At 50.6% G+C, this 57,671-nt stretch carries 36 protein-coding genes (1 of these 36 only partly in view); 11 read left to right on the top strand and 25 right to left on the bottom strand.

From position 1 onward, the window contains the following. Window positions 1-33: 33 nt before the first annotated feature. The 5 genes from ACN0YR_RS15340 to ACN0YR_RS15320 all read right to left on the bottom strand — a co-directional run bounded on the left by ACN0YR_RS15340 (window position 34) and on the right by ACN0YR_RS15320 (window position 7,169). The gene (locus tag ACN0YR_RS15340) at window positions 34-291 is read right to left on the bottom strand and encodes a ribosomal protein L7/L12 (RefSeq protein ID WP_417850122.1); all 258 of its coding nucleotides are present in this window, start codon (window positions 289-291) and stop codon (window positions 34-36) included. Window positions 292-585: 294 nt separating this feature from the next. Further along, window positions 586-3,855 carry a tetratricopeptide repeat protein gene (locus ACN0YR_RS15335; RefSeq protein WP_417850121.1) on the bottom strand — a complete coding sequence of 1,090 codons (3,270 nt, stop codon included), beginning with the start codon at window positions 3,853-3,855 and terminating at the stop codon, window positions 586-588. A gap of 384 nt (window positions 3,856-4,239) precedes the next feature. Next, window positions 4,240-5,319 (bottom strand): LOG family protein, encoded by a 1,080-nt coding sequence (locus ACN0YR_RS15330; RefSeq protein ID WP_417850120.1) that lies wholly within the window; start codon window positions 5,317-5,319, stop codon window positions 4,240-4,242. A gap of 134 nt (window positions 5,320-5,453) precedes the next feature. Continuing rightward, window positions 5,454-5,819, bottom strand: a complete 366-nt coding sequence (locus ACN0YR_RS15325) for an STAS domain-containing protein (protein ID WP_417850119.1) — start codon at window positions 5,817-5,819, stop codon at window positions 5,454-5,456. 105 nt (window positions 5,820-5,924) lie between these two features. Beyond that, a complete protein-coding gene (locus ACN0YR_RS15320) occupies window positions 5,925-7,169 on the bottom strand; it encodes a HEAT repeat domain-containing protein (RefSeq protein ID WP_417850118.1) in 1,245 nt (414 codons plus the stop codon). Window positions 7,170-7,622: 453 nt separating this feature from the next. Between ACN0YR_RS15320 and ACN0YR_RS15315 the strand changes: the two genes are divergently transcribed. Continuing rightward, on the top strand, window positions 7,623-8,555 hold the full coding sequence (locus ACN0YR_RS15315; RefSeq protein WP_417850117.1) for a histone deacetylase: 933 nt from the start codon (window positions 7,623-7,625) through the stop codon (window positions 8,553-8,555). A 388-nt stretch (window positions 8,556-8,943) separates the two neighbouring features. Here the strand turns inward: ACN0YR_RS15315 and ACN0YR_RS15310 are convergent, their stop codons facing one another. Beyond that, window positions 8,944-11,205, bottom strand: a complete 2,262-nt coding sequence (locus ACN0YR_RS15310; RefSeq protein WP_417850116.1) for a HEAT repeat domain-containing protein — start codon at window positions 11,203-11,205, stop codon at window positions 8,944-8,946. 489 nt (window positions 11,206-11,694) lie between these two features. Further along, window positions 11,695-12,969: a PQQ-binding-like beta-propeller repeat protein gene (locus ACN0YR_RS15305; RefSeq protein WP_417850115.1), complete on the bottom strand. Its 1,275-nt coding sequence runs from the start codon at window positions 12,967-12,969 to the stop codon at window positions 11,695-11,697. A gap of 457 nt (window positions 12,970-13,426) precedes the next feature. Between ACN0YR_RS15305 and ACN0YR_RS15300 the strand changes: the two genes are divergently transcribed. After that, window positions 13,427-14,941 (top strand): arylsulfatase, encoded by a 1,515-nt coding sequence (locus ACN0YR_RS15300; protein WP_417850114.1) that lies wholly within the window; start codon window positions 13,427-13,429, stop codon window positions 14,939-14,941. Between the two features lie 79 nt (window positions 14,942-15,020). On the opposite strand, the gene ACN0YR_RS15295 is transcribed toward ACN0YR_RS15300, so the two are convergent. From ACN0YR_RS15295 to ACN0YR_RS15285, 3 genes are all read right to left on the bottom strand, one after another. After that, window positions 15,021-16,604 (bottom strand): ThuA domain-containing protein, encoded by a 1,584-nt coding sequence (locus ACN0YR_RS15295; RefSeq protein ID WP_417850113.1) that lies wholly within the window; start codon window positions 16,602-16,604, stop codon window positions 15,021-15,023. Between the two features lie 116 nt (window positions 16,605-16,720). Continuing rightward, the gene (locus ACN0YR_RS15290) at window positions 16,721-17,722 is read right to left on the bottom strand and encodes a PP2C family protein-serine/threonine phosphatase (protein WP_417850112.1); all 1,002 of its coding nucleotides are present in this window, start codon (window positions 17,720-17,722) and stop codon (window positions 16,721-16,723) included. Then, a complete protein-coding gene (locus tag ACN0YR_RS15285; RefSeq protein ID WP_417850111.1) occupies window positions 17,691-18,518 on the bottom strand; it encodes a serine/threonine protein kinase in 828 nt (275 codons plus the stop codon). Before ACN0YR_RS15285 ends, ACN0YR_RS15290 begins: the two co-directional genes overlap by 32 nt. A 650-nt stretch (window positions 18,519-19,168) precedes the next feature. Here ACN0YR_RS15285 and ACN0YR_RS15280 point away from each other — a divergent pair. Next, the gene (locus tag ACN0YR_RS15280; RefSeq protein ID WP_417850110.1) at window positions 19,169-20,212 is read left to right on the top strand and encodes a prenyltransferase/squalene oxidase repeat-containing protein; all 1,044 of its coding nucleotides are present in this window, start codon (window positions 19,169-19,171) and stop codon (window positions 20,210-20,212) included. Here the strand turns inward: ACN0YR_RS15280 and ACN0YR_RS15275 are convergent. The 10 genes from ACN0YR_RS15275 to ACN0YR_RS15230 form a co-directional block, all read right to left on the bottom strand. Further along, window positions 20,203-21,900 (bottom strand): glycosyltransferase family 39 protein, encoded by a 1,698-nt coding sequence (locus ACN0YR_RS15275; RefSeq protein ID WP_417850109.1) that lies wholly within the window; start codon window positions 21,898-21,900, stop codon window positions 20,203-20,205. The two genes, ACN0YR_RS15280 and ACN0YR_RS15275, sit on opposite strands and share 10 nt — an antisense overlap. Window positions 21,901-21,962: 62 nt before the next feature. Beyond that, entirely contained in the window at window positions 21,963-24,986 is a 3,024-nt protein-coding gene (locus ACN0YR_RS15270) for a BamA/OMP85 family outer membrane protein (protein ID WP_417850108.1), read from the bottom strand. 437 nt (window positions 24,987-25,423) lie between these two features. Continuing rightward, window positions 25,424-27,622, bottom strand: coding sequence for a serine/threonine-protein kinase (locus ACN0YR_RS15265; RefSeq protein WP_417850107.1), 2,199 nt, complete (start codon window positions 27,620-27,622; stop codon window positions 25,424-25,426). 164 nt (window positions 27,623-27,786) lie between these two features. Beyond that, complete coding sequence (locus ACN0YR_RS15260; RefSeq protein WP_417850106.1) at window positions 27,787-28,653, bottom strand: neutral zinc metallopeptidase; 867 nt, start codon at window positions 28,651-28,653, stop codon at window positions 27,787-27,789. A 328-nt stretch (window positions 28,654-28,981) separates the two neighbouring features. Next, window positions 28,982-29,851, bottom strand: coding sequence for a DUF1570 domain-containing protein (locus ACN0YR_RS15255; RefSeq protein ID WP_417850105.1), 870 nt, complete (start codon window positions 29,849-29,851; stop codon window positions 28,982-28,984). Window positions 29,852-29,924: 73 nt separating this feature from the next. Continuing rightward, the gene (locus ACN0YR_RS15250) at window positions 29,925-33,086 is read right to left on the bottom strand and encodes an AAA family ATPase (RefSeq protein WP_417850104.1); all 3,162 of its coding nucleotides are present in this window, start codon (window positions 33,084-33,086) and stop codon (window positions 29,925-29,927) included. Window positions 33,087-33,343: 257 nt separating this feature from the next. Then, on the bottom strand, window positions 33,344-34,642 hold the full coding sequence (locus ACN0YR_RS15245; protein WP_417850103.1) for a metallophosphoesterase family protein: 1,299 nt from the start codon (window positions 34,640-34,642) through the stop codon (window positions 33,344-33,346). A gap of 149 nt (window positions 34,643-34,791) precedes the next feature. After that, complete coding sequence (locus ACN0YR_RS15240; RefSeq protein WP_417850102.1) at window positions 34,792-35,073, bottom strand: hypothetical protein; 282 nt, start codon at window positions 35,071-35,073, stop codon at window positions 34,792-34,794. 61 nt (window positions 35,074-35,134) lie between these two features. Further along, complete coding sequence (locus ACN0YR_RS15235; protein ID WP_417850101.1) at window positions 35,135-36,184, bottom strand: RelA/SpoT domain-containing protein; 1,050 nt, start codon at window positions 36,182-36,184, stop codon at window positions 35,135-35,137. A gap of 370 nt (window positions 36,185-36,554) precedes the next feature. Then, a complete protein-coding gene (locus ACN0YR_RS15230; protein ID WP_417850100.1) occupies window positions 36,555-38,423 on the bottom strand; it encodes a hypothetical protein in 1,869 nt (622 codons plus the stop codon). Window positions 38,424-38,903: 480 nt separating this feature from the next. On the opposite strand from ACN0YR_RS15230, the gene ACN0YR_RS15225 reads away from it, so the two are divergent. After that, window positions 38,904-39,890: a hypothetical protein gene (locus tag ACN0YR_RS15225; RefSeq protein WP_417850099.1), complete on the top strand. Its 987-nt coding sequence runs from the start codon at window positions 38,904-38,906 to the stop codon at window positions 39,888-39,890. Between the two features lie 397 nt (window positions 39,891-40,287). Beyond that, on the top strand, window positions 40,288-42,531 hold the full coding sequence (locus ACN0YR_RS15220; RefSeq protein ID WP_417850098.1) for an ATP-dependent helicase: 2,244 nt from the start codon (window positions 40,288-40,290) through the stop codon (window positions 42,529-42,531). 148 nt (window positions 42,532-42,679) lie between these two features. Here ACN0YR_RS15220 and ACN0YR_RS15215 read toward each other — a convergent pair whose 3' ends face one another. The 5 genes from ACN0YR_RS15215 to ACN0YR_RS15195 form a co-directional block, all read right to left on the bottom strand. Next, window positions 42,680-43,213, bottom strand: coding sequence for a hypothetical protein (locus ACN0YR_RS15215; RefSeq protein ID WP_417850097.1), 534 nt, complete (start codon window positions 43,211-43,213; stop codon window positions 42,680-42,682). Window positions 43,214-43,427: 214 nt separating this feature from the next. Next, window positions 43,428-46,649, bottom strand: a complete 3,222-nt coding sequence (locus ACN0YR_RS15210; protein WP_417850096.1) for an efflux RND transporter permease subunit — start codon at window positions 46,647-46,649, stop codon at window positions 43,428-43,430. Between the two features lie 138 nt (window positions 46,650-46,787). Then, window positions 46,788-48,296, bottom strand: coding sequence for an efflux RND transporter periplasmic adaptor subunit (locus ACN0YR_RS15205; protein ID WP_417850095.1), 1,509 nt, complete (start codon window positions 48,294-48,296; stop codon window positions 46,788-46,790). Between the two features lie 334 nt (window positions 48,297-48,630). After that, window positions 48,631-49,110, bottom strand: a complete 480-nt coding sequence (locus ACN0YR_RS15200; protein ID WP_417850094.1) for a hypothetical protein — start codon at window positions 49,108-49,110, stop codon at window positions 48,631-48,633. A gap of 323 nt (window positions 49,111-49,433) precedes the next feature. After that, window positions 49,434-50,993, bottom strand: a complete 1,560-nt coding sequence (locus ACN0YR_RS15195) for a TolC family protein (RefSeq protein WP_417850093.1) — start codon at window positions 50,991-50,993, stop codon at window positions 49,434-49,436. A 772-nt stretch (window positions 50,994-51,765) separates the two neighbouring features. Here ACN0YR_RS15195 and ACN0YR_RS15190 point away from each other — a divergent pair. The 6 genes from ACN0YR_RS15190 to ACN0YR_RS15165 form a co-directional block, all read left to right on the top strand. Next, the gene (locus ACN0YR_RS15190) at window positions 51,766-52,212 is read left to right on the top strand and encodes a hypothetical protein (RefSeq protein WP_417850092.1); all 447 of its coding nucleotides are present in this window, start codon (window positions 51,766-51,768) and stop codon (window positions 52,210-52,212) included. A gap of 371 nt (window positions 52,213-52,583) precedes the next feature. Further along, on the top strand, window positions 52,584-53,753 hold the full coding sequence (locus ACN0YR_RS15185) for an ABC transporter permease (protein ID WP_145196702.1): 1,170 nt from the start codon (window positions 52,584-52,586) through the stop codon (window positions 53,751-53,753). 142 nt (window positions 53,754-53,895) lie between these two features. After that, window positions 53,896-54,420: a hypothetical protein gene (locus ACN0YR_RS15180; RefSeq protein WP_417850091.1), complete on the top strand. Its 525-nt coding sequence runs from the start codon at window positions 53,896-53,898 to the stop codon at window positions 54,418-54,420. A gap of 284 nt (window positions 54,421-54,704) precedes the next feature. Further along, window positions 54,705-56,252, top strand: coding sequence for an HlyD family efflux transporter periplasmic adaptor subunit (locus ACN0YR_RS15175; RefSeq protein WP_417850090.1), 1,548 nt, complete (start codon window positions 54,705-54,707; stop codon window positions 56,250-56,252). A 56-nt stretch (window positions 56,253-56,308) separates the two neighbouring features. Further along, on the top strand, window positions 56,309-57,037 hold the full coding sequence (locus ACN0YR_RS15170) for an ABC transporter ATP-binding protein (protein WP_417850089.1): 729 nt from the start codon (window positions 56,309-56,311) through the stop codon (window positions 57,035-57,037). 50 nt (window positions 57,038-57,087) lie between these two features. Next, on the top strand, window positions 57,088-57,671 hold the 5' portion of the coding sequence (locus ACN0YR_RS15165; protein WP_417850088.1) for an ABC transporter permease. Its footprint extends 556 nt past the window's final position; only the first 584 of its 1,140 coding nucleotides appear in the window; the start codon lies at window positions 57,088-57,090; its stop codon lies off the right edge, out of view.

The raw sequence follows: 57,671 nt of genomic DNA, 5'->3' as shown, positions 1-57,671 counted from the left end.
TTTCATCTCATGGATTGTGACAACTTCTCGAATTCACGAAACCATTCCAACGTAAGTCAACATCACCAGAATTGAAAACGCAACCATCGTCGTCCCGCACCCTACTTTGGAAGTCTGAATTGCATCAGGATCTTGTTCCAAAAGTTGGGCTGTGAGTCGATCGATGAACTCTTTCGATTCTTTCAGTCCTTGGCCAGTATACTCACGATAGGATTTTATCGCCCGGATTTTTTTCCCAGACTTGATCGCATCGAGAATTTCCTGGCGTTGTTCTTCATTGAGGTCAGACATCGTGTCTCCTGATTTAGAGCAGCTTTCGAATTGGCGTTCAGATTCTGCCTCGTAGCGAACAGCATTTTCATTCGTGAAATGCGTTCTTCACGGGCACACGGAAGAGCAAATTGCTCTAACATGACTTGATCTCTGACAAAACCTGGACAAGCGATTAAAGATCGAGTGAACAACAACCTGTCTCGAAAATACTCTATGTTTTTCCAATGCTTGTCGTGCCTGTGAAGTTCACTTTCGTGACATCATAGACTGTTCTCCTCAAGGGAGAACGTAAAGACCAACATTGGATTTGCTCTAGTTGTTTGAATCTGCCCGCTCGGGCAGTGCGGGAGTTGGTGGGAGGTTCTTTTTTGTATCCTGTTTGTTGTTTGTCTCAGATTTCATTTCTGGGGCGGGCTGCTTCTCGGATGCGGGGTCTTTCCCCGGTTGTTTCGGAGGCATGTTCTGCTCAATCGCTGAAGCTTCTTCTTCGTCTGGAACAAACATTCCATCCCAGATCGGAATCTTTTGGCTAGGTGGCTCAAGTTCGTATTCCTCTCCAGTGATGAGGGAGAGATACAGGACGACAAGACTCCTCATCGAAAACTCAGGATGAACATCGTAGATAGTTTGCAAAACATCCTTAGCTGCCTGAAGGTTTCCCTGGTCGATGCGAACCAATGCCTGCTGCAATTTGAGGATCGCCCAACGTTCAGGGAAATCGCGGAGTGCGGAAAAGTGCGTCATTAACGAGAGTCCCGACCAGATATCAATCACAGGGTAGGCTTCGGCAAAACCGGGTGGCTGATGGATGATCGACCTCAAGTTTTGTTCATTCAGCGTCAGCGCCTGCTCGCCGAACAACTCGGCAGCTCGCGGCCGTTGATTCGCCACTGCGTTTGCGAGCGCCGTTGTCGTTCGCCATTGTGAAACGAAGGGCGCGTTCTGGGCGCCTGATTGAGAAACGAGACTCTCCAGACCTTCCAATTCTTCCCAGGCTTCTTCTGTTCGCCCGTTCCTGAGAAGGAGTGTCGCATGCATCAATTGCAATCCGGGATTGCTGGCGACAACAGTCTTGTCTTCTTCCAGAATCGAGAGCGCCATGGCCGGACAGCGGTTTTGTAATGCCATCGCTGCGAGTTGCGGGATTGCCACCGACTTTTCGCGTGCTTCAGCAACTTGTTTCTTGACGTCTGCTACGGCTGTTTCGATCTGCTCCAGAATCTGTTTTCCCTGTTCGATGACGGCTTCGTCTTGACCTTCACTCGAGACAATCAATTGCCCATAGAGTTCAGAGTATTTCTCAGCGACCGCTTCGGCAGTGTCAAGGCTTTGCTGATTAAGCAAAATAAAGAAGAGGCGTTTCATGTCGTTCCGAGCATTCCCGCTCGCTTTTGCAGCATGAAACGCATGGCAAATGGCTTGTTGAACTCGGAATTGAATAGGGTAGTTCACTCCATACAGTGACAGGAATCTCTGTTCGGCATCTTGAAGAAATCCCTGTGCATCGATCATCACACGATAGGCATGTGGATCATCAGGAGTTTTGAATAATCCTTCCGAAGCCCCTCGAATAGCAAGTTGAGAAATCGCCATTCCTTGCTCAAGTGCCAGGGTTGTTTGCAGCCGCTGAGCAATCGCGATGTAGTGCCGAGCGAGCTGAATATCGTTCGACATCACCTTTAATTTTTGAATCAGCCATTTGTCGTATTCCGAGGTCGCCCGTGGCCAGAGCGGTCCTGTTTCGGTCACGACTTTGCTTTTCTCGTCCAGCCTGTAGGCCTGTTCGACAAACTGTGAAGCGATGTTCTCTTCGATAAATGCGATCACTTTCGGATCGTCCAGGTCTCCCCGAGTAAAGATTGCTCCCGATGCACCGAAACCGGTCATTGGCCAGGCTCGCGTTCCAACCAATTTCATAAATGGGCTGTACGCTGGGGCCTCTCCCCATAGTCGCAGAACGAGCGAATGAATTTTGCTTTTTGCAAATTCGTCTTGCCACGAAACCGCATTTTGTTTTGTGGCTTCTGCAACTCCCTCAGGACTGACGGGGGCGAACAGACTGGCACGAATCTGGCGATGAACTTCAGTGAAATCGGTCTGTCCATTTGCAAACAAACCATTGCGAGAGTCGAGATAAGGTTTGAGATCTAACCAAATCAACATGTCGCCCTGGTCAGCCCGGACATTGAAAACTCGTCCTTCGTACGCTCCTTTGACCAAGTCCTGCTCGGTACTTTCGAGACGATTCTTGAGACGTGGGTCAAGCCCCAATCCAATGCGACGACCTTGTGGTCCCATGAGAGCACCATTGATGGTCGCATAGGCCACGAGAAAGAACGAAACCACGGTTACTGCACGCCCGGCGCGAGCAATGAAGACGGAAGTGCCTTTGATTTCGAAGTCGTTCTTGAATTTGTTTCGATACCAGTCTTGCCCTTGCAGCGTGGCGACAATGCAATTGATGATGGCGGCATACGGAACCAATTCTCCGAAGTAGAACGACAATCCATTGATCACCATCCAGGCAAATGTTAGTGACCAGTCAAAACGAGCGGCGTTCAAAAATAGACAGATGAACGAAAGACCCAATAAGACCGCCGCTGCAATCGGGAAAATATCCGGTGAGACCCAGAACTCTGGTGACATCATCGAGAAGGCATAACGTGGAAACAGCTCTCCGGATAGACCTTCGAGTTGAGCTTGCGTCGCATTTGCAATGGTGCTTTGAAAACCGAGAACCGGCTGAACCGGCCAGGGTGAGAGGAGCACACCTCCTATCAGTGCGGCGGCTCCGATCGTGAATTGCCGTTTCGTCGCAGTCCGTTTCACAGCATGGACGACCATAACAATTAGCAGGAACAAGAGTCCCACCCAGACACGAGTGTCCATATTTGCCCAAAAGATGAAGAGTACAGGAAGCCCCCACAGAACGGATGAATCTGGAGTTTCTCGCCACCGATGCAGCAAGTACAACAACAGCGAGAACCCGAGAATCGTGACCGATGACTCTCCAGGTTGAACTGCCGGAAAGACCGCAATGACTGCCAGCACCGCACAAATCGATGCCCACCATGTCGAGACGTTTTTGTAAGTGATTTGCGAAAGAAACCAGAAGCATACGCCTAGCTTGAACGCAGTGAGAATCGAAAGCGCTTGAAACCCGCCGATGCTTTCAACTGTTCCCAATACAACATCTGCCATCCAGTGCAGGTTCGTCCAGCTTTGTCCTTCAGTCGCAATCGCAAAAGGATCAGTCCGCGGAGGAAGGAACCCGTTCGAAGTTACGAACTGCCCGCTCTTCACTTGAACAAGAACCGGTGTTTCGGTGATGTAACAACATCCGAACAGCACTGCGAGCAAAATGGCTGCCCAGCGAAGCATAAAGTCGCCACGGACACATTCATCCTCAAACAACTCCGGGGTCAACTCAACCCATTCCGGGAGCGGCTCGTCCTCCACGGGAGTCATTGAGACGTCTGCAACAGGTTTTTCGTGAGTTTTGGAATCGTCCTTTGGAATCGTAGACTCAGGTGAACTCTCTGGTGGAGTCGAAGAAGAATTTTGATCGGGGTCTTCGATCACAGCAGGTTCCTTGCATGAAAGATTTCATAAAAAAGAGAGAATAAATCAATATATGGAACCACTCTAGGACTCAACCCGCAAGAGGGTCAAGCGGCAGGCAGAAAGAGAGTCGGAACTTCACGAAACCCATTCAGAGATTGAGTTTAGAGCGTTTTCAAAATCGTATTCGTAATCTGCCTTGTGAGGAGCAGTTTATCACGTCCTGAAAGTGACCTGCATGAGCGCAGGACGCATTGAAATCGCTCTAAAACGGCGCCTCAAATGCGGACCAAAACCCAATCCTTCACCTGTGACACTTGGTATCGGTCCTATGTCCAGCAAGGGGGAAGGGATGGCGATTTGGAGATCGCTTAAGTCACGAAAATCAGGCTTCCTCGCAGGACTTTAATCGTCCGGTGACCAGGTCACTGCACAGGCTTCGAAAGAGTCATTGATACAGTCGACCATTTGTCGCAGTCGGCCCATATCTCGTCGATTGAAGTTGAAAGCCAACCGTGGCATGTGTGCCAGATGCTCTTCGTCAGCCTCCTGCGGGTGTGCGTCGACACGCTCGATAATTCCACTGGAAATGATATCTGCAAAGTCGGTATTAAGCTCTTCCAGCAACTCCTCGGTCGGCTCGAAGTGCAGGCGAAAATAGAGTTTGTCTTTGATGTATCGCATGCTGTGATACACGCAATAGAAGTTCATGATTTCGTCAAAAGCTTCGTCGACATTGTCCGTGATTTTATAAAGCGAATGGTCAACTGGTGAGATGAGTCCATTCTTCTCCAGTTGCTTAACGACGAATTGCTGCCAATCCTTCCAGTAGCTTCCGCCCGGCTCATCGACGAGGACAATCGGCATCAATTCACGTTTTCCGGTTTGCACAAGCGTGAGTGTTTCGAAACATTCGTCTTGAGTTCCAAATCCTCCCGGGAACAATGCGACAGCATGGACCTCTTTCACAAACATCAGCTTACGGGTGAAGAAATACTTCAAGTTGACGAGTTTTTCATCATTGCTGATGACGTAGTTAGATTCCTGTTCGAAGGGGAGCATGATGTTCAGCCCCATCGACATTTTGCGCCCCGCTCCAACGTGGGCTCCCTCCATGATGCCCCCTCCGGCACCTGTCACGACATACCAGCCTGCGTCGGCAAAGCGTTTTCCAAAGACTAAAGAGGCCTGATACGCCGGGTGATCCGGGCTGGTTCGAGCAGAACCAAACACGGTCACTTTCCGGTTTCTTCGGTAGGGGGTGAAGACCTTGAAAGCATAGCGAAGCTCACGAAGTGCGCGAGAGACAATCTTCAGATCCCCACGAGTCGCACGATCTCGCGCGAACTTGTCGGCGGTCTCTTTAATTTCCTCGACTAACCGAGAAGTCCGCTCGGTTGTTGGATCGTGTTCTGTAACAAGTGGATGATCTTCAGAAACATCTGTTCGCGCAAGCCGAGCTTTGCGATTTTTATCTTGTGACATTGAGAAATCCTTTTCCTGTTTGTGACTTCTATAGCAGTTTGCTCTACCGTTTGCCCGTGAAGAACGCGTTTCATCAACAAAATTGCTGTTCGCCACAAGGCAGAACCTGTACGCCAATTCGAAAGCTGTTCCAGCTACGCCCCGATCGCCTCGAGCGCTTCCTCACGTGTTTCGTAGATCGCCCAGAGTGTGTCGAGAGCCGTAATATGTAATAGGTCTTTGGCGAGATCGTGGAGGCCGCAGATCACCATCACCCCGCCGGATGTTTTGACGAGTTTATGACAGCGAATCAGCAAGGCTAAAAAGACGGACCCGAAGTATTTGACCTGAGACATATCAAAGACAACCATCGGGGCTTTTTGCTGTCGTATCGGATCAAGCACGATCTCAGCAGCGTGTTCAACAATGTCCCAGTTCAATTCCTCCACAGCCCCGGCGGCGATCACAACAAGGGCATCGCCGTGCCATTCCAGGCTGATCATATTCGGGTCAGGCGCCATTTCAAGAGTCCATTCTGCTAACTGCCAAGTGGTGACCGCGAAAGGGAGGGGCCAATCGACGGAACGAATGAATGATTTCGCTCCTTCGACCGTCTCGCAAGCTGCTTATTCAGGCAGTGGTTTACTCTTTGGGGTAACTTTCCGATCGGTCGGCTTGTTTGCCTTGGTCCAGGCTGTCAGCGATTTCAGGGCAGCATCCGGGATTGGGCCAGGATTTTCCGATTCAACAATCGATTTGATGATGGGCATGATCTGGGCGAATGCGTCGTCTACGTAGTTGACACTTCCCCCCAGTCCTCCACGCTTGACCTGATAAAGCAGCCCCCAGTTCTTCTCTGCCTCCGATTGCAGTTCCGGACGGAACGAAATGTAGACACGCGAGAAGTAAGTTCGCCATTGCGGTCCCTTGGGATTCTTCTTGTCTTTGTTGAATTCCGCTGAAAGTCTGAGAGTCAACTGGCAAATCTCGTGAGTAATCAATTGGACATTCGTCGAACCGGTGAATGGCAAACGGGAAATACTGAGAGCTGCCTGTGAGCGGACAATCAATTGCTCATCGGGGTTTGAGAGCACCTCAAGAATCGCGTCAATCACAATCGGATTGTTGTTGATGTCCCCTATGCGGTCCACAAATCCTAATGCATCAACAAGTCGATATCGGAGCCACCAGACTTCATCTGCCGATCCCGGAGGGACAGACTTTAAAGTTGTTGTCAGAGCAATCGCAATGTCTGAACGATTCGCAGTTGTCAGCGTGTTATTGACCGCATCTCGACAAACGCGTGCCAACCCACGAGCTGCAATAACCTTACACTCGGGCAGTTGGGTTGTATCTGCCAGAATATCGATCAGAACCTTGTGAACCGGAACGTACGGAATTGCGGGAGTTTTTGACTGGAAGTTTGCAGGTTCGATACTCAATTCCGTCAGCATCATCACTGCATTCGTTCGCACGATGGCGCTGGGATGGTTCAGAATTTTCGGAACCTCTTTGAGAATCTCGTCCATCAGAATGGCCCTCGCTTCAGGCCGATTACTTGATGAAAGAATGTCGGTGTTCAATCGAGTCGTGACATCTTTGGGGATCGACTGCCGAACATCTTCGTGAGTCATCCGCGAAAGATAGAAATACGCGATCTTATTGACCTCGTTTCGCTGACTCGTGTTCAAATTGTTCTGTTTGAGAAATTGAACAATCCTGATTTTCTGTCGCTGAAATTGGTCCGCTTCCTTCTCGTTCATATACCATGACGGTTGCTGCCATTGAACGGCAGTAGGACTTGCGGCTTTTCCAGTAGCGGGCGGTGGGGCAGCGGGATTAGCACCACCATCTCCCTTGTCGTCTGCCAATAGGTTGAGATTCCCACTGCACACACACATTGTTGTGAGAAGAACCGTGAACTTAGTGATAAAACTCTGACGAGTCAGTGGAAACACTCGGCTTCCCCCACATCTGTACATTGTTGGATTTTCCCGCGAGCGCGGGACCGATCAACGAAGTTTATTGAGTCCGAAATGGTACACGACTTGAGCAGACTTTCGAAGTGAGCCCGACATAATGGATTCAGAAAACAAAATCTTCCCCCATAGAATCTGAAAGAAGAAAGAGTTTTGCCTCATCGTGCAAGCTTAAACTAGCATCGGCGAAAAGCCGGTGTCAAGTTGTTTGTTCTTATCGCTTCTGGCTTTACGTCGTTATGTTTGATGGGTTTCTAGCTGTCACACTGATTCTGACTTTCGATTACAATGTAACAAAGTCTCCAGTGATGCCTGTCAAATCGCCTAATGACACGGAGTGTAACAATGACAACGGTCCTGACATCCTCAGAATTCGAAAAACATCAAACAGGGCAACATCCTGAAAATCCGCATCGAATTCATGTTCTCAGGGAAATGCTTGACTCCTTCCCGAAGCATGAACGATTGAAGTTCGCTGAAGTTGAGCAGGCTGAAAAGCAAGCAATCACTGCAGTTCATCCACTGGATCATCTTCAGAATGTCCAAAATGTCGCTCGAGCTGGTGGTGGTCGACTTGATGCAGACACTGTCGTCAGCCCTGATTCCTATCGCGTTGCGACTTTGGCTGCTGGAACTGTTTGTAAAGCGGTTCAACTGGTCCTGACAGGAAAAGATTCGCAAGCTCTCTGTTTGATCCGGCCGCCGGGGCACCATGCGGTCCCGGAGCATGCGATGGGATTTTGTCTGTTTAACAACGTTGCGATCGCTGCTCGATATGCTCAGCAGGAATGTGACGTTTCCAAAATTTTGATTATCGACTGGGATGTCCATCACGGGAACGGAACACAAGATGTGTTTTACGATGACGAAACAGTCACCTTCTTTTCCATTCACCGCTTTCCCTTTTACCCCGGGTCCGGTGACAGCGACGAAACAGGGCGGGGCAAGGGACTCGGTAAGACTTTCAACGAACCGGTCACATTTGGAACATCGCGAAAGGCCTACCTCGACCGCTTTGAGAAAACGTTGACGAAGGCTGCCGAAGTTTCAAAGCCAGAGCTGATCTTGCTCAGCGCCGGCTTTGACGCGCATCGCCTCGATCCGATTGGCTCGCTGGGGCTCGAAACCGAAGACTTCGCGACGCTTACAAACATGGTGCTCGACGTTGCTCAAACACATAGTCAGGGGCGTCTGGTCAGTATGCTCGAAGGTGGGTATCACCCCGAAGCTCTGGCAGCCTCGGTGAAGGTCCATCTCCAGGAATTACTGGGCGACTGATACAGACTTGATGCTTGATGAAGGGGCTTGGGTTTTCGAATCCGTACTCGCAGACCGCCTTGCGGAGCATTGCAATTTTATTGGTGAAACGCATTCTTCACGGCCACACGTGTAGCGCAAGCTTCTCTCAGGGAGACTGAAGACCTCAATGAAGTATGCTCTCAATCCAATTGGCAACTTGTGTTTGCGAGTTTACATTTCGAGGTTGATGCGGTCACGGTACGCCGGATCTTCGAATCCAGTGAATGATCTCATGCTTCATGACCTCGAGGTGAACCGACTGGACTTAGAGCATCTTTCAAATTGGTTTGCAGGATCTGCCTCGTGGCGGACAGCATTTTTACTAGAGAAATGCGTTCTTCACGGGCAAACGGTAGAGCAAACTGCTCTAGGTCGCTGGCTTTTCTGCGGAGATTGGCTTCGGTGAATCAGGGGTGTCCAGAATGAGTTTTCGAACTGCCTGTGTTTTCGGCTTTAGAGAACCAAGTACACTCGCGACCGCCGACTGCAGTTCGGGCTCTGCTGAATTTTCTCTCAGTGCTGAAACACGCTTCAGTTCTGCCGGTGTCAGCAAAACGCCGAATCGCTGAATGTTAAATGCCAGTTGGAGAAGAGCCCGCTGGCGGACTGCTGTGTCGGCAGCGACGGATTCAGCGATTTCCAGAAGCCGACGTTGAACATCAGGAGCAGCGATTGCTCCCAGAGCGATAATCGCATCGTCTGCCACGGCGGGATTGTTAGTCGCTTTGATCAAGTCGTCCTGGTGAGCAGCCAATTCAAAAACTCCAGGCGATGCACTCGTTGCGATCCAACGTAACCAGTAGGCAGCTTCGTTCACCTGATTGGCACGTTGCTCACGAGTGAGTGGAGGAGGTGAAAGCTGTTGCAGCACCGGACGAAGTTCGCGATTGATCTCCAGCGAATTGACCGCTTCGTTGACATACACAACATTCTGGAATCGATTCTGGATAGACGAGAACTCGCCTCGCAATCCTGCGGGACCGTAAATGACCAGAGGGAGGTGACGGGTTCGTGAATCAGCCCGAAGGTTCTCAATCGTTTGTGTCAGTCCCCAGCGAATTGTATTAGGGTGCAGAACGGCAAGTTCTACATCTCCCCGCTGAGAAGCAATTTTGAACCCATCCATCCCGGTGGCAGCCAGTGAGGAATCAAACCCGAGTTCACTAAACAGACTGGCTGTCATTGTCCCTCTTTGGATGTTGGGGTCGATAACAACACTGTCCGGCTTGGAATTGGAATTGATGGCTCGGACAAGGATTTCGACGACACGGCGATCACCCGGGAAAGACCTTGTCGGTTCCCATTGAAGAATGGTGACTGCGGCAGCGAACTGAACTCGTGGATTGGGGGAATCGAGAGCTTCAATAATTTCGGGCTTCCCGGCAGATCGAGAAAGTTGTGTGCGGGAACCATTCATTCCAAGTGCAGTGACGGCACTCAACGATGCGGCTGGGATCTGATTGTCTAATGAAAGTGCCAAGACTTGCCGGCATGCTTCCGGACCGGCAGTCACAGCTAAATCAAGAGCAGTGCCAGGACCAGCAGGAACCGGTCGATCCCAACCAGCAGCTTCGATGTCTCGAACCATCTTCGCAGCCAGTAAGACGATTGGGGCATCTTCGTTTGTTGGTGAAATTTCAGCGGCTTCTCGAGCTAAGCGTTCGGCAAAGTGAATCGAGGCGTGGTTGCGAGTCGATTTTGTTTCGACAACAGTTGCCTGATCGTTGTCCCAAGTCCAAACGGGAATCAACTCCAGATCTTCATATCGAACGCCCCATTCGTGTCGTTGCGCGAGATACCGAATCGCCGATTCGATTAGCTGAGCCGCCACTCCATACGAATTGACACGAATCGCCTGTCGTGGATCGTCGTATCGGATTCGAGCAATTGCCATCAATGCCGTTTCTCGAACTCCGCTAGGTTGATTTTCACCGAACGCTACTTGCCATAGCCAAATCACGTCCTCTTCTCCGCCGCTCCAGCCCAGAACTTCAGCTGCTGCTGTCCGGATTTTCTCCGATGGAGAAGTCAATGCACCAATGATCGGTGGAACCGCTTCGTCACCGAGTCGGGTCAGATTCAGAATTAGAACATCACGACTAATCGATCCGGATTCGATCGCTTGCAGCATTGGAGGAACGGCGTACGGTCCAAGTGCGCGGAGTTCGGTGAGTGCTTCATCTCGCTCGCGTGCAGAACCCATCAACTTCGGCAGCAAACTGCTTGCGTAGGCAGGATCGTTGGTCTTATTTGCGACAGCTGTCGTGAGCATTTTCAGCAGCTCACTCGCCTCGGGATCCAAACCGTCGACATTCGTTAAGCTTAGAAAAGTCGATGTTCCAAACTTGTCCCGAAGGCGCATCAGTTCCTGGTCGGTCGGTTCGTTTTTGATCAGATCGGCAAGATATTGTTTCGCCAATTCTGGTCGAGCCAGTTTGACCATCAACAAAGCAGCCTGAAAGCGGCCTTCCTGAGTCTCGGGCTCTGCAGAGAGAACACGTTCTGGTTCTGTTCCAGTGTCGACTCCACCGGGCTGGGCCAGCGCTGGGAGTGCTACCAACATGACAAGGCAGAAGGTGAGTCTCTGCAAACCAGTCGCTCGCGAATAACAGGACTGCGAACATGCCATGACTGCAACTCCATCGGTGGAAATCGGAAAAAATGGTATCTTCAACGCACCTTCTCTAACTTACCTCAAGGCGCAATCGTTCTTTCAGGATGAGATCTTCCTGTACCAAAGTTTATCGAAACTCCAGAGCGAACGCTTGAACAACGGATGCAGAGCAACCGATTCTCCTGATGACGAACTTCCCCTATCCGCCAAAATACGGCCAATCATCACAATGTGAACCTGTCTTGACCCTCCGCAATCAAGCGAAGGCAGGCATCGTCCACTCGAAAGTGAGTACGAAACTCGTTTCCGCAACTCAATGCGGTAACTTGTCTGACTTGTCTCCTTCTATAAACGACGGAGTGGGTCGCAAAGTGTTGGCAGGAAAGAGAGCAAATTTGCTCTGAATTCTTCCTGCCCACGCTCTACGACCCACTCCGAGGTAGATCTCATGGAAATTCGATTCTGGTCAGACATGCCGATAAGGATGTCATCCAGCTGATTCCCTTACAATTCGTAGCACATCAGCTTGTCTTGCTCACGAAGATACAATTTCCCTTCGTAAACAACCGGATGTGACCAGGTTTTGTCGTCTTGATATTCCGGTGTGAAACTGCCGTTGAGTTCGAATCCGTCCGGTGTGGCTTGGACAAGAGCCACGGTTCCGTTCTGGTAACGGAAAATAATCTGGCCATCGACGTATGTGATCGCAGCCGATCCAGACATCTCTGGCTTTTCTCGCCGAATTTCACCCAGCCACTGGACTTTGCCTGTGGGAATGTGCAGGCAGATCGGAAAGCCTTTGTTGTGTTGATGTCCTGCGTACAGGTACTCACCTTCTTGAATCATACCGCCATGGTGATTCTGAAAGGTTTTTGAATCGAGAAAATACTCTTCAGTCGCTTTAACACCTGAACCATCGCGGGAGAGTTTCAGCAAGACAGCTCCGGTTCCGTATCCTGTGGATGCGAAGACATTATCTCCGAAAGGAACAGGCGTCGGGATGTTGGCTGTTCCGTTGGCGACCTTATTGTAGTTCCACAACAGTTTCCCATCGCTGGCACGGACTCCGATCACACCTTTACCAACGAGCTGAACGTACTGTTTCACTCCAGCGGCTTCGCTGACGACAATTGATGAATAGCCGGCGCCGTCTTTCCCTTTCTCTCCCAGATCAGGGACAGAAGTTCGCCAGACGTCTTTGCCAGTTTTCTTGTCCAGCGCGACAATCATTGCATCCTGTCCGCCAGGTGTGCAGAGCACCCAATCTCCATCAACCAGTGGAGATTCTGAGAATCCCCAGCCAGACATCATTTTGCCATTGAAGTCTTTCGTGAAATCGCGACGCCAGACGACTTCGCCATCGCTGCTCTTCAGGCAGACGATTTCTCCATCCGAAGTCACGACATAGCAATTTTCACCATCCAAGGTTGGGGTGCAGCGTGATCCGGGATAGCCATGCTTGGGGGCTTGGCTTGTAAGAGGTGTGGACCAGACCAGTTCTTTGGTATTCACATCGACACAAATGACAGCTTGACCATCGGGAAGATTGCCTGTTGTGTAAAGTTTTCCATCGGCAGCGGACAAGCTGGCATAGCCGCGTCCCATTCCTTCGATGGTCCAAAGATGTTTGGGCTGATCCTTCTTCCAATCAAGCTTGAGTCCCGTGCCAACAAGTTTTCCATCACGGTTCGGGCCACGCCACTGTGGCCAATCTTTCGCGTAAGCAAATTGAATCATCAGCACGCAAATAACAGCTGCGAGCAGGCGGACTTTCAGCATCGTATTCTATCCTTGTTGAATATCTGGCGATGTGCCTCGAGAGAAAATGTCGAAAGCACAACGAATCGGGAGGTCATCCATGAAAACGGAAGGTCATTTTCCAACGCACGATTGGAGACACATTACTTTACAACAGAAAAGAGACGACTGGCAATCAACAGAGTACAGCAAGTTCGCGGTGCTAACGAAATGTTGTTTTCGTGCAGTTAGAGAATCGACAGATCTATCTGAGAAGGATTTCTGCGAGAACGACTTCAGGGAATCATTTTCAAAAGTTTGACGCGGAGGAATCAGCCCGCCATTCTCACCACGTTTTAGTGTAGATGCAGAAATAGACTCAGAAAGTGAGAGAGTCCTCTATTCTGATCGCCAACTTGCATCTCTCTCCCAGGTGTGAAACATTGTGTCTTCCTGCGACTCTTATTGATGCGGCCTCAATCGACACGGAGTGTTTTCAATGCACAACTGGCGTTTCTTGACCTTCTGTCTGGTGTTGATGCACGCAACGGAGACTGTCGCCGAGGTCACCAAACCGAACATTGTCCTCATTATGTGTGACGACATGGGATTTTCGGACATCGGTTGCTACGGAAGCGAGATTCAGACTCCGAACATCGACCGCCTCGCTGCTGAAGGGATGCGCTTTACGCAGTTCTACAACAATGCGAAATGCACGACGACTCGCGCATCGCTGATGACCGGGCTCTACCCCCGTCAGTCTGGAGGATTGCTCAAGAAGAATATGGTCACCATTCCGCAAGTCCTTGAGAAAGCTGGCTATTACAGCGTTCTCAGTGGAAAGTGGCATTTGGGAAGCTCAGCCCCCAATCGGCCGTCGGATCGTGGGTTCGATAATTATTACGGGCTGCTGGACGGCTGTTGTAATTTCCATAACCCCGCGCGTCCCGACCCAGAGTTCAAGGGGAAGCGTGTTCGCTGGTTCGGTGAAGACGATCAGCGAATCACCGAGTTTCCAGATGACTTCTACACAACCGATGCGTTCAGCGACTACGCCACAAAAGCGATTGATAAAGCAGTCTCTCAGAAGAAGCCATTCTTCCTGCATGTTTGTTACACGGCTCCACACTACCCGCTCCATGCTAAGCCGGAAGATATTGCGAGATACCGGAATCAATACATGATGGGATGGGAAAAGCTGCGGCAATCACGTTACGAACGTCAACTCAAGATTGGACTTGTCGATCCTCGATGGAAACTTCCCGGGCGAGACCCGGAAGTTAAAGCCTGGGACTCATTTCCAAATCAGGATTATCAGGATCACCTGATGGCAACTTACGCAGCCATGATCGAAAGCATGGATCGCGGGATTGGAAAAATCATCAATGCAGTTGACGACCACAAACTCGCTGAGGAAACGGTCATCATTTTTCTTTCCGACAATGGAGGATGTGCAGAGTTACCGGGTGGTGTTGACCCTCATCGAACTCCCGGTGTGGAAGAATTTTACACCACCTGTGGACCGGGCTGGGCCTATGCACAAAACACGCCATTTCGGCGATTCAAGCAATGGGTGCATGAAGGTGGAATCTCGACACCACTCATTGTTCGCTGGCCGAAGACTGTGGCTGCAAACTCCTGGTGCCAAGAAGTCGGTCACATCATCGACATTTTACCGACTTGTGCAGATCTGGCAGGAGTCGACATTCCGCAGGAATTCAGAGGAGAGAAAATTCTCCCTACTGAGGGTCTTTCACTTCGCAATCTTTTTGAAGGGGGACCTCGCCCCGGACACGAGAACCTTTATTGGGAATGGTCCGGGAACCGAGCAATTCGTCAAGGAGACATGAAACTCTGCTGGGACAAGAAAGTCAAAGCCTGGGAACTCTACGATCTCGTCAAAGATCGCACCGAAACGAACGATTTGGCCAGCGAGCATCCTGAGCAGGTCAAAGAGCTTTCTAACTTGTGGTTCTCCTGGGCAAAGAAAAACGGCCTGAAGACAAAACGCTGATTAGAGCAATGGAAATGCTTTAGCGAAATGCGTTCTTCACGGGAACACGGTAGAGCAAACTGCTCCAAAAACGTTCTCACTACTTTTTATTCAGAGTCCAATGAATTCCGTTTAAGAGCATTTTTCGAAATGCCGGGTTTTCGAAATCGTCGATGTGACCAAGAGAGGTGTAGAATGACCTGCCACCATCGGCGCGTGTGAACGTCCAGGTGACCGGTTCAGGCTCTTGACCTTCAACAGTTCCGGTCATCAATGTTGTGGTTCCTTCTTTCAAAGGAGAGGTTCGGTACAAAGACCAACCCTGTTTGAACTCTTCGCGGGGGACATCTTTCAGCACTGGATGATCAACGTCCATGACCTGCACCATACTGACGAGTTTGTTCCCGTAGTGGTTGTGATAATTTCCGCCGAAGACCTGCGCATCAAATTCTTTCCAGTCCCCAAAGCCGGCTGGCGGTTCCTCTTTGCGAAGTGAAAAAGCGTGGCTGGCGGTACGAATTCCAATCACAGGTTTTCCGGCCGCGACGAAATCCTTGACGATCTTCATATCCGCAGTCGGGAGAACTCGTCGACGGATACTGACGATCAGAGCGTCAGCATTTTGAATCGCTTCAATTCCGGGGATGTCATTTCGCTCTTTAGAATTTCCGTTGATTAGAGTCACTCGAAAGTGTTTTCCGAGCGGGTCGATCGAAAACTTAGGCAAAGTTTCGTTGGTGCGGTACTCATCCTCAGCCATGATGATCGCGAGATGGGGCCGCTGATCCTTACTGAATCGAAATTCTTTTCCGCCGATGAATTGAGTGCTGGTAATCGTCGGGCAAACATGTCGTTCAATGTGTGAGACGATCAGGTCTGTCCCCGTGAAATGGCTGACGTATGGTTCGCTCCGTGGGTTATACATCGTGTCGGTCTGATCGCGCATCAGGACTGCGTTCTTTCCGTTTTCAACCATACGTCGCAAACCAAATGGACGTCCCAGAACACACATGTTGGTGTGGACACCGGTCAAGATGACGTTCTTGATCCCCTTGTTCTCCAAAATGTTCCAGACTTCGTCTCCTTGATCACTGATGTAGTCTTTCTTTGGGTCGATCGAAATCGCTTTGTGTTCCCGGCGCCAGGGCCACTTCGAGTCTTTCAATAGCGGGGCTAAACTCGCTTGCCAGACTTTATGTTCTTCCGGAGTGTCATCGCATCCACCATCGGATTGATCGATGGGATAAACTCCCTTTTCTTCCGCCGGAATTTTGTAGCACCATTGTGTGATTTCAGCGGGGAGATTCTTTGATTTCGGAGTGTTGATTGCACGCTGGCGTGCCGGGTGATCCTGATAAAAATCCATGCAGCCACTCGGAGCATGAAGAATCGTGACACCTCGATTGCGAGCTTCGGTGACCACTTTGTTCAAGTGGGGAACCATTTCATTCACACGCATCACAGCGTTTTTGCAAGTGTGCGAATCCCACACATCGCAAACGATAAGAACGGTCTCCTCAGCTTTCCAAACTTCGTCACGTGTCAAAGTGTGAAAGAGGCGTCCTTCCTCGTTGACCGGTTTTTGATATCGCAGCGTAAGTGCCAACTCATCAGCTTGAGTCGTTTGTGCTGTCGCCAGGACCAGCAAGATCAACGTCAGTAAATTGAAGCGAGAGAGTCTCATCGGGGCTCCTGAAGTAATTCGATCCAGGCAACCGAGACGTGAGAGCTGGTCCTCAAACCTGCTTTGACTTCTCAACCTTTGAGAATATCAACGTTAAACAGATCATTGGGCCGGACCTACGATTCCTCCCGCTTTTTTAATTTTCTGGGAGGAAGCCGTCGATAGGCAAGGATCGTCAAGTCATCTGGTTTCGAAGGAAGCTTCGGCTGAGGATCGCTCATTCGTTTCAGAGCCAGGTTCGCCAGCTCCAGAACACCCTTGCGTAAACTTCCAGATCGAATTCGATTAACGATTTCTACAGATAATAGGTTATCGAACAATCCGTCAGATGCCAGCAAGACGGTATCCCGGGCTGCTAAATTCACCCACGGTCCCAGCTCGACCGACATGTCTTTGGCTCCCACAACGTTGGAAACGAGATGACGATCTTCATGGGAAATCGCTTCTTTCTCAGAAAGTAAGCCAGCTTCAACAGCATAACCAACCGGAGAATGGGCGATGGTTTCATGTTTGATCTGACCACGCTGACTGATCACCAGAATGGGGGAGTCCCCGACATGGTAAGTCCGGATCCGGTTTCCCGCGATTTCGACCAAAGCTAAAGTTGTGGCTGCACCAGTACGACCACTGAGTAAGCGACGGTTGGTCGTTTCAATCTGGTCGAGAATCATGGAGCGATAGTCAGTATCGGTTAAAGCAGTCGGCATTCCGACGAGAACCTTCAGGCTACCGCTTATGGTAATTTCGGTTTGCTCATGAAAATCATCGGAATCAGAAAACGCTTTCTGCAATCCTCGCATGACAGACTGCGACGCTGCTTTGCCGCCACGGTGACCGCCAAGTCCATCAGCGACAACAAGTAACCCACGTTGTGATCCGATTGAAAACGCTGTCACCGAATCTTCGTTCTCTGTCGGCTTCGCAGGAGATTTGATCGAAACCCAGACTGCCTCTCCGTTGCCGAGTTGTGTTTGTGAAACTTCGGTAAGTTTTGGCGGATCGGGTTTCTCGGGCTGAAGCGGAAGCGCATCCATTTCAACCGTATCGGCGAGACGCGGGTTGAAATCGGTGACCTCTTGAGACGGTTCAAGCGGACTTTGTCCTGCGTCGCTCGGCATAGCTCAGTACTCTAGGTTTCAGACGCAAAAATGCATTTCTCATCTGTTCGCAATCTCGAAATCGATTTCGAGGATGCGGGTCGATGGCCTTTTTCAGGAATGCGATAAAGTCTGGATGAACTTTGGCCCGTAGCTTTTTGATTCCCGCGGGGGGCCATTCATAAGGCCATTCAGGCCATTCTCCAGACAACATACGATACAAAATGAGTCCCGCGGAGAACACATCAGACCGAGGGGAGGGCTTGCCCATCGCCTGTTCAGGAGCCATATACCCAACGGTTCCGGTCCCTGATCCGCGAATGGTCTTTAATGCAACCTTGGCGATCCCGAAGTCAGCCAGGCGGAGTCGATGGTCAGCAAAGAGGACCATATTTTCCGGCTTTACATCACAGTGAATGATCTTCTGCTGATGCGCATAAGCCAGCGCATCCAGCATTTGACCCGCAAGTCCCAGTGATGTTTTGAGAGCAAGTCTCTTCTGGAGTCGATCGGCGAGCGTTCTTTCTCCAAGGGGCATACTGATCACAAAGTAGTCATCGATAATCGATGCATCTTTTAACGGTAGAATGTTCGGGTGTTCCAGACGGGCAGCCATGCGGGCTTCGTTCCGGAAATCTCTGAGCAAATCGTCACTCATTTGATGAGCGTGTGGAATTTTGAGGGCGACCCGGTGTCCTTCGATCGTATCGAATGCTTGATAGACAGTCGCAAATCCCCCTTCGCTGAGGCGCTTTTCGATCTTGTACTTGCCCAACTTTTGACGAGCTTTCAATGCCACCGTGAAGAGACCTCTCATTTGTGCCTCATTTTCTTGCGGAGGGTCTGGGCCCAGAAGTGTATGTTCCCAACCACTCGCTATCTTTAACGATTGTTTCGAGTTGTGTACAGATTCCTCGAACAAATTTGCAGGTCTGAAGTGAGACTGCTCGTTTCCGACTCAACCCACCATCTTGAATTATCGACACGAACGGAACAAAGGCTCATTCAAAACCGTCCAAGGTGCAATTGCGGCAGAATCATTACAACTAAAGTTCCGAAAAAATGGATTCTGCTGGCAAACTTGAGTCTGCTGAGAGTCTCACCCAAATGGGGCGTCGAACAGCGACTGCTCAATGAAAGGCGAGCAAACACAGGATTGGTCCTGATCACCTGCCTCGTGGCGAGTAGCTTGGGAAGTCATGAAAGTGAACTTCGCGGGCATGATTTGCACTGAAAACGCTCTGGCAGCGATGCCGGGTACATTCGAGCGATGATAGGCCTGTGTCCAATGCGTAAAGGAACATTTCGGCAACCGCCGATGAATGAAAGCATCCTGCGAATCAAACTACAGGAGTTCCAACTCGCATTTCCTCTGAAACTTTGAGATACTTCAGTTTGGGAAAAATACCGTCGGGGCAGACAGATTAACGTGATCTCATTTTATGAGTTTCTCGAAAGGAGTCTTGAATGAATATCTCTTTTGCTAATCGAGCCTGCGTCATCTGTGCGATTTTGATGGCAGTCTTAGTGACACATCCGGTTCAAGCCGCTGCTGATGATCCTGCGGTCACGCGTTCGGTCACTCGCAGCCTCGACTATCTAGCGAAAGAGCAAAAGCGACAAGGCCACTGGGAAGCCAACGGGGCCACCTATCGCGTCGCGATGACTGCACTGGCAGGTACGGCTCTTTTAGCAGAGGGGTCGACCACCACGCGTGGGAAATACGCTCAAAACATTTCACGAGCTGTCGACTTTTTAGTCGATATGTCTCAGCCATCTGGGCTCATCGGTTATCCAGACGATTATCACTACACCTACGGGCACGGCTTTTCCATGCTCTTTCTCTCCCAGGTTTATGGCGAAGAAGAGGATGCACAGCGGCGAACGCAAATTAAGAATGTGCTGGACAAAGCCGTTCGGTTTAGCGCTGAAGCTCAGACCAAACGGGGCGGGTGGGGATACGTTTCTGCCCGAGAGGGGAACGATTTCGACGAGGGCTCCACGTGTGTGACGCAAGTTCAAGGTCTGCGTGCCTGCCGAAACGCCGGTATCGTGGTCCCGCGAGAGATTATTGACCGGGCCAAAAAGTACATTCATGATTGCATGACTCCCGAAGGGGGAGTGCAGTACAGCATTCGTGGGGGAGGAGCACGTGAACCGATCACTGCAGCGGCCGTTGCCAGCATGTACAGTGCTGGCGATTATGGTGATTCGAAAGATGTAGAACTCATGCTGAAATACTGCAAAACCAACATCTGGCCTGAAGGAGGCGGGATCAAGGCGAACGGTTTCGGACACTGGCACTACATGCACTACTATCTCGCACAGGTCATGTATCGTGAGAAAGACCTCTGGGAGAAGTACCGTAAAGAGATCGAGGCTCGCCTCATCAGTCAACAGTCTCCTGATGGGTCGTGGCAAGATAACAGCGTCGGCCCGGTGTACGTCACCGCGATGAACGCTACGATCCTGCAATTGAAGAACGGGTACTTGCCAATCTTTCAACGCTGACGATAAACCGACGTCTGCTCAAACTCTTGCTCAAGCAGATACGCCCCGACATCGAATTCTTTCGGTCTCTCTTCCCGGCCAAGGAGATAGATCATCGGGTCATCTTCTTTTTCAGCGACCGAGACAGACTCGACGCCTAGCTGGGAAAGATAGTAATTCAGCGGGACGCTCAAAAGCGGGTTGGACATGCCGATACTCTCTCCGGATTGATCCAGTTCGACAAGCAACTTTGCCAGATCCTCAGCCTCTGGGTACGAACCGGTGTCCTCAAACTTCGTGATGACATCATCCCGAATAAGGAAGAACGACATCCCCAGGACCATCATGAAAGAGACGACTTGCACAAGTTGAAGCGTTCGTTCAGGTGATCTGCGAAACATGGTGAGACATTCTACAAAGCCGTTTGCGACCTGAAGTAAAAAAATCGGTAGCAGAAAGATCCAGGTTCGGTCAAAGGGGATCGCTCGTTTCAGAATCAGCACGGCCAGACCACCGAGCACGACAGTGGGAAAGAAGAGAGCGGCTTGCCAGTTGCTCTTCCGGATCGACGTGATCGTCCCAACCAGAAAGCAGAGAACGAGCAAAGCGAGTCCCACAGTCGGGATGCCGCGACTCATCATCTGGACGGTTTCAGCCAAGTGTGAGGGCAATTCTAACACGAACTCGCCCCACGAAAGGGGCTCCACAAATCGATTCGCGACAATAGGCGAAATGCCGTTGCTCGCGAGGATGACAGGTGAATAAACCACGAAAGTCAGCAGCAGGCAAGCCATGCTGTACCGGATCAGAAATCGCTTCAAGAGTTCCAAACCAGAACCGTTCATGAGAGTCCGAATAACGACCAGCCACAGCACTATCCCAGCTGCAAAGAATAAATACGACGGCATTACGAACAGACCGCATGCCGTGACAAACGCAAAGGGCAGGGGACTGGGCAACTCTTGATCTGATCTCAGTGAAAGCAGGATCTGTATTAAGCTCAGTAACACGACCAGCGAGTAACCACGTCCGTTCGTGTCGTACAAAATGAAATAGGGGAAGAGGGCAATCAGAGCTGCAAAGAAATAGCCTGCATTCTGCGAGAACATCCTCTTCGCCACATGAAAGCCGACAAGAATCGAGCAGAGACCTGCCAGAATCGCAGGGAATCGGAGGCAGATCGGACTGCTTCCGAAGATCAACGTCGAAAGCTTTACCAGAAGCGTGTGACCGACGTGGTTATTGGGATCTGAATACAGGAACAAATACTGCGGGGCACGATTAATGTACTCGATGTAAGTGTAAGACTCATCGTACCGCATCGGTTGATCAAGGAACTTGAGCCGCACAATCGCGCCGAGTCCCATCAACATCAGCAACGGAACCGGGAGCAGGCGTGGGAATGTTTCAGGCAGACGGCGCAGAAACGAAAGCAGTCGCCGTGATCTCTCAATGAACTCTCGACGCAAGAGAGCCCACAACGGTGGAGACTTACTGGTCCTCTGAAACAAATAGAGACTGGTTGCAAAGAAAAGGAGTGCATAGATCAGGAGCAGACATGAAAGTGTCTGACCACGATCGTTCCATAATTCTGAAGGGACGAGACGTGCTGCAATACGGAGACCGACAGCAGGAATCGCCAGGACGAGAAGGATCACTCCGAAGAGAGCACTGAAAAGCGACTCGATCAAATGATTACGAGATGCCATCTCCAGCGACCTTCGGTTTCGACCATGTCTTTGTCACGCACAAGGAGTGTGTGACAAAATCCCTAGCGAGTCAAACCGACGTAGAAGCTGAAGACACGAGTCTCGTCTTCATCCTGCTGCAAGATTGGCCAGGCGAAGTCGAACGCCAGCGGGGCAGGGCCCATCGCGGGGACAACCATGCGGAAACCAAAACCTGCGGTGACACGAAAATCGTCGAAGCCAGCCTCGGGTTCGACAGTACCAAAGTCCGAGAAGACTACGGCACGGATATTGTCAGTCGCTGTGAGCGGGAACATATATTCCGCCGAGCCAACTGCCATGAAGTCACCACCGACAGCGAAGTTGCCTTCCCGAGGAGTCACCCCACGGAATTCAAAACCACGAAACGATGAGTAACCACCAGCGTAGTAGCGTTCGAAGATTGGAGTATCGTCCCCAGTCCAGCCTGCTTGTCCGGTCAGTGCCAAAATATGCTTTCCAAGGCCATCAGGTCGTTCATGAAGGGTGAAGTATTTCCCTGCTGAGGCGTCGATACGTGGATAGATAAACTCACCAAAACCTTGTTCGTAAGTCAGGTCGAAATTGTGTCCCTGGCTTGGATTGAACGAGTTGTCACGAGTATCGAAAGACAACGTGAACGAGGCTGTGGAAAGGAAATTGTCTCCATCAACAGCAAGCAAGTCGGGAGGAACCGGACCGTTCGTTAAACTGTAATCACGAATTTGAACATTCTCAAGTCGTAACGCGGTCGATGCCGACCAGTAGCGATTGAGTACATATCCAAGACTGATCCGTCCACCCAATCGGTCTTCGGTCCAGTCATCATAGAAGCGATTGTAATAAAATCCGCTCAGTCCCAAACTGAAATCTGTCCCCATGAAGAAGGGATCTTGCCAGCTCATCAGATAACGACTCACCTGTGAACCTGGGACAGCTTCCATTCGGAAACTTTGGCCAGCACCACGGAATGCCTGACCGTTCGTGACGTCCGCCCAGCTGCGAGGGACGCGGAATAGGTTGAAGTTGTCTTCTTGAAGAGTCAACTGCCCGACGACACCGGCGTCACTGTTGACTCCGACACCGAACATCAATCGCCCGGTTCGTCCTTCTGTGACATCGATATTCACATCGACGAAACCAGGAGCAGGGTTCGAAAGTGCATCACCGAAAGGATCTCCTTGTGGAGAAACTCCCTGTTGGTAGTCTTGTGGATATGGATTCCCAAACTGATCCAGTCCCTGTGCTCGAACAATGTCATTCGATTGCCCACGAAAAACTGCCTCGGGGGAGATGACGACTGGTGTGGGATTCTCGTTTTTTGGTTGTTCCCGAAGCGGCCGCTGAATCTCAACTTCCGGGGAATTTTCTTCTTCAAAAACGCTGGCAGGGAGAACAACTCGTCCTACAGTCTCTTTAACCGGCGAAATGTATGTCGCTCGCAAGTCGAAGTCGTGATCGAATTCTTCGCTGAAGAGTTCTTCAGCTTTGGTTTCTGCCACTCGTTCCGGATTTTGTCCACGCTGAGCGATAGCCGGGATGTACTCCAGTCCATCGACAGGTTTCAAGTCGAATGTTGGAGGGTCTGTCCGCTCCCAGATGGGACTTCCCGAGACCCGCTGTTGTGCCATACGGAGATCACGTCCACTGGCGAGTGTCCCCGGTTTCAGGAACCTGTGAACCTGATCGCGTACCACAGTTTCCTGTGTGTGAGTGTGATCGCCACGAATGTGGATATTGATCTGGCCAATGTAGCGAGGAATGTCTTCGTCAATTTGATAAGTCAGGTCAACAATTCCGGAGTCGTCTTGTCGGAAATGCGGGGTCGGTTCCACCTTCGCGAAGACATGACCGAGTTCGTCGTACTTGTCCTTCATTGCGGAAACGTCTTTACGCAAGAATCGGGAATTGAAGTGCTCCCCGGAACTCAGCTCGAGTTTGGTCAAGAGCTCGTTACGTGGAATGACGGCAGCCCCGATCACGTCGATGTTGCCAACTTTGTAACGTGTCCCTTCAGCGATTGTGAAGTTGACGGTCACTTTTCCATCGGCTTCCGAGATCGACTCACTCACTTCGACATCAACATCAAAACAGCCCAGTCCTAAATAGTACTGTTTGATGGTATAGACATCGTTGCGAACAATTTCCGGATCGTAGTCTCCACCGATCCATCCTGCTCCGAGGTTATCGATAGGAGTTTTGGTGGCGATTTTTGTTTTGAGCACACGAGCGGAGATAAAGTGGTCACCGACGAAATTGAAGTTGATATCGCGAACTTTGACCTTCGGACCTTCTTCGATATGAAAGACGACTTCACGGTCATCCTTGGCGTCACCTTTTTGCAGCGTGACTTTCGCGAACCGATAACCCTTCTCGGCATACAAGGATTTGATGCGAGAGACCGATTCACGATTCGCAGCGACGTCGTAGCCGTGACCGGTCATCAGTCCTGTGTGAGCCTGAAGCTCACTGGTCTTGATTTTGTCGTTTCCGACAAACTTCACGTCTCGCAAGATTGGGCGTTCAACAACTTGAAAGACGAGAACCGGGCCATCTTTTGTCTGGCGATAGAACGGCTTTACGGAATAGAACCAGTTCGTCTTCAGAAGTTTTGTAACGTCTTTTTGAATCTGATGTGGAGATGGTAAGCGTCCCTGTCGGGAATCGATCTGCCTCAAAATGGCATTCGATTGAATGGTGGTGTTCCCTTCGACAACGATTCCGACCAATTCTTCATTCAGCAGGGTTTCGACATTGAATTCAGTTTGTTGGATGACGGGCTTTTTAGGCTCTTGTGCTGGGCTTTCTGCCAATGCTCGATTGAGTCCAGGGAGGGCTGCTGTTTTCGAAGGAGTTGGCGCAGGGGTAGCCTTCTCTTCTCCAGAAACTTTCTGGAATGCAGGATCCATTTGCGGCGCTGGACGAGCCTGAGCCGGCGCAGGGGAACTGCTTCCTGGAAATGGACGTTGAGCCTCCACGGAGGACACGAAGCCACCCATGATGCAAAATGCCAGCGCGTTTCGACCGACGAAACGTCGCAAGCTGGGCTTCAATGCCCGTCGACGAGTGTCGCTAGTGACACGATTCATCGAATCTGCTTTCGGTTCCAATCCGATCACGCCCACCAATTGAGCAAACGAGCCCAAAGTTGAACGCCAATGGTGATCGGGATGCCAATCGCTTCCTGCGATTTGACATAACAAGGAGGGTATTTGAATTGAATCGCAGCTTGAATCTTGAACTCTTCAGGAGACCTGTGAAGTGGTCGCTTTCCTCAGACTGTGAGTGGGCGAATTCAGATTTCAGGATCGGTTCCAGAATACTCAGGCTACTTTGATACCGTGCTGCTTCACATGAAACAAAACGATCGTGGGGAAAATGATATGGGACGTGAGACCACTTCCAATTTGGAATATGGCAATTTTGATTTCTCAGAAAGCTAATAATTCAATTCGAATTTCACGGCAAGATGAATTCTCGCCTGCAGAACGCAACAATCATGACAAAGCATCAACTCTGAGTGATATCAACGCTTTCTTCCTCGGATTCTCAAGAAGACATCCAGGTCATCTTCAATCTGTCGGTAGAACCAAAAAGCGGCTGCAAACGCAGCTAAACCGCCAAAACAGAGGAGTTGAGCGAGTTGCAGCAGTTCCACCGAGACAATCGTAATGGCAGCTACAGAGAGCAGTGGAATGCTGGCTGCAGCAATTAAGTAGTATCTCAAGTACGTTTTCAGCTTTTGCAGATCCTGCCGATCCTTGCACTGTCCGCGCCCCTTTTGCAGCAACGCAGGATAGAGCACCTGTACAGAATACCAGGTGACTCCAAAGAAGGGGTACGCTGTGGCAATTAACCCAAAAAGAACCAGAGACCCTACTATGTGTGCGTACTCTGAAGTCGAGACATGAATTCCAATCGCTTGAAATGCCACCGGGTACGCGACTCCGGCGATCACCCACAAAAGCAGGCAAATCATCGCACATCGATGCCCCAGCAGCAGAGCCGATTCCCTGACTAAGCCGGTTTCCTGGGAGGCTTCTGGATTGCGGATTCCCCGTTTTACCTGGGCTGCCAAGATTACCACGAAACTGATTCCGACTGGAAAAGCGATTCCGTTGATCGCACCAAGAATCGCTTCGAAGGTCTGCCCGGGAGCCATCTCATCAAAGATCGCTCGCTGGTTGTAAAAAAAGTTGCCGACAGCAGAGATTCCGTTGGGAATCAAATTCAGGAGCAACACCGTCGCGACAATCCAGTGACGAGCCTTGGATCGCCAACTCTTCGCGGGAGGGTCAATCAGTTCACGAGCACGCGGTTCGAGGCACATTTCGAGTTGCTCGATCAATTCTTCCGCATTCTGCCAGCGCTGTTCTCGGTTTGGTTGAAGCAACTTCTCAAGAATTCGCATCAACGATTCGGGACATTCAACAAAATCTGGAGAGATTTGCTCTCTGGAAAGACCGCGACTTCTTCTCTCCAGCATGTTATCAATGGTCTGCCCTGATAAATCGCCTCCGCCCAAGTCATCAAACGGACGAGTACCTCGCAGCAGTTCCCACAGCAAGACTCCCAAAGAATACAAATCCGAGCGCCCATCAAGTTCGTCCGCTTGAGTCTCATGCCGGGGAGAGCAGGCCTCCAATTGCTCTGGAGACATATACGCCAAACTTCCTCCGAAATAGGCTGTCGGATTCGTTCCAGCGACGGAACTGCTGAAGCTGATGTTAAAGTCGGCGAGTTTTGGAACGCCCTCGGCACTCAGCAAGACATTGGCCGGTTTAAGGTCTCGATGAAGGACTCCCTGCCGATTTGCATAGTCCAAAGCTTTGGCAAGACGAATTCCCATCCAGACGACGACCTCCGGCCAGGACTTTCCAGCAAGTTCCTGACGCAAACTGGAATCGGTCGGCGAAATTTCACCTTTCGAGTCTAACGTCCCATCCAGAACATCGATGAGGAGTTGACCACTTCTCATTTCGACCGGTGTCATTCTCACTCGTTTCGTCACCGACTCCAGCGTCCCTCCGGGAAGGTACTGCATGTACAGTAAGCGGGCAGGGGGCGTCTCAACAATCCGCTGGTCGTAAACGCGTACAATATAATCGTGATCGAGTTGAGCAAGCGTTTGCGGTTCTGTTCCATGGTCAGCAGAAACCTTCACTGCTACGAGTCGCTGCATCGAAATCTGACGAGCGAGAAAGACTTTCGCAAACGCTCCCTGACCGAGCAGCATGATCAAGTCGAAGTCATCAATCACTTCGCCCGCTTGAAGATCAAAGACTCCCGAAAACTGATCGGAAGAAGAGATGACGGTTGCGTTGATGTCAGGAGATTGGCTGGCAAATTGACGCAGACCATCAGCTTGGTCCGGGTATCGCGCGAAGTAATCACTAATGCAGACCGCTTCGTCGACAGACTGCCGACAAACATATTCCTCGAAAATCAGGTCAACCGGCAGAGCGACCGTTTGCAGTTCCGTGAACTCTTCACTGTATTCATCAAGTGATTTCGGCAGCGAATACTCTTGCCAGCGCATTTCGAGATCGACTTTGATCAGCTCAACCAAAAACTCCATTCGCAGCAGGGAGGAACTCGGCAAGAACTCAGAGATGTCTGGCGGACCATTCTCGTCAACTTGATCCCATGCCGCGAGAAATCGGTCCAACGAGTCCGTCAGCAAATCAATGGCATCATCACTCATCGTTGATTTGTGAGTGTCCATTGAATTTGATTCCGATGCGGACATAACCGATGACAAGCCCATTCCAACTTTGTGACTCACGAAACGCCAAAGTCTCCTCCAACCGAAACCGGCTTAACTGCCTAAACTCTACTTCACGTTTCTCTACTGGTGTTCAGCCGGACCACAGAGCAAGATGAGAGAGACTACAAGTTTTTCGCCTTGAATGTATCTCCCTGATTGATATCTCCTGTTTCCAGCCCTTTGCGGAACCAGCGTGCTCGCTGTTCTGCCGATCCATGGGTGAATGATTCTTCGACAACGTAACCGCGAGCCCGTTTTTGCAAAGTGTCATCGCCAATCATCGCTGCCGCGTTGAGACCTTCTTCGATATCGCCTGGTTCCAGCAGGTTTTTCATTCTTTCTGCATGATGTGCCCAGACACCGGCAAAGAAGTCTGCTTGCAATTCCAAACGAACCTGTAAAAGGTTGTACTCCGCTTCGCTGAGCCGTCCCCTCTCACGCTGAACCATCTCTGTGATTCCCAGTAGATTCTGGACATGATGTCCAACTTCATGAGCTATCACATATGCCTGCGCGAAGTCTCCTGGAGCATTCAGCTGTCGTTCGAGTTGATCAAAGAATCCGAGGTCGATGTAAACTTTTTCATCGCCGGGGCAATAGAACGGTCCCACAGCGGCACTGTTAAATCCGCATGCAGAGGAGACACCATCTCGGAAGATGACAAGCGTCGGTTCGCGATAGGAAACGTCGGTTCCACGAAAAATTTCGTTCCACACGTCTTCGGTGTCAGCAAGAATCGTTGCAACGAAATCCCGCATTTCTTCTTCAGCCGGGCTCGGTTTGCCAGCTGGAGCTGCATTCTGTTGGCCTCCCTGGTTGGGAAGTTGCTGAGCAACTCTGAAGACTTGTCCGAGATCTCCTCCGGAGAAGATAAAGACCGCGATGAGAATGATGATCGTTATCCCACCGCCGAGCGCCTTCCCGCCACCTTTCATCCCTCGACGATCTTCAACGTTACTGCTCTGTCGGCGACCTTTCCACGAAACCACGGCTGAATCCTTGTAAGAATTGATCCGAAAACCTGAATCTGGTCTCTCTCACGATGAGAAAATTCCTCACGAAAGAAGTCTCCGGACAGAGATTCAGGAATGTCTATTTCGACAAATCTAACATGTGCAGGAAGCGAACCACAAATGCTGCGTGATCTTCGTTCGCAGAAAATAAGAAGTTGACAGTAGAAGCTGTCAGGACATGAACGATTGGGGCAGCAGGCAATCAAGCAGCAGGTTGCCAATTCACACCCTTACACCTCAGCCAGCAGTCGTAATTGGCTCACCAAAGGAAAGGCTCCGCAGGGCCGTTACTGGTGATCCTGTGTTACTGGTGATCCTGGCCAAGTGCCCAAGTCGGGCCTGAGCGGTTGAACGTCGAGGAAATATACGAAGCAAGTCGTACGTCAGCGGTCGGGACGTGGCGTTCCATCTCTTCAGCGAATCGAGGTGGGTGTGTAGAAGTTCTCAGGGATTTACAATAGTCCACAAGCATGCCGCGACCATCCGGGCAATCATGAATCAGATAATGAACCCAGGCCCAGGCTTCCTGGTAGTCAGCGCGGTGCATCTCCGAGACGGATTCAATCTGCTCCAGACGATGCAAGTCAGGCTGCCATCCATTCGAAATCGCTTTGGCTAATTGCGGAGCATGATCGGGATGTCGACGCTTTGAATCGAACGTGCGCGTTTCAAAATACTCAGCGATTCCTTCATCCAACCACAACGGAACGGTTTGCAACGATGAATGTAAAACGCCATGTGTGTATTCATGCCGCAAGTCTTCAGCCATGCTCGGTCCCCAATGTGCGTAGACCGCAAGTTCAGTGGGTGAACCAATAAAAAAGGCCCGGCGAGGTGGCAAATTCGGATGCTGCTTCTTCATGTATTCTGCGTACCGGTCTTCATCCTTAAATAGATGAACAATGACAGGGCGGTTCGCAGGTGGAAGTTCAAGAAGCTCGACGATCTCGGCCCGTAGCGCAGTCAGCTCTTCAAAGACGGGATCATCTTTAGTGATTTTGACATCTGAACGGACCTGCAGTTGGTCCATTTTGACTTTGTATTTGTCCGGCAAGCCAGTCACGTCTCGTCGAACAAACATGCAGCTGGAAGAGAACAGACTCAGCAACGAAAAGACGAAACAGAGATAGCATTGCCATCGCTGCTGAACGACTCTCTCCGTCTGATTCATCATCTGTGATCCCAAATTTCGCCGAACACCTGCAGTGTTCGACTCACGCCACGAACACGAGAAACACAACTCTGTTTTAGACCGTCATCTCGGGACGATGGTTCGGCAGCCAGACAGGTTCGATCCCATCGTTCTCGAAAAGATGGGCAAGGTGTAAGTGGCAGGTAAACAGCATGATTTGCTGACCATCATCCGCGACGTTGAGCAGCGTCTCGACGGCAGCTTCCGTACGAATTTGATCGAAGTTCACGGTGACGTCATCAAGGATAAGCGGAAGCTCGACTCCGCGAGCTGCGAAGTCTTTAATCATCGCTAAACGTAATGATAGGAAGACTTGTTCACGTGTCCCACTACTCAGCTGTTCAACACGCAGCGATTGCTTGACATCGTCGTCAACGAATAAGGCCTTCTCACCCAGTGGAGTCCAGACTTTCTGGTACTTGTCACAAGTCAGCTGGCTTAAATACTCAGAGGCAGCTTGCAATGTTTGTGGTTGCCGGCCCTCTTCGATCTTCGATCTCAATTGCTCAACAACACGATCAGCCACACGGTTTGCAAACAGGGATTCGCTTGCCTTGCGAAGCTCATCCGCAACTTGTTCCCGATCAAACCGAAGCGATGCAACTGATCGGTCTTCTTCGATTGCATGAAGTTCCTGCTTCAGCTTTCCAAGAGTCTGGTATTCAGACTGAAGAGCTTCATCGATTTCCTGAAGCTCGTCTCGAATTTCTGTAACAATCCTTTTGTTGGAAGCTTCGTCGTACTCAATGAGCATTTCTTCCGTAATCACCAGCTCAGGTTCTTGAGAGGTAACCTTGTCGAGGTCTTTCTCAGCTTCTCTTAATTTCGCTTCAAGAGTCTTACGCTCATCGATGGCTGCTAGCTTGGCTGCAATCTCACCCCGGTCGGCAACTCCCATTTGCGAAAGCAACAGTGAACGTTGTTCACGCATCCGTTCGACTCGATCAGCGATGCGTGCTGCGTCACGGCGTTTTTCTTTCGCTGTCGAGCGTAGTTGTTGTCGTTCACGTCGCCGCTCACCGAGTAGTTGAAGCTCGCGGTGCCATTCTGCGAGCAGCTGATACGGATCCCGGACAGCGATTCCGCGACCTTCAATTTTGTTGGAGAGTTGTTGAACTTTCTCCAGGAATGTATCCAGGACTTTGCGTTGTTGCTCTTTACTTTGATGCGAGCGACTCCATTCATGTAAGACATGCTTGGCGTCAGCAATTTGCTGGCACTGGGCGACAGCTTCAGAGACTTTGAGAGTTTCGATGAGGCCCAAAGTTCGCAGGCTTTCCGTCCACTCTCTTCGGGACTGACTGACTCGCTTCTGGTAGTCCTGCAAACTGTTTCGCATTCGACTCATCTGCCGACGAAGTTTTTCGATCCGTCCAGAGTCGTCATTCACCGTTTGTAAGCTGTGTAATTGTTTACGCAGATCAGCAAGTGTTTCGTCGATCAGTTCGGAATCATCCTGTTCCGCGATCAACGTTTGTGGTGCTGTTCGTTGCGGGCGTAGCAAGTTGCGGCTGCGAATTTTTTGAATCTGTGATTCGACTCGACTCAGCTCTCTGCTCATCTTTTCGCGGTCGACATCATTCCCGGCAACCTGGATTTTTTGCTGGGAGAAATACTGCTTCATCGTCCAGCAAGTCCCCAACGCACCCAACCCCAGCAGCGAATAACAGGCTCCCAAAGTTGCCAGGTAACCTCCGCCAGAGAACAGACCTGAGACCGCGCGGTATGACCCAAACAGGAACAAAATTGCGCCAGAAATCGCGAAGAACCACAAGACGTTATAGAAGAAGGGGGGGAGTTCCTGCTCCACCACTTCTGCTTCTGCTTCACGTGTTTCGGGAAACAGCTCAAGAGTTTTCTTGATGTGCTCCTTACGAATCCGCAAGCCGCGTAAATCTTCAAGCTGATCAATTTTGTCGCTTAAATCCTGACGCGTCTCCTCAACCGACAAAGTTCCAAGACCGCGGCGCTGAGAGTTCTCTGCCTGTTCATGCAGCTTCAGAGCAGCTGACATTCTCTTGTATTTTTTGGCAGCTTTCGTGCGTGCACGATTGGCCCGGCGATAGCGGTCTCCTTGCTCCAGCAGGCTGTGCAATTTCACAGGAGAGAGATCGGTTTCTTCCAACCGCTTGAGTGACCAGTGACCTCCTAAATTCCCCAACAGGCGTTGAACTTCCTGTTCGCGAGGGTCAGCCACAGGGCTGCCACTTTGCAACTGTTGTTCGAGGAGTTGCATTTCGCGGGTTTGCTCATGCAAGTTCTGAATGGCACACGTCTCTTCTTCCAACTCAGGGCGAAGTTTGATTTCCTCCGCCTGTTTTTGCAGACGCTTTGCTTCGTCGATTAACTGTTTCCGCTGCGAATCAACTTCGGAAAGTTCGAGTTCGAGTTCATCGTAGCGATTCAGAATATCAACATCGACGTTCGTGACCGGTAACTGCTTCAGTTCCAGTTGGACAGCACGATGTTTCGCCCACGGTTCCCAGGCTTGATTCAGAAACTGGTAGCCACGTAAATCCTGTTGCAGATTTTTCTGTCGTTTCTTTAATTCGCTGACAGTCACATCGTGTTTTGTGGTCTGATCAAGTAGTCGAGTGTGCCGCTGTGCCGGTTGACCGACACGTTCGAGTTCACGGTCGATCTCTGCCAGTTGCTGAATGAGTGAATGAATCTCGCCTTTGCGGCTATCCGGATCAATCAGGAAACGTTCGTTCTTTGCGAACGCATTCTGGGCCCGGACAATCTGCTCACCTTCTCGTCCCAGTGACAATCCATAAATCTGCTCAGCGACTTCATCACCGCTCAAGGTTGCCAGTTGCTGAAGTTCGTTCAGCCCAATCGCAAAGACATCTTTGAATAACGATTCGCTCGCATCTCCGAGCAAGCTTTGCATCAGCGGATCAGTCTGTTCCCGTCGCTGTCCGTTGATTTCCAGAACGCCTCGCGTTCCTTTTTCAGAGACTCGGCGGATGCGATACGATTTGCCTTGATGCGAAACTTTCAATGCTCCGGAGCAAACAACTCGTTCGCGTCGACGACTGGCGTCAACTTCATCACTCGGCTGGAATCCGTACAGGACTCCGCGGATGAACCGCATCAGCGTGGACTTTCCCGCTTCATTCGGGCCGTAAAGAACCGTCACTCCCCGATCATGAAAGGGAAGCGTCACTTCCTTCCAGACTCCGAATTGATCGACTTCCAGTTCATGTATTCTCATAGGATCCCTCCTCTCTGAATCGTGGTCCGCTCGTCTTCGATTCAGCTCTTTGCCTCACACGCAAGGTGTGGGAATCAACGTGTTTCTTTGGAATGCTTACTTGTATTCGCTGCACTTGAATCAATGATCATCGTTTTTGTGAACAATAATAATTCCAGGAGTATTGCTCGCGTTTCCTGGAACTGACTCGAAAACCTGACTTTCGCCTCTCAAATACTGAGAAAACCCTGCATCACAGACGTTTTCAGAACCGCTCTTTAATGCAACCAATGTCCTGCTGTTGCCTCAGCTTGTCGTTCAATCTTCCGTCTTGATGCCTGTGCAATGGCCATTCTGACGAGTTCAGCGTCGGCACGTTTGATCCAGTCCGATTCCAGGAGTTCATGCCGTACAAGCTCGACCAGATTGCTCCCTTCTTCCTTCAGGATCTCTTCAAAATCAATTTGTAAACCTGTTGCTTCTTCCAGACTTTCTGGCTCGAGAAGTTGTTTCGTCATCCGCTCGAGTCGGTGAATTCGGCGAACTTCCGTCTCTCCGTCGAGTTCTCCTTCAAGGAGATCCCACATTTCGGTTTCGGACTCGCGCTCGCGGAGTGAATCGAAGAGTTTGCCTTCGCCTTTCACACGCCAGTTCATCACCCAGAGTTGTTCGTCGTTGTCCGCGACGCGCTCCATCACCATCAGAGCCATTCGCTCGACCAGATCATTCCAGTTCGTGTGACGCTCAATGCTTAGAGTGATATCTTCCCAGCGAATCGGAGCGATTGCGACATCGTCAATTCGCGTTTCGCCGTCTGCATCGACATCGATGACGCTGCAACCGCAAGAGCCGGTGACGTTTTTGGATAATGACTGCGCCGGTCCCGGATCGTGGATCAAGCTGTTCCGTTTGCGGTGTGTGAACGGGAGACCTTCTCCGCAGGCGATCAAGTCGATGCCCCGATCAATCGCTGTTTGAGCAAGTGAGGCAGCCGATGACGACACTCCCGGTTGATTCAACGCCTCTGGTTGCCCATCTTTTTTCCAGCGTACCGGAGTCCCTGCGGGAAGAATTCCGATGTGATACGTCCCTGCTTGATGCTCCAGAACAACTGGTCCCCCGTCGGTCCAGTTGGTTTCGTCGGTTTCAGGTGTGGCAATGGTCAATAATGAGGCGAGAACAGAGCCATTCCGAACCACCGCGACCGGTTCCTGTTGCTCATCGCCAATCAAGGTGACATTCGGAGGCAGCTGGACCCAGCGTTTCCAGGCCGAGGCGGGGTCAAGGTGGCCGGGGACGACGAAAACATCAATATGATGTGCGTCCAGTTTTTCGAAGCCACGTTCAAGAGAAACTCGAGCTCGCAAGCTCTGCGTCCGGTGGTCGAAGCAATTCCCGGTCAGCAGCAGGAACTCCGCTTGAGAAGTCAGGCAGGTCTCAACAACTCCTTCCCAAGCCAGAATCGTCGCCTGTTCAGCGAGTTCCCGATCAGGACCAGAGAGCGGTCCCGTTCCAATTAACGGTTCATCCAAGCGCAAATTGGTCGCGTGTACAAATCGAAATCCATGCCGAGACATCCAGGAATCCTTCCCATTTTTCCATGCGAACAATCAATATCAGCCCGCTTTACAGCGTAAGTCTATCGCCCGCCCCCTTTTCCGCAAACCCCATTTTGTAAATGGTGCAAATTGACAGAAAATTTTAGAACTGACCCAAGAATATGCTTTCACTCTCTCAAACTTCGGGAAAACGCTTTGCTGCAAGCCTTTTCGACCTGATTCTCAAGATTTCTGATCCGATTGGCACACGGAGTCGGGTGATACTCTTTTTTGAAAACGGTCGGTGCTGCCTGCCAGAGAAGGGCGGGTAAGCGAGTCGTAACGACCAAGGGAACCTGAACCGATCCAAATGGCTGGATTTGAATGATTTGAAAAGCCCGGAACGGATCGGTCTCGGGGGGAAGTTGAGCAGCTAGTCCATAATGTACTGCATTACGCAAAGACTTCATGCAGCCTACGACTTAAAGAGTAGGCAATAGATTGCAACCACATTCAGGGCCCTCCTCTCCGCTACTGCCCCTGCCGTCGGATTCGCCGCTTCTTCTTGGCTGACTGTGATTTAGGTGACAGTGAATTGCAAGCTTCGCTAACCATACGAACAAAATCGGTGGCATCTGAGAAGTAGTTCTTGAACGCCAGTCTAATTTCCTCCGACGTTTCTGCACGAACCAGCACAACGTCTGTGCCGGGGCATTCTTCTTCAAATTCGAAAAGCATTTGAATTGCTGTCGTCGCATCTCGATACGAACGAACCTCCAGTTTACCTTCCGATGTGATTAAGAGAATCGTGTTTTTTTTAGTGGTGATTTCCGTATCGATGGCATTAAGGTTGCCCAACGTTTTTAGTAAACTCAACTCTTGATCGTAACGGCGGAATTGACGCACCACTTCTGCGTCTGATAGGTCTACGTGTGGCCCTTTGCACTCCTCGTAGAAGCGAGCGAGTACATCGCTCGCGAAGGCCATCGCCTCTCGGTATCGTGTGTCGCCTTGCTCAAATTTGGGTTGACTCTCTGTCACATAGCCGATTACTTCCACAGCAGTAGCCCAAGTGTGTTGAACCAACGTCCGGTACTGGATTTCGACTAGGAGTCCTTTGAAGTCCTCGCCGTTCGGCGAGTTGACGTCGTACGAATAGACGTCGTGGATGCCTCGGTAGCCTGTTATCTTTGGACGTTTGATATAATCATATTTGTCAGTTTCATTGCGCCTTTCGTGCCGAAATCGGGCAGCGAGAACCGAGTTCCGAAAGCTGTGAAGTTCCTCGATAGAGTTAAAAATAAGGCGGCAACCCGCAACATCATCCATCCGGCTGAGTTGCATTTTAGGGAATCGAGCGAGCTTCTCCAGAATCGTGTTTCGCCGTTTGTGTCTCTGAGCAACAGTGACCGGAAGATTGCGCGTGCGAGTTCTCAGTATGGCCTGAAATGTGTTCAAGACATTGCGGTGCGCCGCACGCCACTCATCGATGGTCGACAGATCGGCACTCGTTGCTGTTCCTTCTCGCACGCACTGACCTGCGCGATTGACTTTCGATTTTGATCCTCCTGGAAATGGCATAGAGTTCTCTTACGGTTTATGCTTAAAGCAAGTTCGACGAAAGTGCCTCGTTTGCCATGCAGGTAGTTTATCGCGAACTTGGTGATCTCTGAACAATCTGCATTGAGAATACTCCGAGGAGAGATGGCAGTCAATTTTAAGAGCGGAAGGGAAATGCAGCAAATCCGCTGCGTAAAATTGACTGAGCAATTCTTGCTCAGTTCGGCATCGCTGTGTTTTGTGCAGTCTTGGGGATCGCGAGTATTACTTGGTCAATCAGGATATGGCGCAGGCCGCAAGAAGATCCGGAAGTCGAGGACGGTCCGTCACAAAGTTGAATCATTCGCAGTAATTGCCTGACTTCCAGGCATCATGTGAGAGCTGCGATTAACTACGAGCTTCGACCGGCTGAGGCGGCGTTGAGTTTGCGCATCGACATCAGATGGAAAAATGCCTTCAGAGTGTAGATCGCTGAGATGCAACCGAGTGTCAAAACGATTGATTGCGATCGAGTCGAAAGCTCTTCAGCGAAGACAAGGACGCTGATTGTCGCCAGGCAACCGAATCCCGAGATCACGGCGACAGCCCGGAAGTTTCGGCGTTCATGCTTCAAATTCGATTTTGCGATATCGACTCTTGCAGAGTTGACCGCAACTTCGCGTAACGCCCGGAAGTCTGCTGAAGAGGATTTCTTCTGGCGATGGGAGGGCTCTTCTTTTGATATCCCATCATCAAGCCAATCGAGGGGCATCTCTGGAAGAGGCTTCGGTAATGAATCGGCTGCCGGTTTCGCGGAGTGTTCCGAAACGGAGGGAGCTTCAGCCGTGTACATATCTGATTTGCGTACCTGTGCCGGTTTTTTCTGAGGCACAACACTAGGAGCCGGGCCGCTTCGATAGCGGGCCATCAGTTCCTCGGCGTATCTCTGAACTTCATCATCCGAATCGAAAACGGATTCGTCCTCTGTTGCGACCTTGATCTCGACGGTTGTGCCCGAAGGCTGCTCGTCTGAATCTTCCTGAACAACATCCTTCATCGTCGCAGGTGAACTGAGAAGAGGCCCATTGAGAGCGTCCTCCGTGACGGGCTCAAACTCATCGCTGCTTTCTTTACCTTCGGAAACGTGTTTGGACTTTGACGAAAACTCTGGAGAGTCCTCGGGAGTGAATGGCTCGAGTTCTGATTCGTCTGCTGCAAGAGAAGTTTGTTCCGAGTCAGCGAGTCGACGTCGTTCGAGGAAAGCGGTCTGTTTTGTGACGAAAGATTTTCGATCTTGCTCCAGTGCTAACCGAGCAACTTCCAGAGACTGGATGGCTTCATCGATCGAACGTTGCTGAGCGTCGAACTGTGCTTGCTGTGCAGCCTGCAATTTGACGATTTGCTCATTATGCGCGATGTCCTGACGGACTTGCTGTTCGCGGTGAGTGATCTGTTGCAGCTTCTCGTTGATGCCGACTTCGCACTCTAAGAGTTTCTGTTGTTGTTCTTCAATGAGTTCCAGTTGCGATTGGACCTTAAGCCTGTCGGCCTCGAAGATCGCCCGCCTTTCTTTCGCTTGCTCATCTTTCTTGGCAACTTCTTCTGCGAAGACGTTAAGTGATGATTCCCAACTCTCAAGTTCAAGCAGTTTTCTTTGCTGGTCGCCTGTTCGCTGCTTGAGTTGTCCTTTTTCTGCTGCGAGTTCCATTTGTGCAGCAGCGATTTTTTCGAGTTCTTCAGTGACCTGACCATGTTGTTGTTCGATCGCTTCCGATTCGCGAGCGAGTCCTTCTCGGACAGTCATCAGGTTTTGATTGCGAGCTTCGAACTCCAACCTCTGCTGTTCAATCCGCTTGGTTTCGACCTCTAATTCGTAGCGATGTTCTTCGAATTGTTGACATTGATACCGCAATTCCTCTGCTTCCTGGTCGAGGTGGTACGCTTGGCTGAGGAGATCGAGCTCGTGCTTCTGAAGTCTCGCTTCCGACAGCTGGAGTTGCTTCCGTTGAACGAGAAACTGACGTTCGAAATAGGATTTTTCCGTAGCGAGTTCCTGAAAGGATTGATTGACCCGACCCTGAAGTGTGCCAATTTCCGCTATCAACTCGTGTAACGACTTCTCTTTTGTCTCGACTTCGAAGAGGCGTTGATTCAGGTGCTGCTTTCGCACCTCGAATTCACGCTTTTGAGTTTCAAACTCCGTCACAAGGAACGGGTCTGCGACTTGAGCCTCTTGACGTCGAAATGAGTTCAAGAAGCGATTCGTAAGCGATAGTTTCATCGAATTGCCCAATTCGTTTTAAACTAATCCGAATCGCTGAAGTTGACTTCTCAACCAATGAGAAGACTCATAATTGCCCAGGTCGTCGGATAGGTTCTTAGCTGACATCGCGAGAGCAGTCGCGATACAGATGAGTGAGAAACAAGTGGTCATCACCTCGCCCAGAGGTCTCGGCCCGTATGAATCTGTCTTCACCTTAATTTATTTACGTCACAAAAGACGTGTCGTCAAAAAGCCTCTGCGATTTTTTCTCTGGAGATTTTCAAGTTCTCGGAATAAGCGCCGGCGTCGACTGTTGTGGTCCTTCTGATCCGAATAATCAGATCTGACGGACTCCGTCAGGAATTTCCGGAATCGCATGTTTTTCGCCAGGTCATCAGAGATGTTGATATTATGGTCAGCAGTTCCACAGGCCGCGTTGGGAAAGAGGCTTCTTCTCTGATATAATTTTGAACACCTTTTGCCTCAGAGGATTGAGAGATGTTACGTGCAAGTTTGAGTTCAATGTGTCTGTTCGGGATTATCGTCTTTTCTGGCTGTGGAAAGAGTGATTCCCCAGCACCGGAGGCGAATTCGCAGGAATCTGCGGCAGCGAATCAAGAAGCCCTCACTCCCGTCTCCAAAGTGGAAGATCCTTCGGTGAAAGTGAGTTCACCGATGCAGTCCACGGCACAAGATGTTTCGCCACTCCCCAGTATCTCGCTGAGTGGCTCTCCCACGGAAAAAACGACATCGAACGTCACGAAGAACGGTGCGAAATCTGCGACAGCTGCGGATGAGAATCGTCGCAAACTTCTAGAGATCATGAAGCCCGTGCAGATCATGCTTGGCAGCTGGCGGGGAACAACTCAAAAAAATATCGGGGATTTCAAAGCACTTGATGAACCGGAATGGGTTTGGGATTTCAAGACAAACCGTGACCAGCCAGCCATGGTGATGGAATCAGAGAAAAGCCCGTACTTTAAAAACGCTCGCTTGACCTACCTGACTGAGGAGGAAAAATTCACGCTCACCACGACTGATCCTGACGGGAAAGTCCGTGAGTTTGAGGGGACGTTCGCCGAGCCGGTTGAGGAGTTTCAGGGTGACGACCAAAAAATGCACATCAAATACAAATTACAACTGGAGCAAACGAACGGAACCTCGCCTCGCGATACCTGGCAAGTGACATTCAATCAGCAGGAGAACCATCGCTATCTTGTCGAGTTGGCTCGCAAATCTGGCTCAAACTTCCTTCGATTCGATACCATCGCCACTCAGCGACAAGGGACATCCTTCGCTAAATCAGATGCCAGTTACGGAGAGCGGGAGTGCATTATCTCTGGAGGGCTGGGAACTTCCCAAGTCAGTTATATGGGGAAGAATTACTGGGTCTGTTGCAGCGGATGCAAAGCAGCTTTTGATGAGGACCCGGAATCCTGGATCGCAGAGTATCAGGCGAAAGTTGCAGAAAAAGAAGGCAGTTGAGAAGAGAGACAGTTCACTGCAAGACAACAATTCACTGTAAAGATGGTGAGATTCTTTTGGCCCTGTTCTTTTCGTTCTGTTCCGACATCTTGACGGCGAAGTTGCACGTCGTTGAGGCGTCGTCTCTCTTGCGATGTGAAGGGGCGGCAGAACTTGAAACTCAGCGCATAAAAAAGGCAGCGATTGGGCGGGCTGTCCCAATCGCTGCGGGAAGAGTTGCTGCCGAAAGCGGGCCAACCTCGGCAACAAAACTAATATTAGTTCGCACGCGAATGATTGCAATGGCACTGTTTGTGTTTTTTCAAAAATTGCCAAGAAATTAAAATCGAGCTCCTACATAAGGCTCGTTCCACCATTGAAATACCTTGCTAGCACCAACGAAATAAATTTAGTTGATATGAACGATTCGATCACGGACGGGTTGACGGATTCACAAAAAGCAGCCGTCGAACATGTCGACGGGCCGCTCCTGATCGTGGCTGGACCTGGTTCAGGAAAGACACGCGTCGTCACCCGGCGGATCTCAAATCTGGTGACCAACGCGAACATCTCTCCGCGCAGTCTGCTGGCGATTACATTTACGAATAAAGCTTCTAAAGAGATGGCTGAGCGTGTTCGTGAGTTGCTTCCCGATGTGAGAGTCTGGGTGAGTACTTTTCACCGTTTCTGTGCTCGACTTCTCAGAGAGTATGGAGAAGTGGTCGGAATCAAATCGACCTTTTCGATTCTCGACAGCACGGATCAGAAGCAGATGATCCGGTTGGTGATGAATGATCTCGACTACGACACAGTTCATTATGCCCCGAACAAAGTTCTCTGGCGAATCAGCAACGCCAAGAATGACCTCATCACGCCTGAGTTGTACGCGACGCGGTTTGAGGAGTCGATCGGGGATCATTGGCAAGCAGTTGTCGCAAAAGTCTATCCGGCGTACCAGAAACGGATGCTGGAATCGAACGCCGTCGACTTCGACGACTTGCTGATGCACACAGCGACACTGTTGACGGAGAACCCAGAACTGCGAAAGCAACTCGGTGAACGGTATCGTTATATTCTGGTCGATGAATATCAGGACACAAATCTCTCTCAATACCAAATCGTTGCAGCTCTCGCGGAAAATCATGGAAACCTTTGCGTCACGGGAGACCCCGATCAGTCAATCTACGGTTGGCGCGGAGCTCGAATCGAAAACATCCTTCGATTCGAGCGAGACTTCCCGGCAGCGAAAACGATTCGCCTTGAACAGAACTTTCGTAGCACGCAATCGATCTTGCGCTCTGCGGACGCCTTGATTGATCACAACCAGCAACGCAAACAAAAAAGCCTCATCACCGATAACGAAGAGGGAGAATCGGTCCAACTGCTCTGTTTTCCTGACAGCCGCGAAGAAGCGGAAGGAATCGCGACCAAAATTCGAGACCTCGTCGACAATGAAGGTTACGCCTGGAATCAGATCGCGATTTTCTACCGGGTCAATGCACTCTCAAGGCAACTTGAGATGGCACTGATGCGGAATCGAATTCCCGTACAAGTGGCAGCTGGTGTCGCTTTCTATGACCGAGCCGAGATCAAGGACCTGCTCGCCTACATGCGGTTGATTGAAAATCCAGCAGACGCCACAGCTTTTTTACGGATCGTCAACAAGCCGCTACGCGGACTTGGAAAGACTTCACAGAACCGACTCGTCCGTTGGGCTGCAATTAATCATCTCACTCTTGTTCAGGCGGCTGCCAGGGCAGGGGAGGTCCCGAAACTCTCGAAGCGAGCCGTGTTTGGATTCAAACGCTTCGCCGAAATGATTGAAAGCTTCTCTTTAGCAGATGCGGGATCGGTTGCAGATCTTCTGCTCAGAGTCGTTGAGAAGACGCGATACACCGCTGCGTGGGAAGGTTCGTACAATGAGGCCGATACGGACAAGCTTGCGAACGTCGAAGAGTTGGTCGGGGCTGCTCGTCAGTATGATGAAGCGATCGGAGATGAGCGAAGTTTACAAGGCTTTCTTGAACAGACAGCTCTGGTCAGTGATACCGACTGGATCGATGACAAAAATGGGCAAGTGACACTAATGACACTGCATGCCGCCAAAGGACTTGAGTTTCCCGTGGCGTTTATCGTGGGAGTCGAGGAAGGGCTGATCCCTCATGAACGAGCGTTGAAAGATGGAGACCGGCGTGAAATTGAAGAAGAGCGACGCTTGCTCTTTGTTGGCATCACGCGTGCCGAAAAACGATTATTCTTGACCGAGTCTCGAATTCGCTCGATGCACGGTCGTAACGTTCCGACGATTCAAAGTCCGTTCTTGCGCGAACTCGAGTGTGAACGCCTTGAGTTCGGAGCCGATGGTTTCGCAAACGACGACCAGTGGAGACAGCCAACGCATGATGTTTCGAAACTGGCTGATCTTCCTGCAATGCCGAAGTTGATGACAGGGGCAGCTTTGCTTAATGGAGAAAAGACAGCTGCTGAAATTCCGACAGGGTTCGGAATTGGGATGCGCGTCCGGCATCCGCGTTATGGAATCGGAGTGGTTACCGAACTGAGCGGGTTCGGAGGTAGAAGAACTGTGACCGTCAACTTCTCTGACGACGACCGAACTGAGTCATTTATCGCCGCCAAGGCGCCGCTGCAACCTGTCGGTTAATACGCAGCCACGATCGTTGAATAAAGCGTTCGCATGCCTCTATTCTCGTGAAGTCTGGAGAGCAGAGAGCCGGGGAAAGAGACATGCGAAACGCCGCGTGAGTGATCTTCACAGGTGCGACACACAGTGATTTTTGTGTGAGAGTTTTTTAATGTGCGTGGTCGTGTCCGTGGTCATGATCATGGGAAATTTTTCCGCGATATGACTTGCCTCCGATTGAAAGCACCAAGGTTGCTTCGGTCTGTTCATCGTGGAGCTCGTCCCCAAGTTTCTTGTCTGAAGAGACAAAACGTGAGGACTTCCCTTCTGGATCTCCTTCATCAGGTTGAGCGGTCAGTTTGAACTGCGAGCCCTTGTCGCCATGCTTCACGTTGATAGTGATTTCCGTCGATTCAATCGGGACGGCAACTTTCGCAGCACTGTCGAGGACGTAAATTGTGACTGTCTCCGCCTTCTCATCATGTACCATTTCCCCGTGGTACTCTTCCGCTCCGAGTTCAATGAGGGAACCATGATGTGGCCCTTCGGTAGGGTGGTGATGGTCTTCATGTCCATCTTCACCCGTCGCTTGAGGGCCGGTCGTCATGGTCTCATTGGATGAAGGTTGAGACTTGCCACACCCGGTCATTGAAACTGCCGTGATGAGTGCAAGAGAGAGGCTGAAGTGGTGTAAACGTTTCATGTTTAGAATCCTTTAATGTTGTGACTGTTGTCTGTGTGAGTAAATAAAGAACTTGGTGTTTTAGCGACTCATAAAGCACCGATAGCATTTATCAAAACTAGAACCAGTCCGAAAACCTCTGGAATCGTCGCTTTCCTCAACGTTTGAGAGAGCAATTTCAAGTTTCAGGACCAGTTCTAGTGTTTGCGTAATTTTTATTGAGTTCATCTCTGCGTCAAACAGGCTCCAAAGCCTCTGCGCTCAACGTTCGACCTGTTTCGACTTCTTCATGTTCTTCGTTCAACGCGATTTCCGATTGTGATTCCGTGACAACTCGTTGGGCTTCTTTCAAGCCGAACAGCCAGAACAACGCTGGGTGAACGAAAAAGTCCAAGAGGGTGGAACTGATCAATCCACCGAGGATGACAGTTGCCACCGGATACAAGATTTCTTTCCCCGGTTCACCTGAAGCAAGCACCAAAGGAACCAGCCCAATTCCCGATGTCAGTGCTGTCATTAAGACCGGAGCCAGTCGTTCCAGCCCGGCTCGGACGATCATCGACTTGCTCCAGTCTTCACCTTCGAACTTCACCAGGTGCAGGTAGTGATTCAGAAGCAAAATTCCGTTTCTGGATGCAATTCCAGCCAATGAGATGAAACCGACCATGGCTGCCACAGTGAGAGTTTGCCCCGTGATGACTAGGGCAGCGACCGAACCGATAAACGCCATCGGTAGTGCCGCCATCACCTGCAGAGACAAGTTCACTGACCGGAACATGGTGAACAGGACCAGGAAAACGCCGATCAGAGAGACGGCAAACAAAGCCCCAATGATTTGAGTGGCCGATTGTTGTGATTCAAATTGTCCGCTGTACTCAACGAAGTAGCCTGTTGGGAGAGAGTTCACAACCGGCTGCACTTTCGCCTTGATATCTTCAACGACGTCGACAACTCCACGTTCGGAAACGTTGCACTGCAGGATAATTCGACGTCGGACGTTTTCACGATTGACGGTATTCGGTCCGCCGGATTCGTAAATGTTGGCAACACTTTCTAGTGGAACCTTTCCCCCATCCTTCAGCTCAATTGTCAGTCGTTTGAGGTGCTCCAGATTCTCACGATAATCTTCATCAAGCCGAAGCAGTAAATCGAACGTCCGTTGTCCCATCAGGACTTCAGAGACGACCTGCCCATTCATCGCAGTTTCAATGAAATCGTTGACTTCGGAAACTGTCAGCCCATACAGCAGCAATTTGTCTCGATCGAGTTCAATTCGCATCTGCGGAATGATCACCTGAGGTTCAACCATGAGATCTGTGACACCCGGAACAGAAGACATCAACGTCTTCATTTCATCCGCTTTACGTCGCAGAACATCGAGGTCATCGCCGTAGATTTTAATACCAATTTGAGCTTTCACACCTGAAAGCATGTGTGAGATGAGGTGTGCCAGTGGCTGCTCAACCGCTGTGACAATCCCCGGAACATCGGCCATCGCTTCTCGGATTTCTTCGAGCTGCTCTTCCCGATTTCTCGGAGATTCGAGATCCAGATCGATAATGTACTCGCTGGTATTCACGCCTTCCGCATGTTCATCGAGTTCGGCTCGTCCGGTTCTCCGTACGAATTGTTCGACATCCTCAATCTCCAACAGTCGCTGTTCAACTTCACGATTGATCTTATTTGATGTCTCCAGCGATGTTCCCGGGGGGAGAACAACGTTCAGTTGAATCACACCTTCATTGAAAGGTGGGAGGAAATCTTTTTCCAGGTTCACGATGAACAGGCCTGCGATTGCGACTGCAGTAAGCGTGGCCGTCAAAATCAGGCGAGGGCATTGCAGACTGAACCGAATGATCTTGTCCCCGCCCCACTTAAGAACACGCAATAAGAAACCATCCTTTTCTTCTTCTTCGGTTGATGTCTGATGTCCCAGCAACCAGTATGCGAGCACTGGAGTGACTGTCAGGGAGACCACAAGAGAAGAGAGAATCGAAACGATGTAAGCAATCCCCAACGGAGTGAAAAGTCGACCTTCCATCCCGGACAGAGCAAATAACGGAATGAACACGAGAATTACAATCATCGTGCCGAAAACAATCGAGTTGCGTACTTCAACACTCGCCCGAAAGACAACCAATAACGGATTGAGTGGTTCTTTTTTCTGCCGGTTTTCTTTGAGTCGCCGGAAAATATTTTCAACATCGACAATCGAATCATCAACCAGTTCCCCAATCGCGACCGCTAACCCGCCGAGAGTCATCGTGTTGATTGAGAGCCCAAGAAGATGGAAAACGATGACAGTACTGAGTAAGGAAAGCGGGATCGCAGTGAGAGTGATGAACGTTGTACGGAAATTCATCAAGAACAAGAACAGGATGACGACAACGAGAATCCCCCCATCACGGAGAGCTTCCACCACATTATCGATGGCCCGGTCAATAAATGATTTTTGTGAATAAAACGGACGAATTTGTAAGTCTGCTGGAAGCGACGGTTGGAGTTCTGCGAGGGCTTTCATGACTAAGTCAGTCACTTCTCGCGTATCTGCGTTCGGTTGTTTATTGACAGTGAGCACCACAGCAGGGCCACCGGTGAATGTTCCATCTTCGTTACGCAGGAAGGCCGAACTGTCTCCACGTTTCACCTGCGGTCCTTCAATCACGCGAGCGATTTGGGCCAGTGCAATGGGCTTTGAATCACGTACCTTGACGACGACTTTTTGCAGATCTTCAATCGACTGGACACGCCCCAGGGCTCGCACGAGAAGTTCATTCGGACCTTGCTCATCAAGGTAGCCCCCGGTTGCGTTTTCGTTACTGCTCATCACTGCCTGTTTGACATCCTGCAGCGAGACGCCATAAGTGAGCATGGCATCGGGGTCGACAAGAACCTGAAACTGCTTTCGCCCGCCGCCCATTGTGAAGACTTGCGAGACACCGGGAATTGTGAGAAGCCTTTGCCGGACCACCCAGTCGGCAATCGTCCGCATTTCCAGAGAGTCGGTTTGCTCGTTTTCGCTCCACATGCCGAGCATGATGATCTGCCCCATGATCGAAGAGATCGGAGCAAGAGTCGGCTTGACTCCTTCAGGCATGTTTCCTTGAACAAGTTGAATTCGTTCATTGACGATCTGACGATCATTGTAAATATCGGTTCCCCAATCGAACTCAACATAAACAACGGAAATACCAACGCCTGACGAACTGCGGACTGCTTCGACACCGTTTGCACCGTTGAGAGCTGTTTCCAACGGGAAGGTGACAAGTGTCTCGACCTCTTCCGGAGCCATCCCCGGCACTTCCGTCATCACGACGACGCGCGGTCGGTTCAAGTTTGGAAAGACATCGATCGGCGCCTGCAGCGTCTGCCAGGTTCCGTATCCAACAAGGAACAGAGCAGAAGCAATCACCAGCATTCGCTGTCGAAGTGCAAATCGAATCACTGCGTTTAACATCGTTGTCTCCTCATGCCATCAATGACTTTGCCGGTGCGTGCTGGAAGTTTTTAAGGCGGAATTGCGTGCTGTTTTGTGGAAATAAGCGGCTCATCACAAGAGCACAAATCTTCACCGAAACGGAAATCGCAAACTGCTCTAGTGGTTATGACCGGCATGAGGATCGACTCCACCGCCTGACTTATTCTTGAGTGCCATCTGCATTTGATGTGCTCCGACCCGGGCGACGACATCACCCGGAAAGAGCGAGCCATCGCTCGCGATGACGGCAGAGTATTGATCTTTATATTTCACGTGGACGGGAATTCGATCGAAGTGACCGCCGTTCTGTTGGAAGACGAAGTACTCAGCCCCCTCACGGGCGAGAGCCTCAACTGGCAAGACAATTTGATCTTTCCATTCTTCAATCGGAACCCGCAGTTGAAGCCGTTGACCGGGGATGTATTTCCATTCCACGTATCGGTTCACGGCAGCCCGGTTATCTTTCACAACTTCGTTGGGCAACCGGACATAAAAGTTCAGTGTGCGGGAGTTCGTTTCAACATGATTCGCAAGATACGCGATCTCCAACCCTTCAAGCACTTTGACGCCAGCACCTGGTTGCTGAAAAATCGCATCGACTTTCCAACCTTGTTCGGATGCCCGGCGTAAACTTGGAATGTCCTGTTCAAAGGCGAGACCTTCGACGAAGAGTTCATCGTAGTCGGTTAAAATCCCGAGTGTTTCACCCGACTGAACAGCCTGACCTTTGTGAACCTTCAAGTCCTGAAGGATCAATGGGCCAGTATGCTTCTCGCGTGCTTCCGTTGCGAGAACCCCATCTTGCGTGAATGAAACAGGATGAATCGGCGACTCCGTCAGCTTCAATTCGTTTTCGGTATGGCCATCCACTGAAGGAGCAAAGATTTGTAGCTCTCTGAGCAGGCGTCGTTTGTTTGCGATTTGATCAACTTGCTCCTCAGAGAGTCCATGTAGCCGCAACGATTCTCGTTGAGCGTTCAAGAGTGCTGAAAGCTTATCCTTCGCGTATTCACGCTCGAGCAACACCTTCCCAGCGACAGCTCCACTGCGGGTCACATCGGTGAGGCGTTTGATTTCACGCTCTTCAACATCCAATTCACCGAGTGTTCTCAGGAATTCTGTTTGTGCCTGGACGAGATCTTCATGAGTCAGTCGAATTTGAAACAGGAGCGAACCTGGTTTCACAGCTTCACCTTCGAGAGCATGAACATGCATGATCACGCCTGTCATCGGCGTGGCAATTTGTACTCGTGTTCGGCCCGGTTGCTCGACAATTAGGGCAGGGACAGTGATGGATTTGCGAAATGTTTCGAGTCTGATTGGGCGGATTTGATCGTCAGTCAAGCCAACATTTCGTCGAGCCTGAGCTGACAGCTCTAACGACGTTGCTTCATTATGTCCCGCGTGGGCAGCATGATCATGCCCTGCATGCGGATCGTCTGCTCCATGAGCATCTTCGCCGTGCTCATCAGATCCCCCAGCCCGAAAGTGCGTGATCGTTTGCATTACCCAGTTTTGTGTCATGGGTAACCAGCGATCAATGGTGGCTGCTCCCACAATAAAGACGACGACCACCATGGACGTCCAAATCCATTTCAGGGGCAATTTTGGGATGCGATTTTTCATCGTATGAAGTCCTGATGACAGGAGTAATATTGAAACAGCAGAGGTGATAACGAGCTCGAATCAAAAATGAACAAGCTCTCGATATTCGATGGAATCAGAACGAATCTACGAGTCTTGCGAGCGGTTCTTTCAGTGCTTGTGAGTGCTTGAAAGACCGATCCAGACAATTCATCGCGCATGCAATGGCGATTCGTTCCGAACTGCAAACCTGTTGGTTACGGGAGAAGGAGTGTGATCAATGACAGCAATGATTCGTCTGAAAATTGCGACGAAGTGATTGCCTGAGTGCGCAAGCAATGCGGCACATCAGTGATCAAGGTTCCCGGAGAACTTCTTAAAGCTGCCAAACCTGCTTAAAGCGATGCAGTGGCTGAGTCTCAAACGGGGGATCAGCAGGTAGCTCAAATTGGTCGCCCGATTGTAGAGGGGCGAGAGCAACCTGAAAAGGAGTCGTTCCACCCAGTGCTGCAGCGAGCAAGAGTGGATCTGTCAGTGTCACATCATCTGTTCGTGGCGTCGAAACAAACTGGCAGTCGACTTCGCCACAAGGAGCGTGGTCATGTTCTTGATTGTTCTGCTCTGACTGGTGTTGCTCGCAGTGAGCGATTTCTGCACTCTGCTGGGCGACATCGTTTTTGCAGTGATGTGAGTGGGGGTGCTCGTCAGTCACCCCTTCAGCATGTTCTGAAGAGCAAAGAATTTCTGCAAAGTGACCATGTGCAGCATGACCATGAGTATGGTGCAAGCAGCATCCAAACAGTGCATGAAACATGACTGTGATGGTGGCCGAATGGATGCAGAGTAAACGGAACATGATCTTATGACACGCTTTTGTTAGGTCATTAAGTATAGTACGGAAAAGTTTCAGCAGCGGTGAAGTTATTATCGTTTTTCGCTAAACAAGTCTAGAGCGAAACAACCTGCAGGTGAGATTGCAAGTTCCGTACCACGATCAATTCCCACTTTCAGAATTCCACGCATCGTATTCTTGAGAAACGACTTAAGGGAGTCTCCGGGAATTGCTGCGTTGCTCTCCTGAAGCTTCCTTTGGGATCAGATTGATGTCATCACACACCACGATGATCACATCGTTCTGCCAGACCGGAAAGCTCGACAAAGATCGTTGCTCGACGTGTTTTACTGACCGCTTAGTGCCTGATCACGTAAGCTGTCGTCACCGTCGTAAGAAACAACGTTACTGAGTCCACCTGTCAGGAGAAGCCCCTCGATGCGTGCATCGGCTGACGACAGGTCACTCAAACTGGTGACATAATTCAAGTTCGCATCGAAGTAAGTTCGACGAGCGGTCAACACCCTTAAAAAGTCAAACTCGCCCGCCTCTTGAGCTTCCTGAACAAGTTCCAAGGTTTCTTGGGCTTTCGGGAGAATCGCAGATTCGTAACGGGTCACCTTCGAGTTTGCGATCTGATATTCACGCATGGTGTCCGCAAGGTTTTGTCGAATCTGCATCTTGATACGCTGGACATTTTGAGTGGCTTCGCAATATTCCGCATGTGCTGCCGAGATGTTGCCTTCATTATGATTGTTGAACGGAATCGGCAGACTCAGCTGAATGTTCGCGAAAGTGTCTCCGGTTCCATCGTCGCGTCCAACTCCGAATTGTGCGTTGACGTTCGGAATCGCCTGTACGTTTTGTCGCTGCAGGTTGGCCTGTGTCCTTTGAACGCGGGCATACGCAGCGGAGAGCAGGGGACTTTTGGCGACAATTTCGTTATAGATCGTTTCCGCATCACGCGATTCTTGTGCTGATTGAAACTCACCGATCAGTACGCGAGGTGGCAGATCGGGAACTCCAGCGAGGGCAACAAGTTGCTTCCAGGCAGCGTCGTATTGAAACTCTGCTTGTTGAATTACCAACTCAACTTCATTCAACTGAATTTCGCTTTGCAGGACATCGGGGCGTGTTCCAACTTGTGCCGCGACACGATCTTTCGAGACCTGAACACCTCTTTCCATGATCACCCGGAAGTCGCGGGCGAGTTCTAATCGTTTCTGGGCAGCTAAGGCTTGGTAAAACTGAACCTGAATGTCTGTCCGGACACGTTGCCTTTGAGTTTCGACTTGCCAGCGCATCGACTCAACATCATGCCCAATCACTTGTCGATTCCATGCCAGCTTGTCGCCACGAACAAATGTTTGTGAGACGAACGCACCCTGTAATCCGCCTGCTCCTTCGTTGCCGATTTCTTCGCCGAAATACCCGATGGAGGGGTTTGGCTTGAGCCCCACTTGATAGTGAACTCCCGAAGCCTTGCTGGCGACTGCGTTCGCTTGTTGAATCGCAGGGTTGTTTTGCATGGCAAGATCTTCCAGCGCCTGCAGCGTCATCCCAGGATCGGTCGATGAGATCGTCTGCTCATCAGGTACGGGGGGGAGTTTTGCCGGCTCGGAAAGTTGTTGGTTCTCTACTGTTATTTCTGGCTGAAAATTAACAACTTGAATTTCACTTTTTGAATCCGGCTCGGCAACTGAAGGCCGGGCTGGAAGCCTGGTTTGCTCACCAGCAGCCACCATTTCACTGAATGGGATGCCTTGCTCAACAGCCACGACAGGATTGGTGGATCTCGTTTTTTGTGCTGGAATAGAGACATGAGAACGTGCTGACGCGCATCCAACGCCGAGCATTGGAACAAGTCCAAGAGCCAGCAAACGGCGAGCAAAGAGATTGGTTTTCATCACGATACCTACAGAAAATGGAATGAAAAAATGAATGGACACAGGTCGACTGCGACTCCAAGAGACTTGCTGGTCTCTCGCCTCGCGACTTTCGCTAGACCTGAATCCTCATCCCGAGTTGCCTGCTCCCGCTTTTCAAGAAAATTTCAGTATCGGTTTTGAAAAGTGAACCAACTGGTGGCACTTCGAATATTGAGATGTGATCAGCACAGGTACTCACGTTCAGATTGGATTCGGCACCAGTTCTGTTGGCTTGTAAGGAAGTCGTGGTGTCAGCAATCTGATCACAAAACGGACACTCCCTTGTGCTTCGCCCATCATGCCTGGGGCTGCCAACTGAGTCGAAATGAGCCTGTTCAATCAGGCTGTCATGACAACAGCGACACGGAGCGGAGTCATCTCTTCGAGAACAGTGCTGATGCGCTGAAGTACACCAACGACATGGCACGGCAATCTGGACAGCCAGAAGGAAGATCATCAAGGCAGAGAAAAATTGACGACTGATCACCATTGCATCCATGCGTTGGGGTGAGTTGTTGTGCCGGACGATATACATGATCAAGGATTTTGATGATTTATCCCGAATACAACGCTTCTTCTCATTTGTTCGACGTTCCGGCGAATGCAACTTGGGCATCTCCCGTTGGATCGGAAAATTCCTTACAACACGCAAAGTTTGCCAAACGATTCACCAACAGTCGGGGGAAGTCCTAAAACATGGCTGCGATAGATTTACCTTGACTCCTGGCTGTAGTCGAAGTAGGCTGGATTCATGAAGTTTTTCATGGCGATCATGTTGACCTACTCACTCTTGGCATGCCCTTTTCGTTGTTTAGGGGATGTTCCGGGGAGTGCTGCGCAGTCTCAAAATGGTGAAAGCCTGACTTCCACGGAGTTCGCTTCTGCCTGCTCATGTTGCACAAAACGCTGTCCAACTTCATCTGAAGGTGAGCAGCAGAGTCGCGGCGAAGAGAACGAATCACCGGTTGAAGACTGTGCTTGTCAGTGTCTTTGTAAAGGTGGAATTCAGACTCAGGAAGATTCTTTTGAACTCGACCTGACTCTTTCGGGGATCGCTGCACAGATCGCGTCCACAACTCTTGTTGACTATTCCTTTATGGAAATGGTCGATTCTCTCAACTTCTATGAAATTCCGGACCATCCCCTCTGCGAAGATGGTCAAGAGATCCGCCTCCGCGTTGGTTCGTTGATCATCTAAAGCTGCTCTGCTGTCAGGCATCGAGCAAATTCGAACCGTGATCAATCGGAACTCGTTTCACTGTCGAAATGCTCTGTCGTCCTGCGCAAAACTCACCGTGGTCGTGTTACCTTCGCCGGTTCGCGATCTGTCGATCTCTTCCGAATCGCATACGAGTATCACTTGAGCTGAGTCCCTGTTCGGGAATGAAATGACTCTCATTAGAGCAGTTTGCACTACCGTGTGGCCGTGAAAAACGCATTTCTCTAGTAAAAATGCTGTTCGCCACGCGGCAGAACCTGCAAACCAATTTGAAAGATGCTCTAAGCCTCTTCTCAGGGGTTGTGAGACATGACTCAGACTTTCGGATCAACTGATAAAGCTTCGCTGAAATGTTCCATCTCAAAACGCTACCGTGGGAATACGGTGTCCGAAATTTAATTCGCAGGCCGACACGCAGCCTGTTGACGCTCGCTGCGTTAACAGTTGTGATTCTGTTGGTCTTTATAGTTGTCGGATTCATTCGAGGACTGGAAACCTCACTCGCGGTGAGCGGTGACGAAGATGTCGTACTCGTTTATTCAATGGGAGCCGAATCGAATATCGAAAACTCAGCGATCCCGGCACAAACAGGAGATTTACTTGCCGCGAGCATCCAAGGCATTTCAACGAGAGGAGGCAAACCCTGTATTTCCTCCGAGCTTTACCTTGGGACTCGTGTCAGATCTGAAACCGATCAGAGCGAATCACTCGGGCTCATTCGCGGTGTGACGACAACCGCTCCACTGGTGCGCCGACAGGTCCGAATCATTGAAGGAGACTGGCCACAAGCGGGGGAAATCCTGGTCGGGAAACTTGCCCCGGCGAAACTCGGTTGGAAGTCCCACAAATTGAAACTGGGCGAGACGGTTCGGTTTGAAAACCGAGACTGGATCGTCAGTGGTCGATTTGCAGCGGGTAGCTCTGCGTTTGAATCAGAAATTTGGTGCCGACTGCCCGATTTACAACAAACACTCAAACGTCAGGACATCAGCTTGGTTGCAATGTTGTTAGGGCCAGAAACTTCACCAGCAATTGTTAATCTGTTCTGTAAAGAGCGGAGAGATCTGGAACTCCAGTCTCTTTCGGAAACAGAATACTTCGCATCTTTACAACGTCATTACAAACCTGTTCTGCAACTTGCCTGGCTCGTTGTTGCGCTTGTCGCTGGAGCAGGAGTTTTTGCAGGCTTGAACATGATGTACGGAGCTGTTGCAGGTCGAGTTCGCGAACTTGCAACGCTTCAGGCAATCGGGTTCCGTCGACGAGCGGTGCTGCTGAGTTTGATTCAGGAAGCCGTCTTACTGTCGACTTCAGCCGCTTTGATTGCGGGGCTGATTGCCACGTTTTGGCTGAATGGGCTCGCTGTCAGATTCACAATGGGAGCTTTCACTCTCCGAGTCGACAGCGTCGCCATACTGATTGGGTCTGGAACCGGATTACTACTGGGAGTGATCGGTGCAATCCCACCTGCTTTCAAGGCGTTGCGATTAGAAATCGCACAGAGCCTGAAAGCGATATAACCCAGAAACCTTAACCACTCCTAAAAACTCTGGAAGAGTCGTTTCTCTCAATGTTTGAGAGAGCAAATTCAGATTTCAGGATCAGTTCTCAGCAAAGAGGACTGAATACGAGTTTTCACTCACTCACGAAAAAGGATTTCAAATGAAACTCACTCACACGCTGCTAACACTTTCACTCGTCGCAACCACCGCCATCTTCGCCGGCTGCGGTCAGACAGCAGACAAGTCAGCCTCGACCAGTAGCCAAGTCGACAGCGACCTGCTCATCGAATCAGAACCTGCCGACGCGAAAGATGTCGGTGAAGTTTTCGAAGCCAGCAAAGATGGAGACGAGGTCACCATTGTCGGACGAATCGGAGGCTCGCAAGCTCCCTTTGTTGATGGCTTGGCTGCATTCACGATTGTTGATACCGGCATTCCGCACTGTGCGGATGATGAAGGTTGCCCCACACCTTGGGACTACTGCTGTACAACCAACCAACTTCCGGGAAATCAGGCGACAGTCAAAATCGTTGACGAATCAGGACAGCCGATTCCGAAAACCGCCAAGGGACTTTTGGGAATCAACGAGCTGTCAGTCGTCGTCGTGAAAGGAAACGCAGTCCGCGACGATGCCGGAAATCTTTCTGTGACAGCCAATCAGGTGTACGTGAAAGATAAAAAGTAAGACCGAAGTTTTATTGAGAACTGATCCTGAAACGTGAGTTAACTCTCTCATTCATTGAGAAAAGTGACCATTCCACAAGTTTCCGGACAGTTTCAAAACTTTCGATAGAGATGATGTCTGGTCCCTTGCGGATGAACTTGCGGTTCCAGCAAACGATTCCCAAGGGACAGGCAATCTGAAAATCGACAATCAGTGAATTCGAAAGGCAGGGGACAAGCCGCGGAAATTCGCTCTGCAAACCATTGTCGAGTCGCGCGGACACTTGCAACTCAAGAGTAACAACGATGACCAGTCAAATTGATTTGAAGCAACTCTCATCGGCGTCACCGAAAGGTGAGACACGACCGCAAGGGCAGATTCAGCGCCCTCAGCGGATCATCTCACGTTACGTCCTTCCAGCGGCAATTCTTTTGGGATTTGTCGGCATGGTTGGATGGGCGGCACGTGATCAGTTTGAGAGTTCCAAGGCTGTTACGGTTGTCCCCGTTGTGGTGACTCGTGCAGAGGTCCAGACAGCTGGAACTCCGTTGTTTCAAGCTGCCGGTTGGGTCGAGCCGAGACCTTCTCGACGACTTGCCACGGCATTGACGTCGGGAATTGTTGAAGAAGTTTATGTCGTCGAAGGCGAGCAGGTTGAAGTAGGGCAAAAGCTCGCGCGATTGATTGATACCGACGCAAAATTGGAGTTGCAGCAGGCTCAGGCTAACCTTGCTCTCAGAGAAGCAGAGTTACAAACGACACGCGCACACGCCACGGCCGCTCAGCAGCGACTCGAGTCTCCAATGAAGCTGCAAGCGCAAGTCGCTGACGCACAGTCCACAGTGGCAGATGCAGAGTTACAACAGGCAAGGTTGCCATTTCAAATCCAAACAATGAAAGCGAGAGCCAAATTTGCGGAGCAAAGCTACCTGAATCGAAAAGATGCAGGTCAGGCCGTCGCTCGCAGTCTGATTCAGGAAGCGGAAAGTGAGTATGTCGCCTTGAATGCAGAACTTGCAAACTTGCAGAATCAATCTCCACTGCTTGAGAAAAGAATCGAGGCGCTTCGGGCGAAAGCGGAAGCATTGCAGGTCGAACGCGAGAAGCTCATCGATGAACGCCGCTCCCTGAATGTGGCAGATGCAGAAGTTCAAGTCGCTCAAGCACGTCTCTTGCAGGCTCAACTCGCTGTGAAAAATGCGGAACTGAGACTCTCAAGAACGGTTATTAAATCTCCCATTCAAGGGCGGGTTCTTGAAGTCCTCGCATTCCCCGGCTCGTCTGTCATGGGGCAGAACCCCCAGTCGAATCCGGAAGCAAGCACCGTTGTCAGCTTGTATCACCCCGAACAACTTCAAATTCGAGCAGATGTCCGACTGGAAGATCTCCCCTTGGTCCATCCCGGTCAGCCGGTCCTCATCGAAACCGCAATTTCAAGTACGCCCATCGAAGGACACGTCCTCCTCGGGACTTCTCGCGCGAACATTCAGAAGAACACACTTGAAGTTAAAGCTGCGATTCACTCACCACCTGAATCAATCCGGCCAGAGATGCTGGTCCGAGCAACGTTTCTCGCTGCTGATCGGGAAAGCGAAACTGAAAACGGAAATACAGAACAGGAACGCATGTTGATTCCACGAAAACTTGTCACCGAAACCGACTCGGGATCGACAGTCTGGATTGTCTCGGCAGAACGGACAGCTCACCAACAGAAAATTTCCCTCGGAACTGCCGGCACCGATGTTCTGGTCGAAGTCACAAGTGGTCTCACACCGACCGACCGAGTCATCAGTGTTGGGCGGGAGAATCTTCAGGAAGGGGACAAAGTCGCCATCACAAATGAAGAAGAGTGACGGTCAAAATTTCCAATACACATTGAATCAGACGGCCCCCAGAAGGGATGATAAGAATGGCACTCGTAGAAATTCGCAATCTGACAAAACGTTTTCAATCGGGAGAAGAAACGATTTCCCCTCTCGATGGGATCGATCTTGATATCGAGGCAGAAGAATTTGTTTCTCTCATGGGTCCCAGCGGAACAGGGAAGAGCACATTGCTCAACGCAGTCGCTGGTATCGACAAACCGAATGAAGGGAGCATCATCGTAAATGGAACCGACCTGACGAAACTGTCTCGTGCGAAATTAGCGGACTGGAGAAGCGAGAATCTCGGTTACATTTTTCAAACGCACAATCTCGTGCCGGTCCTCACAACGTATGAGAATATTGAACTTCCTCTGCTGTTGCTGCCGCTTTCCGCAAAGCAGCGGCAACAACGAGTCGAAATTGCATTGGAGGCAGTCGGACTCACAGACCGCGCCGGACATTACCCTCGGCAGATGTCCGGAGGACAGGAACAGCGAGTCGGGATTGCCCGAGCGATTGTTGCCGGGCCGAAGATTGTTGTCGCGGATGAACCAACAGGGAGCCTCGACATTTCGACCAGTGAGCAGATTCAAGACCTCCTTCAGCGAATCAACAATGAACTCGCCATCACCATGTTGATGGTGACGCATGATCCAGACGTGGCTGCCATCGCAAAACGCCAGATCCGACTTGAAAACGGCAAGATCGCATCGGACACCGTGCAAGGTTCCCAGAATGGATCAGGAAAAAACCTGCGTACACAGCCGGTCTGACTTTTTTTAATCAACCTCAGTTAAAATTCCTTTGAACCCCGAGAACGAACATGTTCCGTTTCATCCCTTACATCCTGAAGAGCCTCCTGCGACATCGTATGCGATCATTGCTGACCGTGAGCGGTTCCGCCGTTGCGATCTTTGTGTTCTGCTTTGTTGGCTCGATTCAAGAAGGATTAGAGCGGCTTACAAACGGAGACGATGCGCAGCAGTCTCTGATCGTCTTTCAGGAAAACCGCTTCTGCCCGACCACCAGCCGTCTTCCGGAAGACTATTCCCGGACTATCAATGATATTCCAGGTGTGAAAGATGTTGTCCCGATGCAGGTTTGGACAAACAACTGCCGCGCCAGCCTCGACATTGTCGTCTTTAATGGGGCGCCCCCTGCGAAACTGAAATCGACCAGAGACCTGACGCTCATCGCTGGAGATTGGGGAACGTTTGAGAAACAGCACGATGCTGCTTTAGTCGGTCGTAATATCGCTCAACGTCGAGGGCTAAAACCGGGCAGCTCCTTCACAATTGGAGATATCACAGTCAACGTGGCGGGGGTCTTCACTTCTCCCGTCGCTGCTGAAGAGAATCTGATTTACACGAACCTTGAGTTCCTGCAGTACCGGCAAGATGTCGATTC

This window comes from Thalassoglobus sp. (assembly GCF_048270125.1).
In the GTDB taxonomy this organism is placed as follows: Bacteria; Planctomycetota; Planctomycetia; order Planctomycetales; family Planctomycetaceae; genus Thalassoglobus.
The sequence above is the reverse complement of the archived record's forward strand: the minus strand, read 5'-3'. Positions and strand labels throughout refer to the sequence as shown.

What these genes read in the sequence shown, in the direction of transcription:
- ACN0YR_RS15310 (WP_417850116.1), bottom strand. Translation starts at nt 11,205, where the DNA reads ATGGCATGTTCGCAGTCCTGTTATTCGCGAGCGACTGGTTTGCAGAGA.
- ACN0YR_RS15295 (WP_417850113.1), bottom strand. Translation starts at nt 16,604, where the DNA reads ATGAGACTCTCTCGCTTCAATTTACTGACGTTGATCTTGCTGGTCCTG.
- ACN0YR_RS15235 (WP_417850101.1), bottom strand. Translation starts at nt 36,184, where the DNA reads ATGCCATTTCCAGGAGGATCAAAATCGAAAGTCAATCGCGCAGGTCAG.
- ACN0YR_RS15265 (WP_417850107.1), bottom strand. Translation starts at nt 27,622, where the DNA reads ATGGACACTCACAAATCAACGATGAGTGATGATGCCATTGATTTGCTG.
- ACN0YR_RS15280 (WP_417850110.1), top strand. Translation starts at nt 19,169, where the DNA reads ATGAATATCTCTTTTGCTAATCGAGCCTGCGTCATCTGTGCGATTTTG.
- ACN0YR_RS15220 (WP_417850098.1), top strand. Translation starts at nt 40,288, where the DNA reads ATGAACGATTCGATCACGGACGGGTTGACGGATTCACAAAAAGCAGCC.
- ACN0YR_RS15285 (WP_417850111.1), bottom strand. Translation starts at nt 18,518, where the DNA reads ATGAGAGGTCTCTTCACGGTGGCATTGAAAGCTCGTCAAAAGTTGGGC.
- ACN0YR_RS15270 (WP_417850108.1), bottom strand. Translation starts at nt 24,986, where the DNA reads ATGAATCGTGTCACTAGCGACACTCGTCGACGGGCATTGAAGCCCAGC.
- ACN0YR_RS15190 (WP_417850092.1), top strand. Translation starts at nt 51,766, where the DNA reads ATGAAGTTTTTCATGGCGATCATGTTGACCTACTCACTCTTGGCATGC.
- ACN0YR_RS15250 (WP_417850104.1), bottom strand. Translation starts at nt 33,086, where the DNA reads ATGAGAATACATGAACTGGAAGTCGATCAATTCGGAGTCTGGAAGGAA.
- ACN0YR_RS15230 (WP_417850100.1), bottom strand. Translation starts at nt 38,423, where the DNA reads ATGAAACTATCGCTTACGAATCGCTTCTTGAACTCATTTCGACGTCAA.
- ACN0YR_RS15300 (WP_417850114.1), top strand. Translation starts at nt 13,427, where the DNA reads ATGCACAACTGGCGTTTCTTGACCTTCTGTCTGGTGTTGATGCACGCA.
- ACN0YR_RS15325 (WP_417850119.1), bottom strand. Translation starts at nt 5,819, where the DNA reads ATGGCGCCTGACCCGAATATGATCAGCCTGGAATGGCACGGCGATGCC.
- ACN0YR_RS15305 (WP_417850115.1), bottom strand. Translation starts at nt 12,969, where the DNA reads ATGCTGAAAGTCCGCCTGCTCGCAGCTGTTATTTGCGTGCTGATGATT.
- ACN0YR_RS15225 (WP_417850099.1), top strand. Translation starts at nt 38,904, where the DNA reads ATGTTACGTGCAAGTTTGAGTTCAATGTGTCTGTTCGGGATTATCGTC.
- ACN0YR_RS15275 (WP_417850109.1), bottom strand. Translation starts at nt 21,900, where the DNA reads ATGGCATCTCGTAATCATTTGATCGAGTCGCTTTTCAGTGCTCTCTTC.
- ACN0YR_RS15215 (WP_417850097.1), bottom strand. Translation starts at nt 43,213, where the DNA reads ATGAAACGTTTACACCACTTCAGCCTCTCTCTTGCACTCATCACGGCA.
- ACN0YR_RS15340 (WP_417850122.1), bottom strand. Translation starts at nt 291, where the DNA reads ATGTCTGACCTCAATGAAGAACAACGCCAGGAAATTCTCGATGCGATC.
- ACN0YR_RS15245 (WP_417850103.1), bottom strand. Translation starts at nt 34,642, where the DNA reads ATGTCTCGGCATGGATTTCGATTTGTACACGCGACCAATTTGCGCTTG.
- ACN0YR_RS15315 (WP_417850117.1), top strand. Translation starts at nt 7,623, where the DNA reads ATGACAACGGTCCTGACATCCTCAGAATTCGAAAAACATCAAACAGGG.
- ACN0YR_RS15210 (WP_417850096.1), bottom strand. Translation starts at nt 46,649, where the DNA reads ATGTTAAACGCAGTGATTCGATTTGCACTTCGACAGCGAATGCTGGTG.
- ACN0YR_RS15240 (WP_417850102.1), bottom strand. Translation starts at nt 35,073, where the DNA reads ATGAAGTCTTTGCGTAATGCAGTACATTATGGACTAGCTGCTCAACTT.
- ACN0YR_RS15170 (WP_417850089.1), top strand. Translation starts at nt 56,309, where the DNA reads ATGGCACTCGTAGAAATTCGCAATCTGACAAAACGTTTTCAATCGGGA.
- ACN0YR_RS15290 (WP_417850112.1), bottom strand. Translation starts at nt 17,722, where the DNA reads ATGCCGAGCGACGCAGGACAAAGTCCGCTTGAACCGTCTCAAGAGGTC.
- ACN0YR_RS15200 (WP_417850094.1), bottom strand. Translation starts at nt 49,110, where the DNA reads ATGTTCCGTTTACTCTGCATCCATTCGGCCACCATCACAGTCATGTTT.
- ACN0YR_RS15175 (WP_417850090.1), top strand. Translation starts at nt 54,705, where the DNA reads ATGACCAGTCAAATTGATTTGAAGCAACTCTCATCGGCGTCACCGAAA.
- ACN0YR_RS15180 (WP_417850091.1), top strand. Translation starts at nt 53,896, where the DNA reads ATGAAACTCACTCACACGCTGCTAACACTTTCACTCGTCGCAACCACC.
- ACN0YR_RS15255 (WP_417850105.1), bottom strand. Translation starts at nt 29,851, where the DNA reads ATGATGAATCAGACGGAGAGAGTCGTTCAGCAGCGATGGCAATGCTAT.
- ACN0YR_RS15205 (WP_417850095.1), bottom strand. Translation starts at nt 48,296, where the DNA reads ATGAAAAATCGCATCCCAAAATTGCCCCTGAAATGGATTTGGACGTCC.
- ACN0YR_RS15195 (WP_417850093.1), bottom strand. Translation starts at nt 50,993, where the DNA reads ATGAAAACCAATCTCTTTGCTCGCCGTTTGCTGGCTCTTGGACTTGTT.
- ACN0YR_RS15185 (WP_145196702.1), top strand. Translation starts at nt 52,584, where the DNA reads ATGTTCCATCTCAAAACGCTACCGTGGGAATACGGTGTCCGAAATTTA.
- ACN0YR_RS15330 (WP_417850120.1), bottom strand. Translation starts at nt 5,319, where the DNA reads ATGTCACAAGATAAAAATCGCAAAGCTCGGCTTGCGCGAACAGATGTT.